The organism is Streptomyces sp. NPDC005805, assembly GCF_040630445.1.
Taxonomy (GTDB): domain Bacteria; phylum Actinomycetota; class Actinomycetes; order Streptomycetales; family Streptomycetaceae; genus Streptomyces.
In genome coordinates, this window is sequence record NZ_JBEXXN010000063.1 from 1 (window position 1) to 41,622 (window position 41,622).

Below are 41,622 nucleotides of genomic sequence, written 5' to 3' on the forward strand. Positions count from 1 at the left end.
AGTGCAGTCGCGAGGGTTTCGAGGTCTGTCGTCACAAACGGACCAACGAGACCCTCGCTTCATGCGCCCCAAGACTTCGGACTTACTCATCTAGGACCACGGTCCCGGTCGTCCGGGACCTCGGACCGGGATTTGTTGCGGAGGGATGAAATCCGCTTCTCCCCGCGTTGGTGCCTCTCGGAAGATCAGGCCGGTCGGTCGGTTCGGCAGCGCAGGTCCGGAGGGGTCCGGGCCGAGGACGGGGAGGCTCGCGTGGCGGCGGAGGCAGAGCAGGAGACGGCGCGAGGGTGGGCCCGGCGCCTGTCCGGATACGCCTGGCGCTACCGGCGCAATGTGCTGCTCGCCCTGGGCTCCTCCCTCGCCGGCATGGCCGTGATGGCCCTCGTCCCCCTGATCACCAAGGTCGTCATCGACGACGTCATCGGCGGCGACGGCACCCGGTCCCTCGCCGTGTGGACCGGCCTCCTGATCGCCGCCGCCCTCGTGATCTACGTCCTCACCTACATCCGCCGCTACTACGGCGGCCGCCTCGCCCTCGACGTCCAGCACGACCTGCGGACCGAGATGTACGGGACGATCACCCGGCTCGACGGGCGGCGGCAGGACGAGCTGTCCACCGGCCAGGTCGTCGGCCGCGCCACCAGCGACCTCCAGCTCATCCAGGGCCTGCTCTTCATGCTGCCGATGACCATCGGCAACTTCCTGCTCTTCGCGATCTCCCTGGTGATCATGGCGTGGCTGTCGCTGCCGCTGACCCTGGTCGCCGTCGCCGTCGCCCCCGCCCTCTGGTTCATCGCCAAGCGCAGCCGCGCCCGCCTCCACCCCGCCACCTGGTACGCGCAGAACCGTGCCGCCGCCGTGGCCGGGGTCGTGGACGGCGCGGTCAGCGGGGTGCGGGTCGTCAAGGGCTTCGGGCAGGAGGAGCAGGAGACCGGGAAGCTGCGCGAGGCGAGCCGGAAGCTGTTCGCCGGGCGGCTGCGCACCATCCGGCTCAACTCCGTCTACACCCCCGCCCTCCAGGCCGTGCCCGCCCTCGGCCAGGTCGCCATGCTCGCCCTCGGCGGCTGGCTGGCCACCCGGGGCGAGATCACCCTCGGCACCTTCGTCGCCTTCTCCACCTACCTCGCCCAGCTCGTCGGACCGGTCCGGATGCTGGCCGTGGTCCTCACCGTCGGACAGCAGGCGCGGGCCGGCGTGGAGCGGGTGCTGGAGCTGATCGACACCGAGCCGAGCCTGCGCGACGGCACCCGGGAACTGCCCGCCGACGCCCCCGCGAGCGTCGAGTTCGACAACGTGTCCTTCTCCTACGCCGACGGCCGGCCCGTCCTGGACGGCTTCTCGCTGGAGATCGCCCCCGGCGAGACCGTCGCCGTGGTCGGCGCCTCCGGCAGCGGCAAGTCCACCGTCTCCCTGCTGCTGCCCCGCTTCTACGACGTGACCCGGGGCGCGGTCCTCGTCGGCGGCCACGATGTGCGCGAGCTGACCCTCGACTCGCTGCGCGCTGCGATCGGCCTCGTCCCCGAGGACAGCTTCCTCTTCTCCGACACCGTCCGCGCCAACATCGCCTACGGCCGCCCCGACGCCACCCAGGAGGAGATCGAGCAGGCCGCCCGCGCCGCCCAGGCCGACCGGTTCATCGCCGAACTCCCCGACGGCTACGACACCACGGTCGGCGAGCACGGCCTGACCCTCTCCGGCGGCCAGCGCCAGCGCGTCGCCCTCGCCCGCGCCATCCTCACCGACCCCCGGCTGCTCCTCCTCGACGACGCCACCTCGGCTGTCGACGCCCGCGTCGAGCACGAGATCCACGAGGCGCTGCGGCAGGTCATGGCGGGCCGCACCACCCTCCTCATCGCGCACCGCCGCTCCACCCTCGGCCTCGCCGACCGGATCGCCGTCCTCGACCGGGGCCGGCTCGCCGACATCGGCACCCACGAGGAGCTGGAGCGCCGCTCCGCCCTCTACCGCCGGCTGCTGACCGACCCCGACGAACTGGGCGGCGTCTCGCCCGGCCACGTCCTGCGCAAGACCCCCGAACCGGCCGAGGACCACACCGTACGGGCCGAGCTGGACGCCGAGTTCGACGCCGAACGCGGCATCACCCCGCGTCTGTGGGTGCGCGACGAACGCGCCGCCGAGTGGGCGGCGGCGGGCGAGGACTCCGGCGCCACCCCCGAGCTGCTCGCCCAGGTCGAGGCCCTGCCCCCGGCCACCGGCACCCCCGACATCGACGAGGCCCGCGCGGTCCGCCCCGAACCGGCCGACACCGGGGCCGGCGAGGGCGGCCGGCTCCGCGCGGTCCTGCGCGGCTTCGGCCGGCCCCTGCTGCTGAGCCTGCTGCTGGTGGCGGTCGACGCGGGCATGGGCCTGGCGCTGCCGGTGCTCATCCGGCACGGCATCGACGAGGGCGTGGAACAGCTCGCCCTCGGGGCCGTGTGGGCCGCCTCCCTGCTGGGCCTGGCCGCCGTCTTGGTGCAGTGGGCCGCCCAGATCGGCGAGACCCGGATGACCGGGCGGACCGGCGAACGGGTGCTGTACTCGCTGCGCCTGAAGATCTTCGCCCAGCTCCAGCGCCTCGGCCTGGACTACTACGAGCGCGAGCTGACCGGCCGGATCATGACCCGGATGACCACGGACGTCGACGCGCTGTCCACCTTCCTCCAGACCGGGCTGGTCACCGCGTTCGTCTCGGTCGTCACCTTCTTCGGCGTCATGGTCGCCCTGCTGGTCATCGACGTGCAGCTGGCGCTGGTGGTGTTCGCGACCCTGCCGGTGCTGATCGTCGGCACCTGGTTCTTCCGCAAGCAGAGCGTGAAGGCGTACGAACTGGCCCGGGAGCGGGTCAGCGCGGTCAACGCCGACCTCCAGGAGTCCGTCTCCGGGCTGCGGATCGTGCAGGCGTTCCGCCGCGAGGCCGACGGCGTCGCCCACTACACGGCCGGCAGCGACAGCTACCGCCGGGCCCGGGTGCGCGGCCAGTGGCTGATCTCGGTCTACTTCCCCTTCGTGCAGCTCCTCGCCTCGGTCGCCGCGGCGGCGGTGCTGATCGTCGGCGGCGCGCGGATCGAGGCGGGCACCCTCACCACGGGCGCCCTGGTCGCCTATCTCCTCTACATCGAGCTGTTCTTCGCGCCCGTGCAGCAGCTCTCCCAGGTCTTCGACGGCTACCAGCAGGCCGCGGTCTCGCTGGGCCGGGTGCAGGAGCTGCTGCGCGAGCCGACCTCCACCGCCGAAGCCGAGCGTCCGCGCGAGGTGGCCCGGCTGCGCGGTGACATCGCCTTCGAGGACGTGTCCTTCGTCTACGGCGGCGGGACTCCCGCCGGGACCGCCGGTCCCGGCGGGGGCGAGGCCGCGCTGCGCGGGATCGACCTGCGGATCCCGGCCGGGCAGACGGTCGCCTTCGTCGGCGAGACGGGCGCGGGCAAGTCCACCCTGGTCAAGCTGGTCGCCCGGTTCTACGACCCGACCAGCGGCCGGGTCACCGCCGACGGCACCGACCTGCGCCGGCTGGACCTGACCGCCTACCGGCACCGGCTCGGCGTGGTCCCCCAGGAGGCGTACCTCTTCGCCGGGACCGTCCGGGACGCCATCGCCTACGGGCGCCCGGGCGCGAGCGACGCCGAGGTGGAGGCCGCCGCCCGCGCGGTCGGCGCCCACGACATGATCGCCACCCTCGACGGCGGCTACCTCCACGAGGTCGCCGAGCGCGGACGCAACCTCTCCGCCGGGCAGCGCCAGCTCATCGCGCTGGCCCGGGCCGAACTCGTCGACCCGGACGTGCTGCTGCTCGACGAGGCGACCGCCGCGCTGGACCTGGCGACGGAGGCCCAGGTCAACCAGGCGACCGACCGGCTGGCGGGGCGCCGTACGACGCTGGTCGTCGCGCACCGGCTGACCACCGCGGCCCGCGCCGACCGGGTGGTGGTGATGGACCACGGCCGGGTCGCCGAGGACGGCACGCACGATGAACTCCTGGCGCGCGGCGGGCAGTACGCGGCGCTGTGGCGGACCTTCCTGGGGACGGGGGAGGACGAGCCCGTGTCCGTCTGACGGCCTCGCGGGTGCCCGGGGCCCGGGGGCCGTGAATCCGTGTGCATGCCCTTCCTCTTCGGGGGTAACCGGGCCATCGTGAGAACGAGACCGGGGAGGGACTCATGACCAGCACGACGGCGTCGATCCAGGAGCAGGCCGGATCCAGGACGGCGGTGTGCCCCGACGAGCGGGCGCCCGAGGTCGCGTGGGCCGTCAGCCCGGCGGACGCCCGCGAGCTGTCCCGGCACTTCTTCGCCCGGCTCGCCGCGCTGGAGGAGGGCACGCACGAGTACCAGTACGTGCGCAACACCCTCATCGAGATGAACCTCTCCCTGGTGAAGTACGCCGCCGGGCGCTTCCGCCACCGGGGCGCCGAGGAGATGGAGGACATCGTCCAGGTCGGCACCATCGGCCTGATCAAGGCGATCGACCGCTTCGAGCTGACCCGCGAGGTCGAGTTCGCCTCCTTCGCCGTCCCGTACATCGTGGGCGAGATCAAGCGTTTCTTCCGTGACACCACCTGGGCCGTGCACGTCCCGCGCCGGCTCCAGGAGGCGCGCGTCGAACTGGCCAAGGCGCAGGAGGAGCTGCACAACCGCCTCGGCCGGCTGCCCACGGTCCGCGAGCTGTCCGAGCTGATGAGCCTCTCCGAGGAGGAGGTCATCGAGGCCCGGAAGGCGGCCAACGCCTACACCGCCGGTTCGATCGACGTGCCCGTCGCCGCCGACCGCAACACCGGCCGGGAGGCGACCCTCGCGGACGTCATGGGCGACGAGGAGCCCGCCCTCGAACTCTTCGAGAACCTGCACGCACTGGCCCCGCTCGTCGCCGAACTGGACGAGCGCGAGCGCCGGCTGCTGCATCTGCGCTTCGTCGAGGAGAAGACCCAGTCGGAGATCGGCAAGGAGCTGGGCGTCTCCCAGATGCATGTCTCGCGCCTGCTCACCCGGGTCGTGGGGCGGCTGCGCGAGGGCCTGGCGGCCCACTGACACCACCCCCGGCCCCGGCCCGCCGCGCCACCCGCTGACCCCGGCCCGTTCGCCCGGTCCCGCTCCGCTCGCAACCATCCGGCCGCCCCCTGCGTCGTACGCATGTACGGGGCAGTGTCGATGAGCGGTGTCGGCGGCCGGACGTGTCGACGACGACAGGGGAGTGGTTGTGTTCGACGGGGCGGGACACCGGCGCGGAAGCCGAACGGTCCGGGCACTCGCCCGGGGGCTCGCGGTCCTGACGGCGGCGTCCGCGCTCGCCGTCATCGGCCCGGGCACCGGCGCCGCGCAGGCCGCCGCCCCCTGCCCGGGGCGGCTCGCCAAGTCCGCCCCCTTCACCACGGGCGAGCTGCGCGTCTACCAGAACGGCGGCCAGGTCTGCGCCGTCACCGTCGCCCGCAACCCCGGCGCCCGGCGCGCCATGAAGGTCTCCCTCCAGCCGCGCGGCGGCCGGGCCGTCGTCGACGAGGGCCGCTTCACCCGGCAGGCCGGGCCGGTCACCGTGCAGTCCCGGGGCCGGTGCGTCCGGGCCTCCGGCACCGTCGCCGGGGTCTCGCGTTCCACCGGCTGGATCCTCTGCTGAACCCGGTCGCGGCTGCCCGTCCACCGGCGGGGCCGCAGGGCCGTAAGGAGCAACGAGGGCTGGCGCCCATGGTGTTGGCCCCGCTAGGTTCACCCGCGACCGCTTGATCCCACAGGGGTTCTCTCAGGGGAGGGTGAATGCGCAAGACGCTCAGATGGCTGCTGTCGTTCGTGGTGCTCATAGGCACCGTGAGCGCGGCCGGGGCCACGGCGGGTGCGGCCACAGCCGCCGAGCCGAAGGCCGCCACGGACATCAAGGACCGGATCCTGGCGATTCCGGGGATGAGCCTGATCGAGGAGAAGCCGTACACCGGCTACCGGTACTTCGTCCTCAACTACCAGCAGCCGGTCGACCACCGGCAGCCGCGCAAGGGCACCTTCGACCAGCGCATCACCGTGCTGCACAAGGACACCGCGCGCCCGACCGTCTTCCACACCTCCGGCTACCACGTCTCCACGACGCCGCGCCGCAGCGAGCCGACCGCGATCGTCGACGGCAACCAGGTCTCCCTGGAGTACCGGTTCTTCACTCCGTCGCGCCCCCAGCCGGCCGACTGGTCGAAGCTCGACATCTGGCAGGCCGCCAGCGACCAGCACCGGGTCTTCACCGCGCTGAAGAAGATCTACGGCAAGAAGTGGATCTCCACGGGCGGCTCCAAGGGCGGGATGACCGCGACCTACTACGAGCGCTTCTACCCGCGTGACATGGACGGCGTCGTCGCGTACGTCGCGCCCAACGACGTGGTGAACAACGAGGACCGGGCGTACGACCGCTTCTTCGAGAAGGTCGGCACCAAGGAGTGCCGCGACCGGCTGAACGCGGTCCAGCGCGAGGCCCTGCTGCGCCGCGCGCCGCTGACCGCCCTCTACGAGACCTACGCGGCCGAGGGCGGCTACACCTTCACCACCGTCGGCAGCCTCGACCGGGCCTTCGAGGCGGTCGTCCTCGACTACACCTGGGCGTTCTGGCAGTACAGCCTGCTCTCCGACTGCGCCGCGATCCCGGCCGCGAAGACCGCGAGCGACCAGGAGCTGTTCGACACCCTCGACGCGATCTCCGGCTTCTCCGCCTACGCGGACCAGGGGCTCGCCAACTACACGCCGTACTACTACCAGGCGGGCACCGAGCTGGGCTCCCCGGACATCAAGCAGCCGCACCTCAAGGGGCTCAGCCGCTACGGCTACCAGCCGCCGCGGAACTTCGTGCCGCGGGACATCCCGATGCGGTTCAAGCCGCACGCGATGCGCGACATCGACACCTGGGTGCGGCACAACGCCACCCGGATGATGTTCGTGTACGGCGAGAACGACCCGTGGGGCGCGGAGCCGTTCCGCGTCGGCCGGGGCACGCACGACTCGTACGTGTACACCGCGCCGGGCGCCAACCACGGGGCGAACGTGGCCGGTCTCGTCGAGGACGAGCGGGCGAAGGCGACCGCCGCGATCCAGCGGTGGGCGGGCGTCGCCCCGGCCGCCGTCCAGGCGGACCCGGCGAAGGCGCGGCCGCTGGCCAGGGCCGACGCCAAGCTGGACAAGAGGGACATGGAGCGCACCCTGCGCCCGTGATGTGCCCGACGTGAGGGGCCGGGTCCGCGGTACGGCGGACCCGGCCCCTTCGCGTGCGGCCGCCCGGGGCCGCGACCGGCCCCGCCGGTCCTACCGGTACGAGAGCCCGTGGCCGATCGGGTACAGCGTCCGCGACGGGTCGTCCGCGTACCGCACCGGCACCGGCAGCCGCCCCTGCGGCCGGGCCGCCCCCGCGATCACCCGGGCCGCGGCGCGCACCTCCACGTCCGTCCAGGAGTACGTGGCCAGGGACGCGGCGACGCCGTCGAGCCGGGCGACGTCGTACGGGTTGCGGATCGCGACCGCGACGACCGGGACGCCGGTCGCCACCAGCCGTGCCACCAGGGTGCGTTGGGAGCTCGCCGCCGTCACGTTGTAGGTGGCGACCACGATCGCGTCCCGGCCCGCCGCCGCGGCGACGGCCGCGTCGATCTGCGCGGCGGTCGGGGCCGTGCCGGTGGACAGCGCGTCCGCCCGGAAGCCCAGCGAGGTCAGCTCCCGCGCGAGCACGGTCGTCGGCGGGCCGGTGGTGCCGGTGGGGGAGGCCGGGTCGGCGCCCACCACCAGCAGGTCCGGGCCGCTGCGGCGGCGCAGCGGGAGCACCCGGTCCGGATTGGCCAGCAGGGTCGTCGTCCCCTCGGCGATCCGGTCGGCGGCGGCCAGGTGGCTGCGCCTGCCGACGGTGCGGTCCACCGTGCGGGCGTCCGTGAACGGGTCGTGGAACAGGCCGAGGCGGTCCTTCAGCCGCAGGATGCGCAGGATCGATTCCTCGATACGGGCGACGCTCAGTTCGCCGCTCTCCACCGCGTCCCGCACGCCGTTCCAGGCGACGGCCAGGTCCGGCGGGTTGAGGAGCTGGTCCACGCCCGCGAGCAGGGCGAGGACGGGCACCCGGTCGTCGCCGTACTTGTCCCGGACGCCCTCCATGTTGAGCGCGTCGGTGACCACGACCCCGTCGTAGCCCAGCTCCTCGCGGAGGATGCCGGTCAGGATGGGGCGGGAGAGCGTGGCGGGGTCGTTGCTGGGGTCGAGGGCGGGGAACTGGATGTGCGCCGTCATGATCGAGTCGATCCCGGCGGCGATGGCCGCGCGGAACGGCGGGGCGTCGATCCGCTCCCACTCCTCGCGGGTGTGGGTGATGACCGGGATGCCGGTGTGGCTGTCGACGGTGGTGTCCCCGTGGCCCGGGAAGTGCTTGGCGGTGGCGGCGATCCGGGCCGCGCGGTAGCCGCCGGTCTGCGCGGCGACCATCCGCGAGACCGCCGCCGCCTCCGCGCCGAAGGAGCGCACGCCGATGACGGGATTGGCCGGGTTGACGTTGACGTCCGCGACCGGGGCGTAGTTCTGCCGGATGCCCATGGCCGCCAGCTCGTCGCCGGCGATCCGGGCGGCGGCGCGCGCGTCGCCGCGGGAGCCGCCCGCGCCGAGGGCCATGGCCCCGGGCAGCAGGGTCGCGGGCCGGCCGACCCGGGCGACGATGCCGTGCTCCTGGTCGGTGGAGACCAGCAGGGGCACGGGGGTGCGCTGGGCGAGGCCCGCGCGCTGGATGCCGTTGGACAGGGCGGCGATCTGCTGCGGGTCGCGGGTGTTGTGCGCCCACGCGAAGTAGATGATGCCGCCGACGTGGTAACGCTGGATCAGCTCGGCGGCGGTGCGGACGCCGATCTCGGCGAGGTTGGCGTCGATGTCGGCCTGGTCGGGCTCGGTGGCCGAGTGCCCGTACACCCGCATCACGAAGAGCTGGCCGATCTTCTCCTCCAGGCTCATCCGGGAGATCAGCCGGCGCAGCCGGTCGTGCCGGTCCTGCCGGTCGTGCTCGCCGGCCGCCGCCTGGGGCGCCGTCCCGGCGAGGGCGCCCGCCGCGGCGGTGGCGGCACCTGCCGCGAGAAGAGTGCGTCTGGGGATGCTCCGGTCCTGCACTGGTGCTCCTTCCGGCCTTGCTCGACGGGGGTGTGGCACAAGGGAGTTGAAGGAAACTTCCAACGAGTCACGGATATCCGGAAAGTAACTGCCAGGTCAAGGGTCCCGCAAGGAATCAACGGCGCGGCGCGCGGGAACTCCGCCGAGTGGCGGGGTTTCGGGGCCCGGCGGGGCCGGGCCCCGGCGGGCCGGGCCCCGGCGGGCCGGGCCTCCGGGGCGGGCGCGCCCCGGGCCGTCAGGCGTCCGGCACCTGCGCGGCCGCGCGGCGGTGCCGCTCCCAGGCGCGGCGCGCCGCGTCCGTGAGCCACGCCGGAACCGGCAGCCGGGCGGATACGGCATCCGCGAGGTCCGCGAACCTCGCGCTGCCGACCCTGATCGCGCGGGAGCTGCCTCGCCGCAGGATGAGGTGCCGGTCACCGAAAGGTGCGGCGATCAGATCGTGCATGGCGGATACCTCTCGGTGGAGTCCGGAGCGGAACGGGACCGGCGGGCGACGGGTCACCGGCGGCCGTTCCCGGCCCTCAGCTCCGCCCAGACGCACTTCCCCCAGGGCCTGAGGTCGGTCCACCACCGGGTGGCCAGGGCGTCCACGAGCGTCAGTCCGCGTCCGTGGACGTCGGAGTCCGAGGCGTGCCGGAGCTGCGGAGCGACGCGGGACTTGTCGGCAACGCCGACCCGCACCCGTTCGTCACTCGTCCGCTCGACGACGACACGGATGTGGCGGGCCTCGGTGTGGCGGACCGCGTTGGCCACGAGTTCGGTGACGATCAGGGCACCGTCGTCGGCCACCGGCTTCATGCCCCACGCGACCAGGGCAGCCCGCACCAGGCGGCGAGCGGATTCTGCGCTCTCCGCCGTGCAGGGCAGTGTCTCGGAGTAGCCGGGGTGGCCTGTAGGACGTGCGGTTGCGCTCACGGTCATCGGGACCTCTGTCTGGTGGAACCGGTGGGATGCGGCCTGACCCCCGACAGAGGCGGGGGCTTTCCGCAGCCCGTCGAAGTCGCCGGGAGCACCACGCTGCGCCTCACGGCTCCGACCAGCCCCCACACCCGCGCCTGGAACGCGTTCACCCACGACACCCCGAGGAATCCGCTGTGACGAGTGACGGAATCGAGCTGCGCCACGCCACCGGCATCGACACCGTGTGGAACACGCTGATCGAGGTCTACGCCGAAGTACGCGCCGACCGGCTCCACGATCCGCACTACTCGGTGGAGCGGTACGGGGAGCGGCTGGCCCGGCACGCCGCCGAGCCCGGCTGGGAGGCCGTGATCGGATACGACGAAGACGAGCCGGTGGGCTACGCGTACGTCAACACGCTCCAGCCGGACGACCGGTGGTGGCGGCGGATGGCCACGCCGCTGCCCGAGGGCTGCACGGACCGGCCGACGGCCGCACTCAAGGAGATCATGCTGCGGGTGCCGTGGCGCGGCACCGGAGCAGCACGTCGTATCCATGACGAACTGCTGGCCTCCCGGCCGGAGGAACAGGTATCGCTCCTGGTCAACCCCGAGGCCGGGGAGGGCAAGGTCAAGGCCCTGTACGAACGTTGGGGCTACCGGGAGATCAGCGTGCAGCAGCCCGCCGCGGACGGGCCGGTCCTCACCGCGATGCTGCGCCCGATTCCGGCAGCGGCTCCGGCCGAATAGCCGGGTGAAGGACTCCGCTCGTCAGGCGCGGTCCGTGACCTGTGGCCAGAGGGCGCGGAGGGTGCGGACCGTTTCGGTGATGGCGGGGCGGCGGGCGGCGCCCGTGCGCCAGAGGGCGCGGAGGCGGCGGCTGGGGACGGGGTCGAGGCGGACGACGCGGACGCCGGCGGGGACCGGGCCGCGGCCGAGGCGGGGGACGAGGGCGATGCCGAGGCCCGCGGCGACCAGGGCGACCTGGGTGTGGTTCTCCTCGACCCGGTGCACGATCCGCGGCTCGCGGCCCGCCGCGCGCATGGTCCGCACCAGCCAGTCGTGGCAGACCGTGCCCGGCGGCTGGGAGATCCAGCGCTCGTCCCCGAGGTCCTCGCGGCGCACCGATTCCGCCCCGGCCAGCCGGTGGTCCGCCGGGACCAGTACGTCGCACAGGTCGTCGCCGATGTCCGCGTGTTCGACGCCCGGCGGGGGCGGCATCGGGGCGATGTCCCAGTCGTGCGCCACGGCCAGGTCGACCGCGCCCCGGGCCACCAGGTCCACCGACAGATGCGGGTCGATCTCCTGGAGCCGGGCGTCCAGCTCCGGGTGGCGGCGGGCCAGGTCCGCCAGGACGAGGGGCATCAGGCCCCGGGAGGCGCTGGCGAAGCAGGCGATGTCCAGCCGGCCCGCCGGACGGCCGCGCCGCTCCTCCAGGCGTACCTCCGCCTGCTCGATGACCGCCATCAACTCCTGTGCGGTGCGCGCCAGTTGGCGGGCCTCGTCGGTCAGCCGGATACCGCGCCCCTGGCGCTCCAGGAGGGTGGTACGGGTCTCCCGTTCCAGTTTGGCGATCTGCTGGGAGACGGCGGACGGGGTGTAGCCGAGGGCGGCGGCCGCCGCGCCGACCGTGCCGTGGACGGAGACGGCGTGCAGGGCGCGCAGCCGGGCGAGGTCGAGCACGGTGGTTCCCTTCCCGTCGGGCCTCCCGGCGGTGCGCGTTCCGGCGAGCCGGGTTCCTGTAAGCAGTGCTTCATCCAACCATGAAGAAACGCGCGCTGGTGCTACATGGTTCCCGGCGTGATGCTCGGTACATGCCACGCCCAACCGCCCTCGGGGCCGGCCCCGCCCTGCCCGCGTCCGCCGTCCCCGCCCCTGGCGCCCGGTCCCTGCCGCCCGCGCACATCGCCCTCGCCGCGCTCGTCGCCGCCGTCTGGGGCCTGAACTTCGTCGTCATCGAGATCGGTCTCGGCCACTTCCCGCCGCTGCTCTTCTCCGCCCTGCGCTTCCTGGCCGCCGCCCTCCCCGCCGTCTTCCTCGTCGGCCGGCCCAAGGTCGCCTGGAAGTGGATCGTGGGTGTCGGCCTCGCCCTCGGGGTGGCCAAGTTCGGGCTGCTCTTCACCGGGATGGACCGGGGCGCGCCCGCCGGGCTCTCCTCGCTGGTTCTCCAGGTGCAGGCGGTCTTCACCGCTGTGTTCGCCTTCGCCCTCCTCGGCGAACGCCCCGGCCCGAGGCGGGTCACGGGGATGGGCGTCGCCGTCGCGGGCATCGTGGTGGCCGCCGTCGACGAAGGGGCCTCTGGCCCGCTGCTCGGCTTCCTCTTGGTCGTCGCGGCGGCCGCGAGCTGGGGCGTCTCCAACATCCTGACCCGCCGGGCCGCGCCCCCGGACGCCCTCAACTTCATGGTCTGGGTCAGCGTCGTGCCCGTCCTGCCCCTGCTGCTGCTCTCGCTCCTCCTGGAGGGCCCGGAGCAGGACCTCGCGGCGCTGCGCTCCCTGGACTGGGCGGGCGTCGGCGCGATCGTCTACGTCGCCTGGGTCGCCACCGTGTTCGGCTTCGGCGCGTGGGGCTTCCTGATGCGCCACCACCCGGCCTCCTCGGTCGCGCCGTTCTCCCTCCTGGTGCCGGTCTTCGGCATGTCCTCCGCCGCGCTCTTCCTGGGGGAGGGCATCAGTCCGCTGCGCTGGTGCGCGGCGGTCCTGCTGGTGGGCGGGGTGGCCCTGACCTCCCTGCCGCGGCTGCCCCGGCGGGGTCGGGGGTAGGGCGCGCGGGCACGGGCAGGGGCGCCCCGGTGTTCAGCGCGGCAGGGCGAGGAGGTGCTCGCGGCCGGTCGCGAGCAGGTCCGGGAGGTCCGCCGCGTCCTCGTACCAGCGCTTCTCGTACTCCCAGCAGACCCAGCCCGCCGGGTCGGTCGGGGACAGGGTCTCGGCGAGCGGCAGGACGCCCGCGCCGAGCGGCAGCGGGGTCAGGTCCGAGCGCGAGGCGACGTCCTTGACCTGCACATAGCCGAGGTACGGAGCGAGGGACGCGTACGAGACGGCCGGGTCCTCGCCGCCGAGCCAGGTGTGCAGCACGTCCCAGACGGCGCCCGCGTGCTTGTGGCCGACCGTGCCGACGATGCGGGAGACGTCGGCGGCGGTGCGGTGCGAGTCGTGCGTCTCCAGCAGGACGGTGACGCCGAGGCCGGCCCCGGTCTCGGCCGCCGCGCCGAGGCGGCGGGCGGCGGCCGCGTCCGCCTCGGCGGGGTCGGCGTCCTGGCCGCCGGGGAAGACCCGTACGTAGGGGGCGCCGAGGTCGGCCGCGAGCCGGATCAGCCGGTCCAGCTCGGCGAGCACGGGGCCGTCCTCGCCGGGTTCGGCGACGCGGGTGTACCCGGCGAGGGCGAGGACCTCGACCCCGGCCTGCGCGAACTCCCGCGCCACGGAATGCCGTTCGGCCGCGGTGAGGTCCAGGTGCACGGGCTCCTCGGGGTGCGTGCGCAGCTCCACCCCCTGGTAGCCACTCGCGGCGGCGAGCGCGGCGACCTCGGCGACGGGCATACCGGGAACGCCGAGGGTGGAGAAGGCGAGTTTCATGGCGGGCCTTTCTTCTTTGGCGTGGTGGGGCGTTTTGGCGTGGTGGGGCGTCCGGGCCGCTCCCGGTCCCGCCCGTCCGGCTACCCGATCCTGCCGCCCCGACAACCCCACGGGGGGTACCGCGCGGGGTTGGGGGTGTCGGGGTATCGGGGGCGGCGTGCGGCTGCGGGGGCTCGGCAGGCCGGGCCCGGGTCCAGCGCGCTCGCTTGCGGAGCGGCCCGCCCGGGGCTGAACCCGGCCGCCGTCGCGCCTGGCCCGGCCCGGTCGCCAAGACCCGGTCCGGGCCAGGCACCCTGTCGGGGTGGGCCCCGGCCCGGTCCAGGCAGGCCCGGCCCCCGCGCGGCCCCGGCCCGGTCGCCAAGACCCGGTCCGGGCCCGGTCCCGCTCGGCCGGCCCCGCCCCGCCGGGCCCGGCCAAGCCCGGCCAAGCCCGGCCAAGCCCGGCCCGGGCCGAACGCGGGCCCGGCGCGCCCGGGGCCAAACCGCGCGCCTGGCCGGCCCGGGCCCCGGTCCTACCCGTTCACGCGCGCCCCGGCGCCCCCGTCGACCCCCGCACCATCAGCTCCGCCGGGATCGACGCGATCCCGCCCGGCGGAGGCGCTTCGTTCCCCATGGCCAGGCGGCCCGCCCGCGCGCCCGCCTCGAAGAGGGGGAGGCGGACCGTGGTCAGGGCCGGGACCGCGTCGACCGAGAAGGGGAGGTCGTCGAAACCCGCCACGGACACGTCGTCCGGAATCCGCAGGCCCCGGTCGCGCAGCGCCGCGCACGCGCCCAGCGCCACCGTGTCGTTCGCGGCCACCACCGCCGTCAACGACGGCTCCCGCCGCAGGAGTTCGAGGGTCGCCTCGTAGCCGGAGCGCCGGTCGTAGGAGCCGTGCACGGTCAGCCGGTCCTGCTCCGCCGCGCCGCCGTCCAGACCGGCCGCCGCCAGGGCCGCACGGTGGCCCTCCAGCCGGTGCCGGGTGGTGGTGCGCTCCACCGGCCCGGCGACGTAGCCGATCCGCCGGTGGCCCAACCCGATCAGATGCTCGGTGAGCCGCCGCCCGCCGCCCCGGTTGTCGAAGGCGAGCGCGGCCAGCACCGCGTCCGAGCCCGGCACCGGCGGCCGGCCGCACAGCACGATCCGGGTGCCCGCGTCCGCGAGCCGCGTCAGCTTCGCGGCCATCGCCGCACTGTGCTCCGGGTCCTCCACCGCGCCGCCCGTCAGCACCACGGCCGCCGCCCGCTGGCGCTGGAGCAGGGTGAGGTAGGTCAGTTCGCGTTCCGGGGAGCCGCCCGTGTTGCACACCACGGCCAGCTTCTCGCCGCCCGCGCGCCCCGACCCCTCCTGCCCGCCGATCTCGGTCTGCGCCGCCCCGGCCATGATCCCGAAGAAGGGGTCGGCGATGTCGTTGACGAGGATGCCGACCAGGTCGGAGGTGGCGGCCGCGAGCGAACTGGCCGGGCCGTTGAGGACGTAGTCCAGCTCGTCGACCGCCCGCAGCACCCGCTCCCGCGTCGACGCCGCGACCGGATAGTTGCCGTTCAGCACGCGCGAGACGGTCGCCGGGGAGACCCGGGCGCGCGCCGCCACATCGGCCAGGGTGACCGTCATCGAGCCGCCTGGGTGACCGTCATCGCTTTCCTCCGCGTGAGATTGGGAGCGGCCCCTTGTCCGGGCCGCTGTCGGCAGGCTAGCTTCATACCGCTTAGAAAGCGCTTGCTGCGCTCATATGGAGGGAACTCGGTGAACTCGGGCCAACCGAGCGGAAACAGGAGGCACTGCCGTGACACGCAGGACCGTGCGTATCGCCATGAACGGCGTCACCGGGCGGATGGGCTACCGCCAGCACCTGGTGCGCTCCCTCCTCGCCATCCGGGAGCAGGGCGGCCTCGACCTCGGCGACGGGGAGGTCCTGTGGCCCGAGCCCGTCCTCGTCGGCCGCCGTGAGCACGCGCTGCGCGAGATCGCCGACCGCCACGGCCTCACCGAGGTCTCCACCGACCTGGACGCGGTCCTCGCCGACGAGAGCGTGGACGTGTACTTCGACGCCCAGGTCACCTCCGCCCGCGTCGAGTCCCTCAAGAAGGCGATCGCGGCCGGGAAGCACCTCTACACCGAGAAGCCCACCGCCACCGACCTCGCGGGCGCCCTGGACCTCGCCCGGCTCGCCGCCTCCGCCGGGATCCGGCACGGCGTCGTCCAGGACAAGATCTTCCTGCCGGGCCTGCTGAAGCTGAAGCGCCTCATCGACGGCGGCTTCTTCGGCGAGATCCTGTCCGTGCGCGGCGAGTTCGGCTACTGGGTCTTCGAGGGCGACTGGCAGGCGGCCCAGCGCCCGTCCTGGAACTACCGCGCGGAGGACGGCGGCGGCATCACCGTCGACATGTTCCCGCACTGGGAGTACGTGCTGCACGAGCTGTTCGGCCGGGTCACCGCCGTCACCGCGCATGTCGCCACCCATGTCCCGCGCCGCTGGGACGAGGACGGCACCCCCTACCCGGCGACCGCCGACGACGCCGCGTACGGGATCTTCGAGCTGGCGGGCGGGGCCGTCGCCCAGATCAACTCCTCCTGGGCGGTGCGCGTCCACCGCGACGAACTGGTCGAGTTCCAGGTCGACGGCACCCACGGCTCGGCGGTCGCGGGGCTGCGCGGCTGCCGCGTCCAGCACCGGTCCGCCACCCCGAAGCCGGTCTGGAACCCGGACCTGCCCGCCACCGAGCGGTTCCGCGACCAGTGGCAGGAGATCCCGGACAACGGCCCCTTCGACAACGGCTTCAAGGCCCAGTGGGAGCTGTTCCTGCGCCATGTCGCGCTCGGTACGCCGTACCACTGGGGCCTCCTCGCCGGGGCCCGCGGCGTCCAGCTCGCCGAACTCGGCCTGCGCAGCTCCGCCGAGGGCCGCCGCCTCGACGTCCCGGAGCTGACGCTGTGACGATCCGCCTCCCGCGCCCCGACGGCTCCCTCCACGCCTACACGCCGCGCACCGACCCCGCCGTACCCCCCGCCCCGGCCCCCGGCGCGCCCGCCGCCCCGCTCACCTCCCGGACGGTCTTCTCGGCGGCCCATGTGGTCGCCGACCCCTTCGCGGACCACGCCCCCGGCGCGCCCGCCGCCGTCGACTGGGACGCCACCCTCGCCTTCCGCCGCCATCTCTGGGCGCACGGCCTGGGCGTGGCCGAGGCGATGGACACCGCGCAGCGCGGGATGGGCCTGGACTGGGCGGCGGCCGCGGAGCTGATCCGGCGCTCCGCCGCCGAGGCCGCGTCCGTGGGCGGCCGGATCGCCTGCGGGGCCGGCACCGACCAGCTGACCGACCGGGCCCTCGACCGGCTCACCGGTCCCGCCCAGCTCGCCGCCGTCCGGGCCGCCTACGAGGAGCAGCTCGCGCTCGTCGAGTCGGCCGGGGCGCAGGCGGTCCTGATGGCCTCCCGGGCCCTCGCCGCCACCGCCGCTTCCCCCGACGACTACCGGGAGCTGTACGGGCACCTGCTGCGCCAGGCGTCCCGGCCGGTGATCCTGCACTGGCTGGGCCCGATGTTCGACCCGGCCCTCGCGGGCTACTGGGGCACGGACGACCTGGACGCGGCGACCGAGGTCCTCCTCGATGTGATCGCGGCCCACCCCGCCAAGGTCGACGGCGTCAAGATCTCCCTGCTCGACGCGGACCGGGAGGTCGCCCTGCGCCGCCGCCTCCCGGAGGGCGTGCGCTGCTACACGGGCGACGACTTCCACTACCCGGAGCTGATCGCGGGGGACGAGCGGGGTTTCAGCCACGCCCTCCTCGGCGTCTTCGACCCGCTGGGCCCGCTGGCCGCGGAGGCGGTGCGGTGCCTGGACGCGGCCTTTCCCGCAGGCGCGGGGGCCCCGGCGGGGGACGGGGCGGGCGGCGCGGTCGATGCGGGCGGCACGGCGGCCTTCCGTAAGCGGCTCGACCCCACGGTGGAGCTGTCCCGGCACCTGTTCGCGCCCCCGACCCGCTACTACAAGACCGGTGTGGTGCTGCTCGCCTGGCTGGCGGGCCACCAGACGCACTTCACCATGGTGGGCGGCCTCCAGTCCGCCCGCTCCCTGCCGCATCTGGCCCGCGCCTACGAACTGGCCGACGGGCTGGGCCTGTTCCCCGATCCGGGGCTGGCCGAGTCCCGGATGACGTCCCTGCTGACTGTCCACGGAGTCCCGCAGTGAGCCGACCGGCCCTCCCCGAAGGGCCCCTGGCCCGGTTCAGCGTCAACCAGATGACGGTGAAGCAGCTCGGCCTGCCCGCGCTGGTGGACGCCTGCGCCCGGCTCGGCGTCCCGGCGGTCGGCCTGTGGCGCGAACCGGTCGCCGCGTACGGTCTGGCGGCCACGGCCGAGCTGGTCCGGGACGCGGGGCTGACCGTCACCTCGCTCTGCCGCGGCGGCTTCCTCACCGCCGAGGACCCGGCGGGCCGCGCCGCCGCCCTCGCCGACAACCGGGCGGCGATCGACGAGGCGGCGGCCCTGGGCACGGACACCCTGGTCCTGGTCTCGGGCGGCCTGCCGCCGGGCAGCCGGGACCTGGCCGGGGCCCGGGAGCGCATCGCCGACGCGCTCGCCGTGCTCGCCCCGTACGCCGCCGAGCGGGGCGTCCGCCTGGCGATCGAGCCGCTGCACCCGATGTTCGCGGCGGACCGGTGCGTGGTCTCCACCCTGGACCAGGCCCTCGCCCTCGCCGAGCGCTTCCCGGCCGCGCAGGTGGGCGTCGTCGTGGACACGTACCACGTCTGGTGGGACGACCGGGCGCCCGCGGCCGTGGCCCGGGCCGGGGCGGCGGGCCGGATCCACTCCTTCCAGCTCGCCGACTGGACGACCCCGCTCCCGGCGGGCGTCCTCAACGGGCGGGGCCAACTGGGCGACGGCGCGGTGGACTTCCGTGCCTGGGTGGCGCTGCTGGAGGGCGCGGGCTGGACGGGGCCCATCGAGGTGGAGCTCTTCAACGACGGGCTGTGGGCGCGGGACGGGGTGGCGGTGCTGGCGGAGACGGCACGGCGGTTCGCGGCGGAGGTGGGCGGCGGGGAGTGACGGGCACGGTCTGACGCCCCCGGGCCCGCCCCCCGCCCCCGGGCCCGCCTCGGCCCCGGCCGACCCGGGCGCCGACCGGTCCCGGCGCGGGCGGGGCGGCGGGGACGGGCTGACCGACCGGTCCCGGCGCGGGCGGGGCGGCCCGCGCACCCATCGTTCACCGGCGGCACACACCGCCCTGGCCCGCCGTGCGCGCGGCGGCCATTCGGCGGGGCCACCCTCACGCTCGGCACCTGACGCGTACCCGACAGTGAGGACTCCCCGTCATGAGGCTCCGCCTCCCGCGCCCCGCCACGACCGCGCTCGCCCTCGCCACGGCCCTGGTGGCCCTGGCCGCCGCCCCCGCCGCGCCCGCCGACGCCACCCCGGCGACCGCCGCCCCGCTCCCGGCCGTCCAGCCGCGCGCCGAGACGCCACCGATGTACGACGACGAGGCCGGCGGCAACGCGGACGCCGACGACCCCGCGATCTGGCGCAACCCGGCCGACCCGGCCCGCAGTCTGGTGATCGCGACGGCCAAGGAGGGCGGCCTGCGCGTCTACGACCTGGACGCCCGCCTCGTCCAGTCCCTCCCCGCACCGCCGCCCGCCCGGCCCGGCGACGCCCCGGGCCGCTTCAACAACGTCGACCTGGTCCACGGACTGCGCCTGTCCACCGGGCGCGCGGACCTGGCGGTCACCACCGACCGGGGCCACGACCGCCTCCGCGTCCACCGCGTCTCCCCGGGCCGGACCGCCGCCCCGCTCCGGGACGTCACCGACCCGGCCGCGCCCCGCGTCTTCTCCTCCGGCCAGGCCGAGGTGAACGAGCAGCGCACCGCCTACGGGCTCGCCACCTGGACCGACCCCCGCTCGGGCCGCGCGTACGCGGTCGTCAGCCGGCGCGAACGCACCGAACTCGCCCTGCTGGAACTGCTGCCCACCCGCTTCGGCACGGTCACCTACCGCCAGGTCCGCACCCTGCGCCTGCCCGCCTCCTTCCGCCTCCCGGGCGGCGCCACCTGGACGCCCTGCGCCGAACCGGGTGCCCTCCCGCAGGTCGAGGGCATGGTCGTCGACCCGGACACCGGCACCCTCTACGCGGCACAGGAGGACGTCGGCATCTGGCGGCTCCCCGCCGACCTCACCGGAGCGCCCCGGCTGACCGACCGCGTACGGGAGTTCGGCGTACCCGGCGTCTACGACGAGGAGACCGACGAGTGCGTGCCCGGCGCCGACCCGGGCCACGGCGGCACCCGGCTCTCTGCCGACGTCGAGGGCCTGACCCTGGTCACCGGCCGCGACGGCGTCCGCCATCTACTGGTCTCCAGCCAGGGCGACGACACCTTCGCCCTGTACCGCCGGGACGCCTACGCGGCCGGGTTCCGGGTGACCGCGGGCCGGGACGTCGACGGCTCCGAGGAGTGCGACGGCGCCGCCGCCCTGAACGCCCCGCTCGGCCCGAAGTACCCACACGGCCTCCTCGTCGTCCACGACGGCCACGAGGACGCCCCCGCCGGCCGCGAGGCCACCAACTTCAAGTTCGTCGACCTGGGCGAGGTCCTCCGCCGCACCTCCCTGTGAGGCGCCCGCACCGCGAGAGGCGTCCGCCCGTCTGGGGCGTCCGCGCCGCCGCGTCGGGAAAACCGTGCCCGGCTCGTCATAGGTATCCGGGGCGGGCGTCGTCTGAGGGGTGAGAACAGCCTTTCGGCACGTAGGCGACGACGGAGGTCGGTTGATGCGCAGGACGACGGCAGGGACGAACGCGAACGCGGACGCGAACACGAGGGCGGCGCGGACGGCGAGGGCGCGCGGGCTGACGGCGGCCGCCGCGGTGGCGGTGCTGCTCGCGGCCGGGGCCGGGACGGCGGTCGCCCTCGGGGAGCGGTCCGGCGGCGGGAGCGGACCCGCGCCCGCGGCCGCCCCGGCACCGGAGATCGCCACCCCGGCACCGGAGGCCGCCGCCCCGGCGCGGGCGGCGACGGCCGCGTCCGGGCCGCGGGTGGTGCGGCCCTACGAGCCCGTGGCGATCGGCGGCGGCGCGGTGATGGGCCTGCTCCCCGAGGGGCGCCAGAACTACGTGGTGGCCTGGCAGGACTTCGAGGAGAGCATCGAGCGGGCCAAGGGGTACACCGGGGACGACATCCGCCCGGGCAGCCTCAGCGGCGGGCAGTACAGCGACGGCGACGACGTCCTGTTCACCGGCGCCTGGCGCCTGGACACCGCCCCGGCGCGCGTCACCGTCCGGGTCGGCGCGGGCGGGGAGCGCGAGGCGGGCATCCTGACCCTGCCGGGCGAGCCGGGCTGGGGGACGTACCACCTCGACGCGCCGGGGTCCGGCACGCCCCGGGAGATCACGGTGGTGACCGCGTACGCGGGGGACGGCACGGTGCTGGCGGATCTGGCGTACGAGCCCTTCCCGTCGTCCGGCCCGGCGGCGGCCGGGAACTGACCCCGGGGCCCACGGGGTTCACAGGCCCCCCAGCCCCCCGGCCCCGGACTCCGAGCGCCCCGAGGCGCCGGTGCCCGGGGTCCGGGCGTACCGTCCGTGGACACGGCACCGTGTCCACGGAGGTCGAACACGAGGACACGAGTGAAGACGAGCGCGGAGGCGGACTTCCGGGATTTCGTGGCCGCCCGGTGGCCGCGGATGCTCCGGACCGCCCATCTGCTGACGGGACACCACCACGACGCGGAGGATCTGGTGCAGGCGGCCCTGGCGAAGGCGTATGTGAAGTGGGACCGCGTACGGCGGGCCGAGGACCCCGACTCCTATGTCTGGCGGATCATGATCAACACCCATCGGGACCGGCTGCGGCGCGTCCGGCTGCGCGAGTGGCTGACCACGCGCATCCCGGAGTCCGCCGCCCCGGACCGCGCCGACGCCGTCACCGAGCGGGGCGCGGTGCTGGACGCGCTCGCCCAACTGACCCCGAGACAGCGCACGGTGGTCGTGCTGCGCTATCTGGAGGACCGCAGCGAGAGCGAGGTGGCCGCCCTGCTGGGCACGGGGGTCGGCACCGTCCGCACTCATGTGGCCCGCGCCCTGGGCAAGTTGCGCGAGCACCCGGGCATCGCCCCGGCCCGGGCGGCGACCGTGGGCGCGGGGCGTTCCGCGCGTGCGGTGCGGACGGGAGGGCGGACGCGGTGAACGACGCGTACGAGCACGGGGCCGGGCCCGGGGGCCGGGCTCTCGGCGAGGCGCTGCGGGCCGAGGCCGACACCGTGCCCCAGGGCCCCGCGCCGGTCGACGAGGTGGTGCGCCGGGGGCGTGCGGCGCGTACGCGGCGGCGCGCGCTCGGGGCGGCCGCGCTGGCCGGGACCGGCGGTGCGCTGCTGGGCGTCCTGGTCCTGCTGCCGGTGGCCCGGGAGGCCGCGCCCGGCCCGGAGCCCGCACCGGCGCCCCCGGCGAGCGCGCCGGAGGTGCCGGCTCCGCCGCACCGGGGCGTCCGCACGGTCGCCCCGTACGAGAGCGTCCCGATCGGCCGGGGCTGGTCGTTGGCGCTGCTGCCGGAGGGGGCGCAGAACCATGTGCTGGGGCAGGGCAACCTCGGCGCGGGCCTGGCGGCGGCCCGCGGTGCCGTGGGCGACAACATCCCGCCGGAGAGCCTCAGCGGCGGCGCCCAGTGGGAGGACGGGTCCGCGACCGTGCTCTACACGGGGGCGTTCCGCAGCGGGACCCTCCCGGCGCGGATCACGGTCCGCACGGAGGCGGGCACCGTGCACCCGGCCGGGATGCTGCGGCTGCCGGGCGACCCCGGCTGGGGCGTCTACCACGTCTTCGCGGACGAGGCGGCGGGCGCGGGCGGCGGCGAGGCGGGCGCGGGCGGTTCGGGCGGCTCCGGCACCGGGTTCGGCACCGGCGGCTGGACGGTCACGGCGTACCGCGCGGACGGCACCGTGCTGCTGGAGCGGCACTTCGACCGGCCTCCGGGCTGAACGCGGGACCGGCACGGCGGAGGGGGCCACCCCGCGAGGTGACCCCCTCCCCACCGCGCCCGAGCGGGCCCGGCCCGCCGTCAGGCGACGAGCGTGACGTCGTCCGGCGGCGGTGCCTCCGCCGCCGTCGCCGCGGGCGCCGAGGCGAGCAGCGCGTCCGCCCGCTCCAGCGCGTCCCCGATCGTGGTGGTGGCCGTCAGCACACACAGGGTGTAGACGACGTCGTCCAGCGCGCGGCGTTCGGCGTCGCCCCTCGTTCCGGCGATCCTCAGCTCCGCGTAGCGCGCCAGCAGCCCGCGCACGACTCTCGGATCCGGCGTCAGCACCATGCCCCTCCCCATGCCTCGGTGAGTCTCCCGGTGGTGACGACCGTATGCCCGGTCCAGAGCCCCGCATGCCGTATGTTTTCCGCCAAATCCTCGCTCCGTGCCGCGCTTCGTCCGAAAACGCGCCCCCACCGCGCCCCGTGCGCGAGCTCCGGGCCGGGTTGTCCACAGGCGGCGCGCGGTGTCCGTGCCGGGCGATAACGTCGGTCCATGTCCACTCCGGCTACCCGCCCGGCGAGCGCGCCGGGCTTCACCCCGGCCGTGCTCGAAGGCGTCCTGGAACGCATCACCTACGCCAACGAGGAGAACGGCTACACCGTCGCGCGCGTCGACACCGGGCGCGGGGCGGGGGAGTTGCTGACCGTGGTCGGGTCCCTGCTCGGCGCGCAGGTCGGGGAGTCGCTGCGGATGGAGGGGCGTTGGGGCTCGCACCCCCAGTACGGCCGGCAGTTCACCGTCGAGAACTACACCACCGTCCTCCCCGCGACCGTCCAGGGCATCCGCCGCTACCTGGGCTCCGGCCTGATCAAGGGCATCGGGCCCCGGATCGCCGAGCGGATCGTGGACCACTTCGGCACGGACACCCTCGACGTCATCGAGCAGCAGCCCGCCCGGCTGATCGAGGTCCCCGGCCTCGGCCCCAAGCGCACCCGGCTGATCGGCGCGGCCTGGGAGGAGCAGAAGGCGATCAAGGAGGTCATGGTCTTCCTCCAGGGCGTCGGCGTCTCCACCTCCATCGCCGTGCGGATCTACAAGAAGTACGGGGACGCCTCGATCTCCGTCGTGAAGAACCAGCCGTACCGCCTCGCCGCCGACGTCTGGGGCATCGGCTTCCTCACCGCCGACCGGATCGCCCAAGCCGTGGGCATACCCCACGACAGCCCCGAGCGCGTCAAGGCCGGTATGCAGTACGCCCTGTCCCAGTCCACCGACCAGGGCCACTGCTTCCTGCCCGAGGAGCAGCTCATCGCGGACTCCGTGAAGCTGCTCCAGGTCGACACCGGCCTCGTCATCGAGTGCCTCGCCGAACTCGCCGCCGACGAGGAGGGCGTGGTGCGCGAGCAGGTCCCCGGGCCGGACGGCGGGGAGCCGGTCACCGCCGTGTACCTGGTGCCCTTCCACCGTGCCGAGCTGTCCCTCGCGGGCCGGCTGCGCCGTCTGCTGCGGGCCGAGGAGGACCGGATGCCGGCCTTCCGGGAGGTGGACTGGGCGAAGGCGCTGGACTGGCTGGCGCGGCGCACCGGGGCGGAGCTGGCGCCCGAGCAGGAGGCCGCCGTCCGGCTCGCCCTCACCAGCAAGGTGGCGGTGCTGACCGGCGGTCCGGGCTGCGGCAAGTCGTTCACGGTCCGTTCGATCGTGGAGCTGGCGCGGGCGAAGAAGGCCAAGGTGCAGCTCGCCGCGCCGACCGGCCGGGCGGCCAAGCGGCTCGCCGAGCTGACGGGGGCCGAGGCGTCCACCGTCCACCGGCTGCTGGAGCTGAAGCCCGGCGGGGACGCGGCCTACGACGCGGACCGGCCGCTCGACGCGGACCTGGTGGTCGTCGACGAGGCGTCCATGCTCGACCTCCTCCTCGCCAACAAGCTGATCAAGGCCGTGGCCCCGGGCGCCCATCTGCTGCTCGTCGGGGACGTGGACCAGCTGCCCAGCGTCGGCGCGGGCGAGGTGCTGCGCGATCTGCTCGCGCCCGGCGGGCCGGTGCCCAGTGTGCGGCTGACCCGGATCTTCCGGCAGGCGCAGGAGTCGGGCGTGGTGACCAACGCGCACCGCATCAACTCCGGTCACCAGCCGGTCACCACGGGGCTGAAGGACTTCTTCCTCTTCGTCGAGGAGGACACCGAGGAGGCCGGCCGGCTCACCGTGGACGTGGCGGCCCGGCGGCTCCCCGCGAAGTTCGGGCTCGACCCGCGGCGGGACGTCCAGGTCCTCGCCCCGATGCACCGCGGCCCGGCGGGCGCCGGCGTGCTCAACGGGCTCCTCCAGCAGGCGGTCACCCCGGCCCGCCCCGAACTGCCGGAGAAGCGGTTCGGCGGCCGGGTCTTCCGCGTCGGCGACAAGGTCACCCAGATCCGCAACAACTACGAGAAGGGCCGCAACGGCGTCTTCAACGGCACGGTCGGCGTCGTCACCTCCCTCAGCACCGACGACCAGCGCCTGACCGTCCTCACCGACGAGGACGAGGAGGTGCCCTACGACTTCGACGAGCTGGACGAACTGGCCCACGCCTACGCGGTCACCATCCACCGCTCCCAGGGCAGCGAGTACCCGGCGGTGGTGATCCCCGTCACCACCGGTGCGTGGATGATGCTCCAGCGCAATCTGCTCTACACGGCCGTCACCCGGGCGAAGCGGCTGGTGGTCCTGGTCGGCTCCCGGAAGGCGATAGGCCAGGCCGTGCGCACGGTCTCCGCCGGCCGCCGCTTCACCGCCCTCGACCACCGCCTCGGCGGCGGTGCGGGCTGAGGCCGGTCCGTTCCGCCGGAAACCGCCCGGGAAACGCCTGGGGCGGGTGGTTCGGGCGGTGCGCGACGTGGGAAACACCACCCCGACCCCACCCCGGCTTTCAGAAGCCGGGCGAAGGGGGCAAGATGAGCAGGTTGGCGGCACTGAGTGCCGCCGATGGGCCCAATGGTCGACCCCGAGTGCACTCTCCTGAGCCAAATGGGGGATGGTAGAGACAGTCAGGGCACCTCGAAGAAGAGGCACTACGTCGGTGAGGGATGACGTGAGCGACAACTCTGTAGTACTGCGGTACGCGGACGGTGAATACACCTACCCGGTGGTCGAGAGCACCGTCGGTGACAAGGGCTTCGACATCGGGAAGCTCCGAGCCCAGACCGGTCTGGTGACCCTGGACAGCGGATACGGCAACACCGCCGCCTATAAATCCGCGATCACCTACCTGGACGGCGAGCAGGGCATCCTGCGCTACCGCGGCTACCCGATCGAGCAGCTCGCCGAGCGCTCCACCTTCCTTGAGGTGGCCTCGCTGCTCATCAACGGCGAGCTTCCCACCGTCGACGAGCTGGCGATCTTCCAGAACGAGATCACCCAGCACACCCTGCTGCACGAGGACGTCAAGCGCTTCTTCCAGGGCTTCCCGCGCGACGCCCACCCGATGGCCATGCTGTCCTCGGTGGTCAGCGCGCTGTCCACGTTCTACCAGGACAGCCACAACCCGTTCGACGAGCAGCAGCGCCACCTGTCGACGATCCGGCTGATGGCCAAGCTCCCGACGATCGCGGCCTACGCCTACAAGAAGTCGATCGGCCACCCCTTCGTCTACCCGCGCAACGACCTGGGCTATGTGGAGAACTTCCTCCGTATGACCTTCTCGGTCCCCGCGCAGGAGTACGAGCTCGACCCGGTCGTCGTCTCCGCGCTGGACAAGCTGCTCATCCTGCACGCGGACCACGAGCAGAACTGCTCCACCTCCACCGTGCGCCTGGTCGGCTCCTCGCAGGCGAACATGTTCGCCTCCGTCTCCGCCGGCATCAGCGCCCTGTGGGGCCCCCTGCACGGCGGCGCCAACCAGTCCGTGCTGGAGATGCTGGAGGGCATCCAGGCGGACGGCGGCAACGTCGACTCCTTCATCAACAAGGTGAAGAACAAGGAGGACGGCGTCCGCCTGATGGGCTTCGGCCACCGGGTGTACAAGTCCTTCGACCCCCGCGCGAAGATCATCAAGGCGGCGGCGCACGACGTCCTCTCGGCCCTCGGCAAGTCCGACGAGCTGCTGGACATCGCGCTGAAGCTGGAGGAGCACGCGCTGTCGGACGACTACTTCGTCCAGCGCAACCTCTACCCGAACGTGGACTTCTACACGGGTCTCATCTACCGCGCGATGGGCTTCCCGACCGAGATGTTCACCGTGCTCTTCGCCCTCGGCCGCCTCCCGGGCTGGATCGCCCAGTGGCACGAGATGATCAAGGAGCCCGGTTCGCGCATCGGCCGCCCGCGCCAGATCTACACCGGCGAGGTCCTGCGCGACTTCGTCCCGGTCGAGGCCCGCTGAGCCGTACGGCACGAAGAAGCGCCCCGCCGCCGATCCCCCCACGGGTCGGAGACGGGGCGCTTCCCATATCCCCGGAGCGGATTCCCCCCACGGGATCCGGCCGGGCGTCTGCGAAGCCGCAGCCGCTCGCGCGACTGCCACTCCCTCGCGATCTGCCGGGGTACGCACGCTCGGGAGGGCCGCTCAAAGCTCCCCGGGTACGTGCCCCGGCCAACGCTTGCCTGGAACGTCCCCCAAGACATTCCATGAACGTCCCCCAAGACGTTCTGGCATCGCCCACTTAGACTCGCGAGAAGCCTGAATGGTTACCCCCAAATATCTGTGATCTAGGTCTCGATGTGAAGGTCCTGTGACCTATTTGTAGTCACGAGAAGGACCGGAGTCGCAGGCTGTTGGACACGACAAACATGGACGAAAAGGCCATCGCCAAACCCGCGATCATGGGGTTGAGCAGGCCGAACGCCGCCAGCGGCAGTGCGGCGACGTTGTATCCAAAGGCCCAGTAAAGATTCCCCTTGATCGTGGCCAGAGTCCGCCGTGCGAGACGGATCGCGTCCCCGGCGGCCCGCAGATCGCCCCGGACGAGGGTCAGGTCGCCCGCCTCCACGGCCGCGTCCGTGCCCGTCCCCATCGCCAGACCGAGGTCCGCGGTGGCCAGCGCGGCCGCGTCGTTCACCCCGTCGCCGACCATCGCCACGGTCCGGCCCTCGGCCCGCAACCGGGCCACCGTCCGGGCCTTCTCCTCGGGCAGGACCTCCGCGTACACCTCGTCGATACCGACCTCGGCGGCCACCGCCTCCCCGACCGCGCGGCTGTCGCCGGTCAGCAGGACCGGGTGCAGACCGAGGGCGCGCAGCTCCCGGACCGCCTCGGCGCTCGTCTCGCGCACGGCGTCCGCGACGGTCAGCACGCCGAGGGCCTTGCCGTCGGCCGCGGCGAACACGGCGGTGCGGTCCGCGCCCGCGGCCCCGGTGAGGGCGTCCGGCACCTCCACACCCCTCTCCCGCAGCAGCCGGGCGCTGCCCACCAGGACCTCGCGCCCCTCGACCGTGCCCCGGATACCGAGCCCCGGCAGGTCCACGACCTCCGAGGCGGCCGGCAGCGCACCCGAGCGCTCCGCCGCGCCCGCCGCCACGGCCCGGGCGACCGGGTGCTCCGAGGCGTGCTCCAGGGCGCCCGCGAGGCGCAGCAGCTCCGCCTCCGCGATCCCCTGGGCGGGAACGACCTCCCGCAGGGTCATCCGGCCGGAGGTGACCGTGCCGGTCTTGTCCAGGACCACGGTGTCCACCCGGCGGGTGGACTCCAGCACCTCCGGGCCGCGCACCAGGATGCCGAGCTGCGCGCCCCGTCCGGTGCCGACCATCAGGGCCGTCGGCGTGGCCAGCCCGAGGGCGCACGGGCAGGCGATGATCAGCACGGCCACGGCCGCCGTGAAGGCCGCCGTCACATCGTCGGTCGCCAGCATCCAGACCACCAGGGTGGCCAGCGCGATCACCAGCACCACGGGCACGAACACGGCGGACACCCGGTCCGCGAGGCGCTGCACCCGCGCCTTGCCGTTCTGCGCCTCCTCGACGAGCCGGGCCATCCGGGCGAGCTGGGTCTCGGCGCCGACGCGGGTGGCCGTCACGACGAGGCGGCCGGAGGTGTTCAGCGTCGCGCCCGTCACCGGGTCGCCGGGGGCCACGTCCACGGGCACGGACTCGCCGGTCAGCATCGAGACGTCCACGGCGGAGGAACCCTCCAGGACCGTGCCGTCCGTCGCGATCTTCTCCCCGGGGCGGACGACGAAGCGGTCGCCCACGGCGAGGGCGGCGGCCGGCATCCGCACCTCCCGGCCGTCGCGCAGCACGGACACGTCCCGGGCGCCCAGCTCCATCAGCGCCCGCAGCGCGGCACCGGCCCGGCGCTTGGCGCGGGCCTCCAGCCAGCGGCCCAGCAGGATGAAGGTCACGACCCCGGCGGCCACTTCAAGGTAGATCGCCGAGGAGCCGTCCGCGCGCCCGACGGTGAAGGTGAAGGGGTGGCGCATGCCCGGCATCCCGGCGTCCCCGAGGAACAGGGCCCACAGGGACCAGCCGAAGGCCGCCAGGGTGCCGAGGGAGACCAGGGTGTCCATGGAGGCCGCGCCGTGGCGCAGATTGGTCCAGGCGGCCCGGTGGAACGGCAGACCGCCCCAGACGACGACGGGGGCGGCGAGGGTGAGCGAGAGCCACTGCCAGTTGTCGAACTGGAGGGGCTCGGCCATCGCCATCGCGACGACGGGCGCGGCGAGGACGGCGGAGACGACGAGGCGCTGCCGCAGGGCGTCCTGCTCGGGCGGGTTCTGTGCGCGGTCCGCCGCCTCCCCGGGCTCGTCGGCGGCGGGTTCCGGAGCGGGGACGGGTTCCGGAGGGGCCGGCGGGGGCGGCTCCTCGGCCGTGTAGCCGGTCCGCACCACGGTGGCGACCAGGTCCGCGACGGGCATCGAGGCCGGGTAGGTGACCCGGGCCTTCTCGGTCGCGTAGTTGACGGTGGCGGTCACACCGTCCATGCGGTTGAGCTTCTTCTCGACGCGGGCCGCGCACGAGGCGCAGGTCATCCCGCCGATGGTGAGCTCGACCTGGGCTGTTTCCACTGTCGGGACTCCACGTGTACGAGGGGCCGGGCTGTACGTGACCAGTATCGTTCCGGTCGCGCGCGGCCCGGCCCTCCGGCCGTCCCCCGTGGCAACGATCAGGCCGGGCCGGTCAGTTCGTAGCCCGCCTCGTCCACGGCCTCGCGCACGGCGGCCTCGTCGAGCGGGGCCTTGGAGACGACGGTGACCAGGCCGGTGGCGGCCTCGGCCTGCACGGAGGTCACACCGGCGAGTGCGGAGATCTCGCTGCCGACCGCGCCCTCGCAGTGCCCGCAGGTCATGCCGGTGACGCGGTAGACCGTGGTGACCCCGCCGGCCCGGGCGTCCGCAGCGCCGTCGTGGCAGGCGCCGTCCGCCGAGCAGCAGGAGCCGGTCGAGCCGGTCGTTCCGGCGGCCTCGGGGTCGGTCTTCGCCTCGGTGGTCATGGCGTTCTCCTCATCAGCGCGACGTACGGTGCGGGTGTGGCGGGGCGCGACGCGGCCCCGGGCGGGGCCCGCGGGGGCCCGATGTACCCACTCTATACCCCTAGGGGGTATCAATGCGAGCGCCGGGCGCGCACGCCGGGGACTCCTCGCCGAGGTACGGGTCGAGATAGCGGAACATCACGCTCTTCAGCTCGGCGACGTACGCCGCCCGCTCCCCGCCCTCGTGCGCCAGGATCAGGTCGAGCCCCGCCTTGAACACCGCGAAGGACATGGCCGCGATCCGGGCGGTCTCGGCGCGCGAAGTGCCGGGGAGATGGCCGGAGATGATCTCCTCGATCCGGGTGAGCAGCCCTTGGTGGACCGTGTCGAACTCCTGGGTGATCCGGCCCGGGATGTCGGGGCCGTGCATCAGGACGGCGAAGGCCGGGTTCTCGTAGTTGAACGCGATGAGCGGGTCCAGTACGGCGTCCAGGAGCTGTGTCAGCGGCAGGTCCTGGGTCGCGGCGGCGAGCGCGGTCCCGTGGGACTCGCTCCACCGGTGCATCAGGCGGTCGCCCAGCTCGAAGGCGATGGCCTCCTTGTTCGGGAAGTACTGGTAGAGGGTGCCGGGGGAGACGCCCGCCTCGCGGGCGATCGCGTTGGTGCTGGCGGCGGTGTAGCCGGTCTCGCAGAAGACGCTGGCCGCGGCCTCCAGCAGCTGCGCGATCCGCCGCTCCCCGCGGGCCTGCCGGCGCACGGGCCGCGCCTCGGGCGCGGGGGTGTCCGGCGTCGCGTGGTTCGCGGACCTGTTCGGCTCCGGCACGGTGGCAACCCCAGTTCTCTCGGCGGCGATTCTCTGGAAAGCGTTGACAAATGCGAGCGGTCACTCGCATTCTGGAGAAACGCGAGTGATGACTCGCGTTTGCCAGTCTATGGGCAATCGGTCGACCAGTGCTGTCCGCGCACCTGCCCGGGCACGGGTCTCGGTGAAGGGGACACCGCACCATGTCCGAAGTCAACAGCCCGGCCGGGGGGCCGGGGGCGGCGCCCGCGAGGGAGCCGGCCGGGTCGGCTGCTTCCGGCGCGCAGGCCGGGGGCGGCGGGGCGGCCGCGTCGAGGTCGGCCGTGTCGCCCGCGCCGGGCGGGCCGGCCGGGGGCGGCGGACCGGGGCCCGGTGGGTGGACGCGCTTCGTCACCGCCCGGCCCCGCGCCGCGCTGCTGGCCGCGCTCGTCCTGACCGCGCTGGCCGTGTTCGCGGGCGGCGGGGTGGCCGACCGGATGGGCAGCGGCGGCTGGGAGGACCCGGCCGCCGAGTCGACGTACGCGACCAAGGCCGTCGAACGCGCCTTCCCGGACTCCCAGCCCAATCTGATCCTGCTCGTGGACGCCGGGAGCCAGGGCGTGGACGCCCCCGCCGTGGCGGCCGAGGGGCAGCGCCTCGCCCGTGAACTCGCCGCCGAGGAGGGCGTCACCGGCGTCGGCTCGTACTGGAGCACCAAGGCCCCGGGGCTCCGCGCCGACGACGGCCGCCAGGCCCTGATCGCGGCCCGCGTCACGGGAGACGAGAAGACCGCCTCCGAGACCCTGGAGCGGATCGCCCCCGGTCTGCGCGGCGAGCATGGACCGGTGGAGGTCTCGGTCGGCGGGCCCGTCGCCGTCCAGCACGAGATGACCACCGTCATCCAGGAGGACCTGCTCCGGGCCGAGCTGATCGCCCTCCCGGTCACCCTGGTGCTGCTGGTGATGGTCTTCGGCAGCGCGGTCGCGGCCCTGCTGCCGCTGGGCGTCGGCATCGTGGCCATCCTCGGGACCAACGCGGTGCTGCGCGGCCTCACGGAGTTCACCGATGTCTCCGTCTTCGCGATGAACCTGACCACCGCCCTCGGCCTGGGCCTCGCCATCGACTACGCCCTCTTCATCGTGCGCCGCTTCCGCGAGGAACTGGGCACGGGAGCGGAGGTGCGGGCCGCGGTCGGCACGACCCTACGCACGGCCGGGCGCACCGTCCTGTTCTCGGCGCTCACGGTCGCCGTGTCCCTCGCCGCGATGCTGGTCTTCCCGCAGTACTTCCTCCGCTCCTTCGCCTACGCGGGCATCGCGGTGGTCCTGCTGGCCGCCGCGGCCGCTCTGATCCTGCTGCCCGCCGCGCTGATGCTGCTGGGCCACCGGGTCAACGCCCTGGACCTGCGCCGGCTCCTGCGGCGGCGGGCCCGGCGCGGGGAGTCCGCAGGAGCGAAGGGCGGGGAGTCCGCCGCCGGGACCGCCCGGGGCGAGGCCGGGGCCCCGGAGGAGCCCGGGGCCCGGTGGGGGAGGTTCGCCGGGCTGGTCATGCGCCGCGCCCCGCTCTTCGCCTTCACCACGGTCGCGGCCCTGGTCCTGCTCGGACTGCCCTTCCTGGGCGTCACGTTCGGCACCCCCGACGACCGCCAGCTCCCGCCGAGCGCCGAGTCCCATGTGGTGCAGCAGGAGATCCGGGAGGGCTTCGCCGGCAGCCCCGCCGGGACCCTGGACGTCCTCGCCGAACCGGCCACCCCCGGCGGGTCCGCCCCGACGGCCGCGCAGTACGGGCAGTACCGCGAGCGGGTGGCCGCCCTGCCCGGCGTCCTCCGCGTCGACGGCCCGCTCACCAGCGGGGACCTCGCCTACTTCACCGTCCTGCCGGAGGGAGAGGCCGTGGGGGAGGAGGCCCAGCGCCTCGTCCATGAACTGCGCGAGGTCCCGGCGCCGTTCGAGACCTCGGTCACCGGGCGGGCGGCGATCCTGGAGGACTCCAAGGCGGCCATCGCCGAACAGCTCCCCCTCGCCCTCGGCATCGTCGTGGTGGTGACCCTGTTCCTGGTCTTCCTGCTGACGGGCAGTGTGCTGATACCCCTCCAGGCCGTCGTCCTCAACGGGCTCAGCCTCACCGCGATGTTCGGCGCCCTGGTCTGGGTCTTCCAGGACGGCAACCTCTCGGGCCCGCTGGCCTTCACCCCCACCGGGGACATCGAGACGACCCTCCCGGTGCTGATGTTCTGCATCGCCTTCGGGCTCTCCATGGACTACGGGGTCTTCCTGCTCTCCCGCATCAAGGAGGAGTACGACCGCACCGGGGACCACGACGGTGCGGTGCGCTTCGGCCTCCAGCGCACCGGCGGGCTGATCACCGCGGCGGCCGTGATCCTCGCCGTGGTGATGGTGGCGATCGGCACCTCACGGGTGACCAACACCAAGATGCTCGGCCTCGGCATAGCCCTGGCGGTCCTGATGGACGCGATGGTGGTGCGCAGCCTGCTCGTCCCGTCCGTGATGAAGCTGATGGGCGCGGTCAGTTGGTGGGCCCCGGCTCCGCTGCGGCGCTTCCACCGGCGGTTCGGGCTCAGCGAGGGGGAGTCCGCGCCCCCGGAGCGCCCCCGGCCGGCGAAGCCCGGCCCGGCGGCCTCGGACGGAGGGGGCGGGGCGCCGGCCGAGGAGGCGTCCGCCCGGGACACCGCCAGGGTCTGAGCCGGGCCGGCAGACGAGGACCCGGGCGTGCATCCGGTCGTGGGCGTGCGCCCGCGTCTGAGCCGGGCCGGCAGACGCGGGCCCCCCGACCGCCGTGGCGGTCGGGGGGCCCGCGGGGGAGCGCCGCTCCCCGGAGGTCACTCCCGACGGCCCCTGTTGCCCGGCCTGTTGGCCACCCAGGCACGGATGGTGTCCGCGCGCCAGTAGGGCTTGCCGCCTTCCACGTGGTCGGGGGGAGGGAGCAGCCCGTGCTTGCGGTAGGAGCGGACGGTGTCCGGCTGCACCCGGATGTGGGCGGCGATGTCCTTGTAGGACCACAGGTTTCTGTCCGTCATGTGCGTGGCACCTCCTTGCGCGCGCAGCAGCGGCGGTCGGGATGCCGTCGGGGGAGCTGCCGCGCGGACGCTGGCGATCACTGAGCCTGTGCCCGTTGAACGAGGCCGGGCGGCTGCAGGGGCCATGCTGTCGACCGCCTGTGACGGAAGACCCGCGTAACGGAGACATGTGTGATGAGGCCGGGACAACAGTGACGGAAGTGCCGCATCCGCCTCAGAGGCCACAGGAGCGCAGGAATCCGCGCGTACGTTCGGCGATCGGATAGGGCCGGTCCGGCGGGCAGGGGTACATGTCCTGCTCGACGATGGCGAACAGGTCCACGTCCAGGGCGGCGGCCGCGGCGAGGACCGGTTCCAGGGCCGGGACCCCGGTCGGCGGCTCGCACATCACGCCCCGGGCGACCGCCGGTCCGAAGGGCAGCCCCTCGGCGGCCACGTCGGCGAGGACCGCCGGGTCGACCTGCTTGAGGTGGAGGTAGCCGATCCGTTCGCCGTAGCGCTTGATCAGGTCCACGCTGTCGCCGCCGCAGTAGGCGTAGTGCCCGGTGTCCAGGCACAGGGAGACCAGGTCCGGGTCGGTGGCGTCGAGGAAGCGGGTGACGTTCTCCTCGGTGTCGATATGGGTGTCCGCGTGCGGATGGACGACGATCCGCAGGCCGAAGCGCTCCCGCACCTCGTGCCCCAGGCGCTCCGTCTGGGCGGTCAGTTCGCGCCACTGCGCGGGGGTGAGGACCGAGTCCTCCAGCACCCGGCCGGTCTTGTCGTCCCGCCAGAAGGAGGGGATGACCACCAGGTGCTCCGCGCCCATGGCCCGGGTGAGTCCGGCGATGGCGGCCACGTGCGCCCAGGTCGCGTCCCAGACGGCGGGCCCGTGGTGGAGGCCGGTGAAGACGGTCCCCGCGGAGACCTTCAACCCACGGCGTGACGTTTCCTCAGCGAGTACGGCGGGGTCGCTCGGCAGATAGCCGTAGGGGCCGAGTTCGATCCACTCGTAGCCGGCGCGTGCCACCTCGTCGAGAAAGCGCCGCCAGGGGACCTGTTGGGGATCGTCGGGGAACCACACCCCCCAGGAATCGGGGGCCGAGCCGACCCGGATGCGGTTCTGGGCGGGTACGGGGGAGGTCATGCCCTTCACCATCCCGGCCGCCGGAGAAGGGTGTCAAGGCTTGGTCCGAATGTCCGGACAAAATATTGACAGGGTTCGCCGGGCCGGGCTAGACAGGCTCTGGACCCGGGTGCGCCTCGGGGGCGGCGCGCGCCCCCTGACGAAGGGACACGTATGCCTGAGCCGTACGCCCCGCCGCGGTACGACGTGATCACCATGGGCCGGATCGGAGTGGACCTCTATCCGCTGCGCACCGGGGTGCCGCTGGCCGAGGCCGACACCTTCGGGAAGTTCCTCGGGGGTTCGCCCGCCAACGTCGCCGTCGCCGCCGCCCGGCTCGGCCGGCGGACGGCCCTGATCACCCGCACCGGGCAGGACCCCTTCGGCGAGTATCTGCACGACACCCTACGGGAGTTCGGGGTCGACGACCGCTGGGTGACCTCGGTGGAGGAGTACCCCACACCGGTCACCTTCTGCGAGATCTTCCCGCCGGACGACTTCCCCCTCTACTTCTACCGGCTGCCCAAGGCCCCCGATCTGGAGATCCGGGAGAGCGAACTGGAACGCGAGCCGATCCGCACCGCGCGCGTCTTCTGGATGACGGGGACGGGCCTGTGCGCCGAGCCCAGCCGGACGGCGACCCTCGCCGCCCTCGCCCACCGCGGCACGTCGGGCACCACCGTCTTCGACCTGGACTGGCGCCCCGTGTTCTGGCCCGACCCGGGCGCGGCCCGGGTCCACTACGCCCAGGCCCTCGCCCACGCGACCGTCGCCGTCGGCAACCCGGAGGAGTGCGCGATCGCCACCGGGGAGAGCGAACCGCACGCGGCGGCCGAGGCGTTGCTCGCGGCGGGCGTGGACCTCGCCGTCGTCAAGCAGGGCCCCAAGGGGGTGCTCGCCGTCCACCGCGACGGCACCCGCGTCGAGGTTCCGCCGGTGCCCGTGGAGGTGGTCAACGGCCTCGGCGCGGGCGACGCGTTCGGCGGGGCGCTCTGCCACGGGCTGCTCGCGGGCTGGGAGCTGGAGCGGGTGATCCGCTTCGCCAACGCGGCGGGGGCGGTGGTCGCGGCGCGGCTCGCGTGCTCGGCGGCGATGCCGTACGAGGCGGAGGTGGAACGGGTCCTCGCGGGCGGCCCGGTCCCACCGGACCCGAGCCGCCCCGGCGCGCCGGCCGGTGCGGGGCCGACCTCGCCTCCGCACGCGCCCGGCGACGGCACCCCGCCCTCCGCGCCCGGGCGCGCGCCCGCGCACCCGCCCGGCGGCACCGCCCCGCCCTCCGTGCCCGCGCACCCGCCCGGCGGCACCGCCCGGCCCGGCGACGGCCCCGCGCCCCGCGGCGAGGGCCCCGCGCTGCCCGGCGCGCCCGGCGGCGCGCCGTGAGCCGGGTGGACGCCGGGGAGCTGGCCGGGATCCGGGCCCGGCACCCCGAGGCCGTCGCGGAGGCCGCCGCCCGCCGCCCGCGCCGCACCGGCCTCCTCGGCGACCACGGCCGGCTGATGATCGTCGCCGCCGACCACCCCGCCCGCGGCGCGTTCGCCGCCGGGGGCCGCCCCCTCGCCATGGCCAACCGCCCCGACCTGCTGGAACGCCTCTGCCTCGCACTCTCCCGGCCCGGCGTCGACGGAGTCCTCGCGACCGCCGACATCCTGGACGACCTGCTCCTCCTCGGCGCCCTCGACGGCAAGGTCGTCATGGGCTCCATGAACCGCGGCGGCCTCGCCGGCGCCGCCTTCGAACTGGACGACCGCTTCACCGGCCACCGCGCCCGCGACCTGGCGCGCCTCGGCTTCGACGCCGGGAAGCTCCTGCTCCGCATCGACTACGGCGACCCGGCCTCCCTCGACACCCTCGCCGCCGCGGCCCGCGCGGTCGACGAGATGGCGGAGCACCGGCTCCCCGTGTTCGTCGAGCCGTTCATCTGCCACCGGCGCGGCGGGGTCCTCCGCCACGACCTCGGCGCCGAGGCCGTCTCCCGGTCCCTGGCCGTCGCCTCCGGGCTCGGCGGCACCTCCGCGTACACCTGGCTGAAGGTGCCCGTCACCGAGGACCCCGGCGAGATGCGGGCGGTACTGGAGACCTCCACCCTCCCCGCGGTCCTTCTCGGCGGCGACACCGGCCCGGACCCGGACCGCGCCTTCGGCCAGTGGCGCGACGCCCTGCGGCTGCCCACAGTCCAGGGCCTGGTCGCGGGCCGCTCCCTGCTCTATCCGGCGGACGGCGATGTGGCGGGCGCGGTCGACACGGCCGTGGGACTGCTGTGACGGGGTACCCAGGAGACATGAGCGACGACGACCGCCGAAGCCGGCTCCACCTCCCCGCGGGCAGCACCGCGGGCGGCGCGTACAGCGTGGACATCGGGCCCGGGCGAGCCGGCTGGGAGCGGTCCGCCCTGCGGGTGCTGGACCTGCCGCCCGGCGGGGAGCACACCTTCGACACGGGCGACAGCGAATGGGTCGTGCTCCCGCTGAGCGGGGCCTGTACGGTGCAGACGCACGACGGGCGGACGCACGGCGAGACGTTCCACGAGACCTTCCACGAGACGTTCCAACTGCACGGCCGGGACAGCGTGTTCGGCTCGGTGAGTGACTTCGCCTATGTGCCGCGGGACGCCCGCGTCCAGATCGCCTCCGGTGCGGGAGGCCGCTTCGCCCTGGCAGGAGCGAGGTGCGAGCGCCGACTCCCCGCTCGCTACGGCCCCGCGCCGGAGGTACCGGTCGAGGCCCGCGGCAGCGGAGTCCAGGCCCGCGAGGTGCGCAACTTCGCCGCGGCCGGCGTCTTCGCCTGCGACCGCCTGATCGCCGTCGAGGTGGTCACCCCCGGCGGCAACTGGTCCTCCTACCCGCCGCACAAGCACGACGAGCACGTGCCCGGCGAGGAGAGCGTCCTGGAGGAGATCTACTACTACGAGATCGACGGCGGCGGCCTCGGCTACCAGCGGGTCTCCCCGTCCCGCCCGGGCGGCGCCGATCTGCTGGCCGAGGTCCGCAGCGGGGACGCCGTCCTCGTCCCCGACGGCTGGCACGGCCCCTCCGTCGCCCAGCCCGGCCACCCCATGTACTACCTCAACGTGATGGCCGGGCCCGGCGAACGCGAATGGCTGATCCGCTTCCACCCCGACCACCTGACCGGACGGACGAAGGGCTACCGATGACGACCAGGGACACCCGATGACGCCCACGACCCCCACCACCCCCGCGACCCTCACCCCCGTGACGCGGCCGGCGGGGACCGTCCGGCTCACCACCGCGCAGGCCCTGGTGCGCTTCCTCGCCGCCCAGTACACCGAACGGGACGGCCACCGGCAGCGCCTGATCGCCGCCACCTGGGGCATCTTCGGGCACGGCAATGTCGCGGGCGTCGGCCAGGCCCTCCTGGAGTCGGGCGCCGCGGCCAACAACCCCTGGGACGACCCCCGGCCGGGTGTGATGCCCTTCGTCCAGGGCCGCAACGAACAGGCAATGGTCCACGCGGCCGCCGGCTTCGCCCGCCAGTCCCGCCGCCTCGCCACCCACGCCGTGACCACCTCCATCGGGCCCGGCGCCACCAACCTGGTCACCGGCGCGGCCCTCGCCACCATCAACCGGCTGCCCGTACTGCTCCTCCCCGGCGATGTGTTCGCCACCCACCCCGCCGACCCCGTCCTCCAGCAGCTCGAAGTCCCTTACGCGGGCGATGTGTCCGTCAACGACGCGCTGCGGCCCGTCTCCCGCTATTTCGACCGGGTCACCCGCCCCGAGGCCCTGATTCCGGCCGCCATCCAGGCGATGCGCGTCCTCACCGACCCCGCCGACACCGGAGCCGTGACCCTCGCCCTCCCGCAGGACGTGCAGGCCGAGGCGTACGACTGGCCCGCGGAGTTCCTCGCCGAGCGGGTGTGGCCCGTGCGCCGCCCCCGGCCCGACGCGGACGCCCTCGCCGAGGCCGCCCGCGCGGTGAGGGCCGCGCGCCGCCCGCTGCTCGTCGTCGGCGGCGGCATCCGGCACAGCGGGGCCGAGGCGGCGCTGCGCGCCCTGGTGGACGCCACCGGCATCCCCGTCGGGGCCACCCAGGCGGGCAAGGGCGCCCTCCCGTACGACCACCCCTGCGACCTGGGCGGCATCGGGCACACCGGCACCGCCCCGGCGGACGAGGCGGCCCGCGGCGCGGACCTGGTGATCGGCGTCGGCACCCGCTGGACCGACTTCACCACCGCCTCGGCCACCCTCTTCGCCGGGCCCGGGGTCCGCTTCGTCAACATCAACATCACCGGCTTCGACGCGCACAAGATGGCCGGGCTGGCCGTCGTCGCCGACGCCCGGGCCGCCCTGGAGGAGCTGACCGCCGCCCTCGCCGGGCACACCGCCGACCCCGCCCACCGGGCCGCGTACTCGGCCGCGAAGGAGGCGTGGGAGAAGCGGGTCACGAGCGCGCTCGCCGCGCCCGAGCCGGACGCGGCCCCCACCCAGACCCAGGTCCTCGGCCTCCTGGACGAGCTGGTCACCGGCGAGGACATCCTGATCAACGCGGCCGGCTCCCTCCCCGGCGACCTGCACAAACTCTGGCGCACCCGGTCCGCCGACCAGTACCACGTGGAGTACGGCTACTCCTGTATGGGCTACGAGATCCCGGCCGCCATCGGCGCCGCGATGGCCGCCCCCGGCCGCCCGGTGTGGGCGCTGGTCGGCGACGGCACCTATCTGATGAACCCGACCGAGCTGGTCACCGCCGTGCAGGAGGGCGTCCCGATCCGGGTGGTGATCCTCGACAACCACGGGTACGCCTCGATCGGCGGGCTCTCCGAGACGGTCGGCGCGGAGGGGTTCGGCACCGCCTACCGGGAGCGGGGCCGCCCCGGCGGGCCCTTCGACGGCCCGCCGCTGCCCCTGGACCTGGCCGCCAACGCCGCCTCCCTCGGCATGCACACGATCCGCGCCCGGACCGTGCGTGACCTGCGGGAAGCCCTCGCGGAGGCCCGTGCCGCGGACCGGCCCACATGTGTCTACGTCGAGACCGAAACGCCCGACACTGTGTCGGGCCCGCCCGCGGCACAGGCGTGGTGGGATGTTCCGGTGGCCGAGACCGCGACCCGCCCGTCGGCGGTCACGGCCCGCGAGGAGTACGACCGGCACGTCGCGGCCCGACGCCGCCACCTCTGATCTCCGAGGGACTCGAAGGAGCTTTTTCGCCATGACGAAGACCGTCAACCACTGGATCGGTGGCAAGACCGTCGAGGGCGCGTCCGGGAACTGGGGTCCGGTCACCGACCCGGCCACCGGCGCGGTGACCACGCGGGTCGCGCTCGCCTCGGCCGCCGAGGTCGACGCGGCCGTGGCCGCCGCCAAGGAGGCGTACGCGACCTGGGGCACCTCCTCCCTCGCCCAGCGCACCGCGGTCCTGTTCCGCTACCGGGCCCTGCTGGACGCCCGCCGGGACGACATCGCGGCCCTGATCACCGCCGAGCACGGCAAGGTCCACTCCGACGCCCTCGGCGAGGTCGCGCGCGGTCTGGAGATCGTGGAGCTGGCCTGCGGGATCACCACCCAGCTCAAGGGCGAGCTGTCCACCCAGGTGTCCAACCGGGTCGACGTCGCCTCGATCCGCCAGCCGCTGGGCGTCGTCGCGGGCATCACGCCGTTCAACTTCCCGGCGATGGTGCCGATGTGGATGTTCCCGCTGGCCGTCGCCTGCGGCAACACCTTCGTCCTCAAGCCCAGCGAGAAGGACCCGTCCGCCGCCAACCTGCTCGCCGAGCTGGCCGCCGAGGCGGGCCTGCCCGACGGCGTCCTCAACGTGGTCCATGGCGACAAGGTGGCCGTGGACGCGCTCCTCGCGCACCCGGACGTGGCGGCCGTCTCCTTCGTCGGCTCCACCCCGATCGCCCGCTACATCCACACCACCGCCGCCGCCAACGGCAAGCGTGTGCAGGCCCTCGGCGGCGCCAAGAACCACATGCTGGTCCTCCCCGACGCCGACCTGGACGCGGCCGCCGACGCCGCCGTCTCCGCCGCGTACGGCTCGGCCGGCGAGCGCTGCATGGCCATCTCGGCCGTCGTCGCGGTGGGCGCGGTCGGCGACGAGCTGGTGGCGAAGATCCGCGAGCGCGCCGAGAAGATCGTGATCGGCCCCGGCACCGACCCGGTCTCCGAGATGGGCCCGCTGATCACCAAGGCGCACCGCGACAAGGTCGCCTCCTATGTCACGGGCGCCGCCGCCCAGGGCGCCGAGGTCGTCCTCGACGGCACCGGCCACACCGTCGAGGGCTACGAGGACGGCCACTGGATCGGCCTCTCCCTCCTCGACAAGGTGGCCGTCGACTCCGACGCCTACCGCGACGAGATCTTCGGCCCGGTGCTGTGCGTGCTGCGCGCCGAGACCTACGAGGAGGGCGTGGCCCTCATCAACGCCTCGCCGTTCGGCAACGGCACCGCGATCTTCACCCGCGACGGCGGCGCGGCCCGCCGCTTCCAGCTGGAGATCCAGGCCGGCATGGTCGGCGTGAACGTGCCGATCCCGGTGCCGGTGGGCTACCACTCCTTCGGCGGCTGGAAGGACTCCCTCTTCGGCGACCACCACATCTACGGGAACGACGGCGTCCACTTCTACACCCGCGGCAAGGTCGTGACCACCCGCTGGCCGGACCCGGCGGACGCGCCCTCGGGCGTCGAACTGGGCTTCCCCCGCAACCACTGACCCCCGCAGGGCCGTTGCCCACGCGCCACCGCCCCACCCCGGGGCGGTGGCGCGCCGCTGTCCGGGGCGGGGGCGGCGGGGGGGGGGGGGGGCCCCCCGGCCCCCCCCCCCCCGCGCCCCCCCCGCCCCCCCCGGGGGCGCGCCCCCCCCCCCCCCCCCCGGCG

General features: G+C 74.3%; 33 protein-coding genes. 21 read left to right on the plus strand and 12 right to left on the minus strand.

The window, feature by feature from the left end:
- Nucleotides 1-252: 252 nt before the first annotated feature.
- The 4 genes from ABZ457_RS26345 to ABZ457_RS26360 all read left to right on the plus strand — a co-directional run bounded on the left by ABZ457_RS26345 (nucleotide 253) and on the right by ABZ457_RS26360 (nucleotide 7,169).
- Nucleotides 253-4,050 carry an ABC transporter ATP-binding protein gene (locus tag ABZ457_RS26345; protein WP_359161973.1) on the plus strand — a complete coding sequence of 1,266 codons (3,798 nt, stop codon included), beginning with the start codon at nucleotides 253-255 and terminating at the stop codon, nucleotides 4,048-4,050.
- Nucleotides 4,051-4,154: 104 nt separating this feature from the next.
- On the plus strand, nucleotides 4,155-5,021 hold the full coding sequence (locus ABZ457_RS26350; protein ID WP_359161976.1) for an RNA polymerase sigma factor SigF: 867 nt from the start codon (nucleotides 4,155-4,157) through the stop codon (nucleotides 5,019-5,021).
- 169 nt (nucleotides 5,022-5,190) lie between these two features.
- Nucleotides 5,191-5,604, plus strand: coding sequence for a hypothetical protein (locus tag ABZ457_RS26355; protein WP_359161979.1), 414 nt, complete (start codon nucleotides 5,191-5,193; stop codon nucleotides 5,602-5,604).
- A gap of 137 nt (nucleotides 5,605-5,741) precedes the next feature.
- Nucleotides 5,742-7,169, plus strand: a complete 1,428-nt coding sequence (locus ABZ457_RS26360; RefSeq protein ID WP_359161982.1) for a S28 family serine protease — start codon at nucleotides 5,742-5,744, stop codon at nucleotides 7,167-7,169.
- 90 nt (nucleotides 7,170-7,259) lie between these two features.
- Here ABZ457_RS26360 and ABZ457_RS26365 read toward each other — a convergent pair whose 3' ends face one another.
- The 3 genes from ABZ457_RS26365 to ABZ457_RS26375 all read right to left on the minus strand — a co-directional run bounded on the left by ABZ457_RS26365 (nucleotide 7,260) and on the right by ABZ457_RS26375 (nucleotide 10,010).
- Nucleotides 7,260-9,089: a glycoside hydrolase family 3 N-terminal domain-containing protein gene (locus tag ABZ457_RS26365; protein WP_359161985.1), complete on the minus strand. Its 1,830-nt coding sequence runs from the start codon at nucleotides 9,087-9,089 to the stop codon at nucleotides 7,260-7,262.
- 235 nt (nucleotides 9,090-9,324) lie between these two features.
- Complete coding sequence (locus tag ABZ457_RS26370; RefSeq protein WP_359161988.1) at nucleotides 9,325-9,534, minus strand: hypothetical protein; 210 nt, start codon at nucleotides 9,532-9,534, stop codon at nucleotides 9,325-9,327.
- A 53-nt stretch (nucleotides 9,535-9,587) separates the two neighbouring features.
- Complete coding sequence (locus tag ABZ457_RS26375; protein ID WP_359161991.1) at nucleotides 9,588-10,010, minus strand: ATP-binding protein; 423 nt, start codon at nucleotides 10,008-10,010, stop codon at nucleotides 9,588-9,590.
- Nucleotides 10,011-10,183: 173 nt separating this feature from the next.
- Here ABZ457_RS26375 and ABZ457_RS26380 point away from each other — a divergent pair, with 173 nt between their 5' ends.
- Nucleotides 10,184-10,738: a GNAT family N-acetyltransferase gene (locus ABZ457_RS26380; protein ID WP_359161994.1), complete on the plus strand. Its 555-nt coding sequence runs from the start codon at nucleotides 10,184-10,186 to the stop codon at nucleotides 10,736-10,738.
- A gap of 21 nt (nucleotides 10,739-10,759) precedes the next feature.
- Here ABZ457_RS26380 and ABZ457_RS26385 read toward each other — a convergent pair whose 3' ends face one another.
- Nucleotides 10,760-11,671 (minus strand): LysR family transcriptional regulator, encoded by a 912-nt coding sequence (locus tag ABZ457_RS26385; protein ID WP_359161997.1) that lies wholly within the window; start codon nucleotides 11,669-11,671, stop codon nucleotides 10,760-10,762.
- A 206-nt stretch (nucleotides 11,672-11,877) separates the two neighbouring features.
- Between ABZ457_RS26385 and ABZ457_RS26390 the strand changes: the two genes are divergently transcribed.
- Nucleotides 11,878-12,750 (plus strand): EamA family transporter, encoded by an 873-nt coding sequence (locus ABZ457_RS26390; RefSeq protein ID WP_359162063.1) that lies wholly within the window; start codon nucleotides 11,878-11,880, stop codon nucleotides 12,748-12,750.
- Between the two features lie 33 nt (nucleotides 12,751-12,783).
- Here the strand turns inward: ABZ457_RS26390 and ABZ457_RS26395 are convergent, their stop codons facing one another.
- Together ABZ457_RS26395 and ABZ457_RS26400 are read right to left on the minus strand one after the other, a co-directional pair.
- Nucleotides 12,784-13,563: a sugar phosphate isomerase/epimerase family protein gene (locus ABZ457_RS26395; RefSeq protein ID WP_359162000.1), complete on the minus strand. Its 780-nt coding sequence runs from the start codon at nucleotides 13,561-13,563 to the stop codon at nucleotides 12,784-12,786.
- A gap of 519 nt (nucleotides 13,564-14,082) precedes the next feature.
- Nucleotides 14,083-15,156: a LacI family DNA-binding transcriptional regulator gene (locus tag ABZ457_RS26400; protein ID WP_359162003.1), complete on the minus strand. Its 1,074-nt coding sequence runs from the start codon at nucleotides 15,154-15,156 to the stop codon at nucleotides 14,083-14,085.
- 172 nt (nucleotides 15,157-15,328) lie between these two features.
- On the opposite strand from ABZ457_RS26400, the gene ABZ457_RS26405 reads away from it, so the two are divergent.
- From ABZ457_RS26405 to ABZ457_RS26435, 7 genes are all read left to right on the plus strand, one after another.
- Nucleotides 15,329-16,480, plus strand: coding sequence for a Gfo/Idh/MocA family oxidoreductase (locus ABZ457_RS26405; protein WP_359162006.1), 1,152 nt, complete (start codon nucleotides 15,329-15,331; stop codon nucleotides 16,478-16,480).
- The gene (locus tag ABZ457_RS26410) at nucleotides 16,477-17,733 is read left to right on the plus strand and encodes a dihydrodipicolinate synthase family protein (protein ID WP_359162009.1); all 1,257 of its coding nucleotides are present in this window, start codon (nucleotides 16,477-16,479) and stop codon (nucleotides 17,731-17,733) included. Before ABZ457_RS26405 ends, ABZ457_RS26410 begins: the two co-directional genes overlap by 4 nt.
- Nucleotides 17,734-17,783: 50 nt before the next feature.
- On the plus strand, nucleotides 17,784-18,590 hold the full coding sequence (locus ABZ457_RS26415) for a sugar phosphate isomerase/epimerase family protein (RefSeq protein WP_359162066.1): 807 nt from the start codon (nucleotides 17,784-17,786) through the stop codon (nucleotides 18,588-18,590).
- Between the two features lie 266 nt (nucleotides 18,591-18,856).
- Entirely contained in the window at nucleotides 18,857-20,152 is a 1,296-nt protein-coding gene (locus ABZ457_RS26420; protein WP_359162012.1) for a phytase, read from the plus strand.
- Nucleotides 20,153-20,306: 154 nt separating this feature from the next.
- Entirely contained in the window at nucleotides 20,307-21,020 is a 714-nt protein-coding gene (locus tag ABZ457_RS26425) for a hypothetical protein (protein WP_359162015.1), read from the plus strand.
- Between the two features lie 141 nt (nucleotides 21,021-21,161).
- Nucleotides 21,162-21,719, plus strand: a complete 558-nt coding sequence (locus ABZ457_RS26430) for a SigE family RNA polymerase sigma factor (RefSeq protein WP_359162018.1) — start codon at nucleotides 21,162-21,164, stop codon at nucleotides 21,717-21,719.
- Nucleotides 21,716-22,507, plus strand: a complete 792-nt coding sequence (locus tag ABZ457_RS26435; RefSeq protein ID WP_359162021.1) for a hypothetical protein — start codon at nucleotides 21,716-21,718, stop codon at nucleotides 22,505-22,507. The genes ABZ457_RS26430 and ABZ457_RS26435 overlap by 4 nt, the downstream gene beginning before the upstream one ends.
- 80 nt (nucleotides 22,508-22,587) lie before the next feature.
- On the opposite strand, the gene ABZ457_RS26440 is transcribed toward ABZ457_RS26435, so the two are convergent.
- On the minus strand, nucleotides 22,588-22,836 hold the full coding sequence (locus ABZ457_RS26440) for a DUF5133 domain-containing protein (RefSeq protein ID WP_359162024.1): 249 nt from the start codon (nucleotides 22,834-22,836) through the stop codon (nucleotides 22,588-22,590).
- Nucleotides 22,837-23,043: 207 nt separating this feature from the next.
- On the opposite strand from ABZ457_RS26440, the gene ABZ457_RS26445 reads away from it, so the two are divergent.
- Nucleotides 23,044-25,293, plus strand: coding sequence for an ATP-dependent RecD-like DNA helicase (locus ABZ457_RS26445; RefSeq protein WP_359162027.1), 2,250 nt, complete (start codon nucleotides 23,044-23,046; stop codon nucleotides 25,291-25,293).
- A gap of 262 nt (nucleotides 25,294-25,555) precedes the next feature.
- A complete protein-coding gene (locus ABZ457_RS26450) occupies nucleotides 25,556-26,845 on the plus strand; it encodes a citrate synthase (protein WP_359162030.1) in 1,290 nt (429 codons plus the stop codon).
- Between the two features lie 364 nt (nucleotides 26,846-27,209).
- On the opposite strand, the gene ABZ457_RS26455 is transcribed toward ABZ457_RS26450, so the two are convergent.
- The 3 genes from ABZ457_RS26455 to ABZ457_RS26465 form a co-directional block, all read right to left on the minus strand.
- Nucleotides 27,210-29,462 (minus strand): heavy metal translocating P-type ATPase, encoded by a 2,253-nt coding sequence (locus ABZ457_RS26455; protein WP_359162033.1) that lies wholly within the window; start codon nucleotides 29,460-29,462, stop codon nucleotides 27,210-27,212.
- Between the two features lie 98 nt (nucleotides 29,463-29,560).
- A complete protein-coding gene (locus ABZ457_RS26460) occupies nucleotides 29,561-29,887 on the minus strand; it encodes a heavy-metal-associated domain-containing protein (protein WP_359162036.1) in 327 nt (108 codons plus the stop codon).
- A 100-nt stretch (nucleotides 29,888-29,987) separates the two neighbouring features.
- Nucleotides 29,988-30,689, minus strand: coding sequence for a TetR/AcrR family transcriptional regulator (locus ABZ457_RS26465; RefSeq protein ID WP_359162039.1), 702 nt, complete (start codon nucleotides 30,687-30,689; stop codon nucleotides 29,988-29,990).
- 182 nt (nucleotides 30,690-30,871) lie between these two features.
- On the opposite strand from ABZ457_RS26465, the gene ABZ457_RS26470 reads away from it, so the two are divergent.
- Nucleotides 30,872-33,349 carry an MMPL family transporter gene (locus tag ABZ457_RS26470; protein WP_359162041.1) on the plus strand — a complete coding sequence of 826 codons (2,478 nt, stop codon included), beginning with the start codon at nucleotides 30,872-30,874 and terminating at the stop codon, nucleotides 33,347-33,349.
- Nucleotides 33,350-33,486: 137 nt separating this feature from the next.
- Here the strand turns inward: ABZ457_RS26470 and ABZ457_RS26475 are convergent, their stop codons facing one another.
- Entirely contained in the window at nucleotides 33,487-33,684 is a 198-nt protein-coding gene (locus tag ABZ457_RS26475; protein ID WP_018846494.1) for a MerR family transcriptional regulator, read from the minus strand.
- Between the two features lie 214 nt (nucleotides 33,685-33,898).
- Entirely contained in the window at nucleotides 33,899-34,810 is a 912-nt protein-coding gene (locus tag ABZ457_RS26480) for a sugar phosphate isomerase/epimerase (RefSeq protein WP_359162045.1), read from the minus strand.
- A 153-nt stretch (nucleotides 34,811-34,963) separates the two neighbouring features.
- Here ABZ457_RS26480 and iolC point away from each other — a divergent pair, with 153 nt between their 5' ends.
- Genes iolC through mmsA form a run of 5 tightly spaced genes read left to right on the plus strand, consistent with a single transcriptional unit; the run spans nucleotide 34,964 to nucleotide 41,458 of the window.
- On the plus strand, nucleotides 34,964-36,169 hold the full coding sequence (iolC, locus tag ABZ457_RS26485; RefSeq protein ID WP_359162048.1) for a 5-dehydro-2-deoxygluconokinase: 1,206 nt from the start codon (nucleotides 34,964-34,966) through the stop codon (nucleotides 36,167-36,169).
- Nucleotides 36,166-37,050, plus strand: coding sequence for a deoxyribose-phosphate aldolase (locus tag ABZ457_RS26490; protein ID WP_359162051.1), 885 nt, complete (start codon nucleotides 36,166-36,168; stop codon nucleotides 37,048-37,050). Before iolC ends, ABZ457_RS26490 begins: the two co-directional genes overlap by 4 nt.
- A gap of 17 nt (nucleotides 37,051-37,067) precedes the next feature.
- Entirely contained in the window at nucleotides 37,068-37,940 is an 873-nt protein-coding gene (iolB, locus tag ABZ457_RS26495) for a 5-deoxy-glucuronate isomerase (protein ID WP_359162054.1), read from the plus strand.
- Nucleotides 37,941-37,956: 16 nt separating this feature from the next.
- On the plus strand, nucleotides 37,957-39,924 hold the full coding sequence (gene iolD, locus ABZ457_RS26500; protein ID WP_359162057.1) for a 3D-(3,5/4)-trihydroxycyclohexane-1,2-dione acylhydrolase (decyclizing): 1,968 nt from the start codon (nucleotides 37,957-37,959) through the stop codon (nucleotides 39,922-39,924).
- A gap of 31 nt (nucleotides 39,925-39,955) precedes the next feature.
- On the plus strand, nucleotides 39,956-41,458 hold the full coding sequence (gene mmsA, locus ABZ457_RS26505) for a CoA-acylating methylmalonate-semialdehyde dehydrogenase (RefSeq protein ID WP_359162060.1): 1,503 nt from the start codon (nucleotides 39,956-39,958) through the stop codon (nucleotides 41,456-41,458).
- Nucleotides 41,459-41,622 lie beyond the last annotated feature (164 nt).

Coding starts and splice junctions, on each gene's coding strand:
- ABZ457_RS26350 (WP_359161976.1), top strand. CDS start 4,155: ATGACCAGCACGACGGCGTCGATCCAGGAGCAGGCCGGATCCAGGACG.
- ABZ457_RS26360 (WP_359161982.1), top strand. CDS start 5,742: ATGCGCAAGACGCTCAGATGGCTGCTGTCGTTCGTGGTGCTCATAGGC.
- ABZ457_RS26370 (WP_359161988.1), bottom strand. CDS start 9,534: ATGCACGATCTGATCGCCGCACCTTTCGGTGACCGGCACCTCATCCTG.
- ABZ457_RS26375 (WP_359161991.1), bottom strand. CDS start 10,010: ATGACCGTGAGCGCAACCGCACGTCCTACAGGCCACCCCGGCTACTCC.
- ABZ457_RS26395 (WP_359162000.1), bottom strand. CDS start 13,563: ATGAAACTCGCCTTCTCCACCCTCGGCGTTCCCGGTATGCCCGTCGCC.
- ABZ457_RS26400 (WP_359162003.1), bottom strand. CDS start 15,156: ATGACGGTCACCCTGGCCGATGTGGCGGCGCGCGCCCGGGTCTCCCCG.
- ABZ457_RS26415 (WP_359162066.1), top strand. CDS start 17,784: ATGACGGTGAAGCAGCTCGGCCTGCCCGCGCTGGTGGACGCCTGCGCC.
- ABZ457_RS26420 (WP_359162012.1), top strand. CDS start 18,857: ATGAGGCTCCGCCTCCCGCGCCCCGCCACGACCGCGCTCGCCCTCGCC.
- ABZ457_RS26425 (WP_359162015.1), top strand. CDS start 20,307: ATGCGCAGGACGACGGCAGGGACGAACGCGAACGCGGACGCGAACACG.
- ABZ457_RS26440 (WP_359162024.1), bottom strand. CDS start 22,836: ATGGTGCTGACGCCGGATCCGAGAGTCGTGCGCGGGCTGCTGGCGCGC.
- ABZ457_RS26445 (WP_359162027.1), top strand. CDS start 23,044: ATGTCCACTCCGGCTACCCGCCCGGCGAGCGCGCCGGGCTTCACCCCG.
- ABZ457_RS26460 (WP_359162036.1), bottom strand. CDS start 29,887: ATGACCACCGAGGCGAAGACCGACCCCGAGGCCGCCGGAACGACCGGC.
- ABZ457_RS26470 (WP_359162041.1), top strand. CDS start 30,872: ATGTCCGAAGTCAACAGCCCGGCCGGGGGGCCGGGGGCGGCGCCCGCG.
- ABZ457_RS26475 (WP_018846494.1), bottom strand. CDS start 33,684: ATGACGGACAGAAACCTGTGGTCCTACAAGGACATCGCCGCCCACATC.
- ABZ457_RS26480 (WP_359162045.1), bottom strand. CDS start 34,810: ATGACCTCCCCCGTACCCGCCCAGAACCGCATCCGGGTCGGCTCGGCC.
- iolC (WP_359162048.1), top strand. CDS start 34,964: ATGCCTGAGCCGTACGCCCCGCCGCGGTACGACGTGATCACCATGGGC.
- iolB (WP_359162054.1), top strand. CDS start 37,068: ATGAGCGACGACGACCGCCGAAGCCGGCTCCACCTCCCCGCGGGCAGC.
- iolD (WP_359162057.1), top strand. CDS start 37,957: ATGACGCCCACGACCCCCACCACCCCCGCGACCCTCACCCCCGTGACG.
- mmsA (WP_359162060.1), top strand. CDS start 39,956: ATGACGAAGACCGTCAACCACTGGATCGGTGGCAAGACCGTCGAGGGC.